General features: G+C 69.1%; 41 protein-coding genes and 1 pseudogene (2 of these 42 running past the window's edge). 31 read left to right on the forward strand and 11 right to left on the reverse strand.

Translation table 11 applies throughout. From position 1 onward, the window contains the following. Positions 1-454 carry the 5' portion of a hypothetical protein gene (locus ACJX2R_RS36155; protein ID WP_413103518.1) on the reverse strand. Its footprint begins 248 nt before the window's first position, so the window shows 454 of its 702 coding nt (coding positions 1-454); the start codon lies at positions 452-454; its stop codon lies beyond the left edge, outside the window. A gap of 137 nt (positions 455-591) precedes the next feature. On the opposite strand from ACJX2R_RS36155, the gene rimP reads away from it, so the two are divergent. The 8 genes from rimP to ACJX2R_RS36195 all read left to right on the forward strand — a co-directional run bounded on the left by rimP (position 592) and on the right by ACJX2R_RS36195 (position 8,879). After that, on the forward strand, positions 592-1,116 hold the full coding sequence (gene rimP, locus ACJX2R_RS36160) for a ribosome maturation factor RimP (RefSeq protein ID WP_262705643.1): 525 nt from the start codon (positions 592-594) through the stop codon (positions 1,114-1,116). A 2-nt stretch (positions 1,117-1,118) separates the two neighbouring features. Beyond that, entirely contained in the window at positions 1,119-2,111 is a 993-nt protein-coding gene (nusA, locus tag ACJX2R_RS36165) for a transcription termination factor NusA (protein ID WP_137979803.1), read from the forward strand. Between the two features lie 96 nt (positions 2,112-2,207). Then, positions 2,208-2,495, forward strand: a complete 288-nt coding sequence (locus ACJX2R_RS36170) for a YlxR family protein (RefSeq protein ID WP_262705644.1) — start codon at positions 2,208-2,210, stop codon at positions 2,493-2,495. 152 nt (positions 2,496-2,647) lie between these two features. After that, positions 2,648-5,764: a translation initiation factor IF-2 gene (gene infB / locus ACJX2R_RS36175; RefSeq protein ID WP_413103519.1), complete on the forward strand. Its 3,117-nt coding sequence runs from the start codon at positions 2,648-2,650 to the stop codon at positions 5,762-5,764. Positions 5,765-5,886: 122 nt separating this feature from the next. Beyond that, a complete protein-coding gene (locus ACJX2R_RS36180; RefSeq protein ID WP_262705646.1) occupies positions 5,887-6,183 on the forward strand; it encodes a DUF503 domain-containing protein in 297 nt (98 codons plus the stop codon). A 72-nt stretch (positions 6,184-6,255) separates the two neighbouring features. After that, positions 6,256-6,744, forward strand: a complete 489-nt coding sequence (gene rbfA, locus ACJX2R_RS36185; protein ID WP_413103520.1) for a 30S ribosome-binding factor RbfA — start codon at positions 6,256-6,258, stop codon at positions 6,742-6,744. Further along, positions 6,741-7,688: a tRNA pseudouridine(55) synthase TruB gene (gene truB, locus ACJX2R_RS36190; RefSeq protein ID WP_413103521.1), complete on the forward strand. Its 948-nt coding sequence runs from the start codon at positions 6,741-6,743 to the stop codon at positions 7,686-7,688. Before rbfA ends, truB begins: the two co-directional genes overlap by 4 nt. Positions 7,689-7,925: 237 nt before the next feature. Next, positions 7,926-8,879, forward strand: a complete 954-nt coding sequence (locus tag ACJX2R_RS36195; protein ID WP_262705649.1) for a bifunctional riboflavin kinase/FAD synthetase — start codon at positions 7,926-7,928, stop codon at positions 8,877-8,879. Positions 8,880-8,992: 113 nt separating this feature from the next. On the opposite strand, the gene ACJX2R_RS36200 is transcribed toward ACJX2R_RS36195, so the two are convergent. After that, positions 8,993-11,929, reverse strand: coding sequence for an AAA family ATPase (locus ACJX2R_RS36200; RefSeq protein ID WP_413106023.1), 2,937 nt, complete (start codon positions 11,927-11,929; stop codon positions 8,993-8,995). 136 nt (positions 11,930-12,065) lie between these two features. Between ACJX2R_RS36200 and ACJX2R_RS36205 the strand changes: the two genes are divergently transcribed. After that, positions 12,066-12,398 carry a hypothetical protein gene (locus ACJX2R_RS36205; RefSeq protein ID WP_413106192.1) on the forward strand — a complete coding sequence of 111 codons (333 nt, stop codon included), beginning with the start codon at positions 12,066-12,068 and terminating at the stop codon, positions 12,396-12,398. 20 nt (positions 12,399-12,418) lie between these two features. Here the strand turns inward: ACJX2R_RS36205 and ACJX2R_RS36210 are convergent. The 3 genes and pseudogenes from ACJX2R_RS36210 to eccE form a co-directional block, all read right to left on the reverse strand. Beyond that, positions 12,419-12,496, reverse strand: a pseudogene (locus ACJX2R_RS36210) (SCO5717 family growth-regulating ATPase); the annotation flags it as partial. 268 nt (positions 12,497-12,764) lie between these two features. Further along, positions 12,765-13,520, reverse strand: a complete 756-nt coding sequence (locus tag ACJX2R_RS36215; RefSeq protein ID WP_413103522.1) for a hypothetical protein — start codon at positions 13,518-13,520, stop codon at positions 12,765-12,767. Positions 13,521-13,612: 92 nt separating this feature from the next. Then, a complete protein-coding gene (eccE, locus tag ACJX2R_RS36220; RefSeq protein WP_413103523.1) occupies positions 13,613-14,860 on the reverse strand; it encodes a type VII secretion protein EccE in 1,248 nt (415 codons plus the stop codon). A gap of 172 nt (positions 14,861-15,032) precedes the next feature. Between eccE and eccB the strand changes: the two genes are divergently transcribed. The 11 genes from eccB (at position 15,033) to ACJX2R_RS36275 (ending at position 24,666) form a co-directional block, all read left to right on the forward strand. Next, the gene (gene eccB, locus ACJX2R_RS36225; protein WP_413103524.1) at positions 15,033-16,604 is read left to right on the forward strand and encodes a type VII secretion protein EccB; all 1,572 of its coding nucleotides are present in this window, start codon (positions 15,033-15,035) and stop codon (positions 16,602-16,604) included. A 26-nt stretch (positions 16,605-16,630) separates the two neighbouring features. Beyond that, positions 16,631-17,869 carry a type VII secretion-associated serine protease mycosin gene (gene mycP, locus ACJX2R_RS36230; protein WP_413106024.1) on the forward strand — a complete coding sequence of 413 codons (1,239 nt, stop codon included), beginning with the start codon at positions 16,631-16,633 and terminating at the stop codon, positions 17,867-17,869. A gap of 199 nt (positions 17,870-18,068) precedes the next feature. After that, complete coding sequence (locus ACJX2R_RS36235) at positions 18,069-18,407, forward strand: WXG100 family type VII secretion target (RefSeq protein WP_413103525.1); 339 nt, start codon at positions 18,069-18,071, stop codon at positions 18,405-18,407. A gap of 41 nt (positions 18,408-18,448) precedes the next feature. Then, positions 18,449-18,730 carry a WXG100 family type VII secretion target gene (locus ACJX2R_RS36240; RefSeq protein ID WP_059147047.1) on the forward strand — a complete coding sequence of 94 codons (282 nt, stop codon included), beginning with the start codon at positions 18,449-18,451 and terminating at the stop codon, positions 18,728-18,730. A 116-nt stretch (positions 18,731-18,846) separates the two neighbouring features. Then, positions 18,847-19,329: a hypothetical protein gene (locus ACJX2R_RS36245; protein ID WP_351902949.1), complete on the forward strand. Its 483-nt coding sequence runs from the start codon at positions 18,847-18,849 to the stop codon at positions 19,327-19,329. 22 nt (positions 19,330-19,351) lie between these two features. Further along, positions 19,352-20,905 carry a hypothetical protein gene (locus ACJX2R_RS36250; protein ID WP_413103526.1) on the forward strand — a complete coding sequence of 518 codons (1,554 nt, stop codon included), beginning with the start codon at positions 19,352-19,354 and terminating at the stop codon, positions 20,903-20,905. Between the two features lie 52 nt (positions 20,906-20,957). Beyond that, positions 20,958-22,187 (forward strand): S8 family serine peptidase, encoded by a 1,230-nt coding sequence (locus ACJX2R_RS36255; RefSeq protein ID WP_413103527.1) that lies wholly within the window; start codon positions 20,958-20,960, stop codon positions 22,185-22,187. A 226-nt stretch (positions 22,188-22,413) separates the two neighbouring features. After that, positions 22,414-23,169 carry a YbaB/EbfC family nucleoid-associated protein gene (locus ACJX2R_RS36260; protein ID WP_413103528.1) on the forward strand — a complete coding sequence of 252 codons (756 nt, stop codon included), beginning with the start codon at positions 22,414-22,416 and terminating at the stop codon, positions 23,167-23,169. A gap of 37 nt (positions 23,170-23,206) precedes the next feature. After that, positions 23,207-23,506: a hypothetical protein gene (locus ACJX2R_RS36265; RefSeq protein WP_210945469.1), complete on the forward strand. Its 300-nt coding sequence runs from the start codon at positions 23,207-23,209 to the stop codon at positions 23,504-23,506. A 35-nt stretch (positions 23,507-23,541) separates the two neighbouring features. Next, on the forward strand, positions 23,542-24,279 hold the full coding sequence (locus ACJX2R_RS36270) for a hypothetical protein (protein WP_413103529.1): 738 nt from the start codon (positions 23,542-23,544) through the stop codon (positions 24,277-24,279). A 30-nt stretch (positions 24,280-24,309) separates the two neighbouring features. After that, positions 24,310-24,666: a hypothetical protein gene (locus ACJX2R_RS36275; protein ID WP_413103530.1), complete on the forward strand. Its 357-nt coding sequence runs from the start codon at positions 24,310-24,312 to the stop codon at positions 24,664-24,666. Between the two features lie 114 nt (positions 24,667-24,780). Here ACJX2R_RS36275 and eccCa (ACJX2R_RS36280) read toward each other — a convergent pair whose 3' ends face one another. Then, positions 24,781-28,746 carry a type VII secretion protein EccCa gene (gene eccCa, locus ACJX2R_RS36280; RefSeq protein WP_413103531.1) on the reverse strand — a complete coding sequence of 1,322 codons (3,966 nt, stop codon included), beginning with the start codon at positions 28,744-28,746 and terminating at the stop codon, positions 24,781-24,783. A 219-nt stretch (positions 28,747-28,965) separates the two neighbouring features. Here eccCa (ACJX2R_RS36280) and eccD point away from each other — a divergent pair, with 219 nt between their 5' ends. The 3 genes from eccD (at position 28,966) to ACJX2R_RS36295 (ending at position 34,053) form a co-directional block, all read left to right on the forward strand. Continuing rightward, positions 28,966-30,456, forward strand: coding sequence for a type VII secretion integral membrane protein EccD (eccD, locus tag ACJX2R_RS36285; protein WP_413103532.1), 1,491 nt, complete (start codon positions 28,966-28,968; stop codon positions 30,454-30,456). A gap of 292 nt (positions 30,457-30,748) precedes the next feature. Continuing rightward, on the forward strand, positions 30,749-31,246 hold the full coding sequence (locus tag ACJX2R_RS36290) for a hypothetical protein (RefSeq protein ID WP_413103533.1): 498 nt from the start codon (positions 30,749-30,751) through the stop codon (positions 31,244-31,246). Positions 31,247-32,853: 1,607 nt separating this feature from the next. After that, positions 32,854-34,053 carry a S8 family serine peptidase gene (locus tag ACJX2R_RS36295; RefSeq protein ID WP_413103534.1) on the forward strand — a complete coding sequence of 400 codons (1,200 nt, stop codon included), beginning with the start codon at positions 32,854-32,856 and terminating at the stop codon, positions 34,051-34,053. Between the two features lie 85 nt (positions 34,054-34,138). On the opposite strand, the gene ACJX2R_RS36300 is transcribed toward ACJX2R_RS36295, so the two are convergent. From ACJX2R_RS36300 to eccCa (ACJX2R_RS36315), 4 genes are all read right to left on the reverse strand, one after another. Further along, positions 34,139-34,840, reverse strand: coding sequence for a hypothetical protein (locus ACJX2R_RS36300; protein WP_413103535.1), 702 nt, complete (start codon positions 34,838-34,840; stop codon positions 34,139-34,141). A gap of 12 nt (positions 34,841-34,852) precedes the next feature. Then, the gene (locus ACJX2R_RS36305; RefSeq protein ID WP_413103536.1) at positions 34,853-37,165 is read right to left on the reverse strand and encodes a hypothetical protein; all 2,313 of its coding nucleotides are present in this window, start codon (positions 37,163-37,165) and stop codon (positions 34,853-34,855) included. 59 nt (positions 37,166-37,224) lie between these two features. Continuing rightward, positions 37,225-37,653, reverse strand: a complete 429-nt coding sequence (locus ACJX2R_RS36310) for a hypothetical protein (protein ID WP_413103537.1) — start codon at positions 37,651-37,653, stop codon at positions 37,225-37,227. A 94-nt stretch (positions 37,654-37,747) separates the two neighbouring features. Beyond that, positions 37,748-41,938, reverse strand: coding sequence for a type VII secretion protein EccCa (eccCa, locus tag ACJX2R_RS36315; protein WP_413103538.1), 4,191 nt, complete (start codon positions 41,936-41,938; stop codon positions 37,748-37,750). Positions 41,939-42,667: 729 nt separating this feature from the next. On the opposite strand from eccCa (ACJX2R_RS36315), the gene ACJX2R_RS36320 reads away from it, so the two are divergent. Continuing rightward, positions 42,668-44,149: a PQQ-binding-like beta-propeller repeat protein gene (locus ACJX2R_RS36320; protein WP_413103539.1), complete on the forward strand. Its 1,482-nt coding sequence runs from the start codon at positions 42,668-42,670 to the stop codon at positions 44,147-44,149. Between the two features lie 90 nt (positions 44,150-44,239). Here the strand turns inward: ACJX2R_RS36320 and ACJX2R_RS36325 are convergent, their stop codons facing one another. Further along, the gene (locus ACJX2R_RS36325) at positions 44,240-44,470 is read right to left on the reverse strand and encodes a DUF397 domain-containing protein (RefSeq protein ID WP_069873995.1); all 231 of its coding nucleotides are present in this window, start codon (positions 44,468-44,470) and stop codon (positions 44,240-44,242) included. Positions 44,471-44,788: 318 nt separating this feature from the next. Between ACJX2R_RS36325 and ACJX2R_RS36330 the strand changes: the two genes are divergently transcribed. The 7 genes from ACJX2R_RS36330 to ACJX2R_RS36360 all read left to right on the forward strand — a co-directional run. Further along, complete coding sequence (locus ACJX2R_RS36330) at positions 44,789-47,332, forward strand: PQQ-binding-like beta-propeller repeat protein (protein WP_413103540.1); 2,544 nt, start codon at positions 44,789-44,791, stop codon at positions 47,330-47,332. A gap of 9 nt (positions 47,333-47,341) precedes the next feature. Then, the gene (locus ACJX2R_RS36335) at positions 47,342-49,534 is read left to right on the forward strand and encodes a PQQ-binding-like beta-propeller repeat protein (RefSeq protein ID WP_413103541.1); all 2,193 of its coding nucleotides are present in this window, start codon (positions 47,342-47,344) and stop codon (positions 49,532-49,534) included. Between the two features lie 5 nt (positions 49,535-49,539). Next, positions 49,540-51,720 (forward strand): protein kinase domain-containing protein, encoded by a 2,181-nt coding sequence (locus ACJX2R_RS36340; protein WP_413103542.1) that lies wholly within the window; start codon positions 49,540-49,542, stop codon positions 51,718-51,720. A 53-nt stretch (positions 51,721-51,773) separates the two neighbouring features. Further along, positions 51,774-53,831: a serine/threonine-protein kinase gene (locus tag ACJX2R_RS36345; RefSeq protein ID WP_413103543.1), complete on the forward strand. Its 2,058-nt coding sequence runs from the start codon at positions 51,774-51,776 to the stop codon at positions 53,829-53,831. A 214-nt stretch (positions 53,832-54,045) separates the two neighbouring features. Next, positions 54,046-54,333: a 30S ribosomal protein S15 gene (gene rpsO / locus ACJX2R_RS36350; RefSeq protein ID WP_020868053.1), complete on the forward strand. Its 288-nt coding sequence runs from the start codon at positions 54,046-54,048 to the stop codon at positions 54,331-54,333. Between the two features lie 404 nt (positions 54,334-54,737). Continuing rightward, positions 54,738-57,011 carry a polyribonucleotide nucleotidyltransferase gene (locus ACJX2R_RS36355; protein ID WP_413103544.1) on the forward strand — a complete coding sequence of 758 codons (2,274 nt, stop codon included), beginning with the start codon at positions 54,738-54,740 and terminating at the stop codon, positions 57,009-57,011. Next, on the forward strand, positions 57,008-57,671 hold the 5' portion of the coding sequence (locus ACJX2R_RS36360) for a M16 family metallopeptidase (protein ID WP_413103545.1). The gene runs 716 nt beyond the window's last position; 664 of the gene's 1,380 nt are visible here — the first part of the coding sequence; its start codon is at positions 57,008-57,010; its stop codon lies beyond the right edge, outside the window. The genes ACJX2R_RS36355 and ACJX2R_RS36360 overlap by 4 nt, the downstream gene beginning before the upstream one ends.

A 57,671-nucleotide genomic window follows, 5' to 3' on the forward strand; every position in this document is an offset into this window, starting at 1 on the left:
CCTTGGCAGTGAAGACCGCGACATGCCGGGCCGTCTCCTCCCGCAGCGGCGCCAGCCGGTCCGCGAGGGCGGGGTGCGCGTCCACGGTCGCGTCGTAGCGCGCGAGGAGTGCGGTGGAGTCCCGCGCGCCCCGCGCCCGCAGCAGCGCGACGTCCGCCCCGCCGTCCGCCTCGCGCCGGGACTCCGGGTCGTCGGAGCAGCCGCTCAGCAGCGCGACGGCCCCCAGCGCCCCGCCGCCCAGCAGCAGACTCCGCCGCCGGGTCACCGGCGCGGCGCGGACCGAAGAGGCGGCGGACGCCGAAGACGCGGACGCCGAAGACGCCGCGGACGCGGCAGACGCGGCGGGGATCGCGGACACCGCGTCAGGCGCGGCTGTGGCACGGGGCGGGGGAGTGGTGATCGACACGTTCCTCTTTCCGGGCTGCGGCCGCTCCCGGCCGCCGGTAGTGATCACAGCAGGCGAGCGTACCCGCGCCGAGGCCGTCTGCCCGGCAGCGGCCACCGAATCGTCAGCCCGCCGCCGGAACAGATAGGCTTTGACCTGACACGCGACCTTCCCACAACAGCACACGCGGCCGAGGAGTCACCCGGATGAGCACCACCCAGAGCGAGAGGCTGCGCGGACTGCTGGAACCGCTCGTCAGCGCGCGAGACCTGGATCTGGAAGAGGTCGAGGTGACACCGGCCGGGCGGCGGCGTGTGCTGAGAGTGGTCGTGGACTCCGACGACGGCGTCCAGCTGGACACGTGCGCGGAGCTGAGCCGGGACATCTCCAAGACCCTCGACGACACGGACGCCATGGGCCAGACCGCGTACGTCCTCGAGGTCACTTCTCCCGGCGCCGAGCGCCCCCTGACCGAGCCTCGCCACTACCGCCGCGCCGCCGGCCGCCTCATGAGAGCGCGCCTCGCCGACGGCGACGAGCTGGTGGCCCGGATCGTCTCGGTGGACGACGAGGGCCTCGATCTGGAGGTTCCCGGTGTGAAGGGGCGCAAGCCCACCGCCAGGCGGCTGGCCTTCGAGGAGATCTCCAAGGCCCGGGTGGAGATCGAGTTCAACCGCAAGTCCGCGGACAAGGCCGCGGGCGACGACGACGAGAGCAAGGAGGAGGCGTAGCCGTGGACATCGACATGAGTGCCCTGCGGGGTCTGGTGCGAGAGAAGGAGATCTCCTTCGACCTGCTGGTCGAGGCGATCGAATCGGCCCTCCTCATCGCCTATCACCGCACCGAGGGAAGCCGCCGCCGGGCCCGCGTGGAGCTCAACCGCGACACCGGCCATGTGACCGTATGGGCCCGTGAGGACGCCGAGGACCTGGAGGAGGGGCAGGAGCCCCAGGAGTTCGACGACACCCCCTCCGGCTTCGGCCGGATCGCCGCCATGACCGCGAAGCAGGTCATCCTCCAGCGGCTGCGGGACGCCGAGGAGGAGATCACCTTCGGCGAGTACGCGGGGCGGGAGGGCGATGTCGTCGCCGGCGTCGTCCAGCAGGGCAAGGACCCCAAGAACGTGCTGGTGGACATCGGCCGTCTCGAGGCGATCCTGCCGGTGCAGGAGCAGGTCCCGGGCGAGGACTACGCCCATGGCACCCGGCTGCGTACGTACGTCGTACGAGTCGTCAAGGGCGTGCGCGGACCGTCGGTGACCCTTTCGCGTACGCATCCCAATCTGGTCAAGAAGCTGTTCGCGCTCGAGGTGCCGGAGATCGCGGACGGCTCGGTGGAGATCGCGGCGATCGCCCGTGAGGCGGGTCACCGCACCAAGATCGCGGTCCGGTCCACCCGTGCGGGGCTGAACGCCAAGGGCGCGTGCATCGGCCCGATGGGCGGGCGGGTCCGCAGCGTGATGGCCGAGCTGCACGGCGAGAAGATCGACATCGTCGACTGGTCGGACGACCCCGCTGAGCTCGTGGCGAACGCGCTGTCACCCGCGCGGGTGAGCAAGGTCGAGGTGGTCGATCTGGCGGCCCGCTCGGCCCGGGTCACCGTGCCGGACTACCAGCTGTCGCTCGCCATCGGCAAGGAGGGGCAGAACGCCCGGCTGGCGGCGCGGCTGACCGGCTGGCGGATCGACATCCGGCCGGACACCGAGCAGTCGGGTGATCAAGGCTGATTCAGGCCGGATCCCCCGGGATCCGGGCCAAATCGAGTGACGGTTCGATCACTCCCCCCAGGGGGTGAGGTCGGTACGGGGAGGTAGACTTAACCAGTGTCTGGCCGCACGCGAGCTGGTGCCTGCCCTGAGAGAACCTGTGTGGGATGCCGGGATCGGGCGGCCAAGGACGATCTGCTGCGCATCGTGGCTGTCGAGGGTGTTTGTGTCCCCGACCGGCGCGGTACGCTCCCCGGTCGGGGTGCTTATGTTCACCCCACACGGGTCTGCCTTGACCTGGCGGTTCGCCGCCGGGCCTTTTCCCGGGCCTTCAGGGGGCCGGGAGCGCTCGACACCACGGCGCTCCGCCGGTTTGTCGAGCGGGGTGAACAGGCGACACCCTGAGTAGTTGAAAGAACGGCACGGGACACCGTGCGGTCAGGTACCTCGCGAGTCGGAAGTAGGTCGAGATTGCGATGAGCACTCGATGAGTACGCGATGAGTACGCCCATGAAGTAGCGACGGTCCGGCGACAACCCGGACCTAAAAGGAGCGAAGTGGCTAAGGTCCGGGTATACGAACTCGCCAAGGAGTTCGGAGTTGAGAGCAAGGTCGTCATGGCCAAGCTCCAGGAACTCGGTGAATTTGTACGTTCGGCGTCCTCGACGATCGAGGCGCCGGTTGTGCGCAAGTTGACTGACGCTTTCCAGGGTGGCAACGGCTCCGGCCGCGCCTCCGGTAAGCCCTCGGCGCCGCGCAAGGCGACGCCCAAGCCGCCGACCCCGGGTCCGGCGGCGGCGGCCCGTCCGGCCGCCCCCAAGCCCCCGGCGCCCGGCCCCAAGCCGGCCGGTGCCCCCGAGGGCCAGCGCGGCACCCCCTCCGCGGCGCCCACTCCGGGCCCGCGTCCCACGCCGGGTGCCCGTCCGACCCCCGGCCCCAAGCCGGGCCCCGCGCCGGCGGCTCCGGCGCAGCCCGAGTTCACCGCGCCGCCGACCCCGGCGCCCAAGCCCGCCGCGGCCAAGCCGGGCGCGCCCGGCAAGCCGGGTGCCGCTCCCGGTCCGCGCCCCGGCGCCCGTCCGGGCGCACCGGGCCAGGGCCAGGGCCAGGGCGGCCAGCGCGAGGGTGGTCAGCGCGACGGCGGCCAGGGTGGCCGTGGTGGCCCGCGTCCGGGTCAGGAGCGTCCGCGTCCGGGTGGTCCCCGTCCGGCCGGTCCCCGTCCCGGTAACAACCCCTTCACCTCCGGTGGCTCCACCGGTATGGCGCGCCCGCAGGCGCCCCGTCCCGGCGGCGCCCCGCGTCCCGGCGGCCAGCCCGGCGGCGGTCCGCGCCCGCAGGGCGGCGGCCAGGGCGGTCCGGGCCGTGGCCAGGGCGGTCCCGGCGGTCCCCGTCCCACTCCGGGCCAGATGCCCCGTCCGCAGGGCGCCCAGGGTGGCGGCCCGCGTCCGGGTCCCGGTGGCGCGCGCCCGAACCCGGGCATGATGCCGCAGCGTCCGGCCGCGGGCCCGCGTCCGGGCCCCGGCGGCGGTGGCGGTCGCGGTCCCGGCGGCGGTGGTCGTCCCGGTGGCGGCGGCGGTCGTCCCGGTGGTGGCGGCGGCTTCGCCGGCCGTCCCGGCGGTGGCGGCGGCGGTCGTCCGGGTGGCGGCGGCTTCGCCGGCCGTCCGGGGGGTCCCGGCGGCGGTGGCGGCTTCGGCGGCGGTGGCCGTCCCGGCTTCGGCGGCCGTCCCGGCGGCCCCGGTGGCCGCGGTGGCACGCAGGGCGCCTTCGGCCGTCCCGGCGGTCCGGCGCGTCGTGGCCGTAAGTCGAAGCGGCAGAGGCGCCAGGAGTACGAGGCCATGCAGGCCCCCTCGGTCGGCGGCGTGATGCTGCCGCGCGGCAACGGCCAGACGGTCCGGCTGTCGCGGGGTGCCTCCCTCACCGACTTCGCGGAGAAGATCAACGCCAACCCGGCGTCGCTGGTCGCCGTCATGCTCAACCTCGGCGAGATGGTCACCGCGACGCAGTCCGTCTCCGACGAGACGCTTCAGCTTCTCGCCGACGAGATGAACTACAACGTCGAGATCGTCAGCCCGGAGGAGGAGGACCGCGAGCTTCTCGAGTCCTTCGACATCGAGTTCGGCGAGGACGAGGGCGGCGAGGAGATGCTCTCCGCGCGTCCGCCGGTGGTGACCGTCATGGGTCACGTCGACCACGGTAAGACCCGCCTGCTGGACGCGATCCGCAAGACCAACGTGGTCGCGGGCGAGGCCGGCGGCATCACCCAGCACATCGGTGCCTACCAGGTCTCGACCGAGGTCAACGACGAAGAGCGCAGGATCACCTTCATCGACACCCCGGGTCACGAGGCGTTCACCGCCATGCGTGCCCGTGGTGCCAAGTCGACCGACATCGCGATCCTCGTGGTGGCGGCCAACGACGGTGTGATGCCCCAGACGATCGAGGCGCTGAACCACGCCAAGGCGGCCGATGTGCCGATCGTGGTCGCGGTCAACAAGATCGACGTCGAGGGCGCGGACCCGACCAAGGTGCGCGGTCAGCTGACCGAGTACGGCCTGGTGGCCGAGGAGTACGGCGGCGACACCATGTTCGTCGACATCTCCGCCAAGCAGGGGCTGCACATCGACAGCCTGCTGGAGGCCGTCGTCCTCACCGCCGACGCCTCGCTCGACCTGCGGGCCAACTCGGAGCAGGACGCACAGGGCATCGCGATCGAGGCCCACCTCGACCGCGGCCGCGGCGCCGTGGCCACCGTGCTGGTCCAGCGCGGCACCCTGCGGGTCGGCGACACGATGGTCGTCGGCGACGCGTACGGCCGCGTCCGGGCGATGCTCGACGACAACGGGAACAACGTGGTGGAGGCCGGCCCGGCGACCCCGGTCCTGGTGCTCGGTCTGACCAACGTGCCCGGTGCGGGTGACAACTTCCTCGTCGTGGACGAGGACCGCACCGCCCGCCAGATCGCCGAGAAGCGCGCCGCCCGCGAGCGGAACGCGGCGTTCGCCAAGCGCACCCGCCGGGTCTCCCTGGAGGACCTGGACAAGGTGCTCAAGGCCGGTCAGGTCCAGCAGCTCAACCTCATCATCAAGGGCGACGCGTCCGGTTCGGTGGAGGCTCTCGAGTCCTCGCTGCTCCAGCTCGACGTCGGCGAAGAGGTGGACCTGCGGGTGCTGCACCGCGGTGTGGGTGCGGTCACCGAGACCGACATCGACCTGGCGACGGGCTCGGACGCCATCGTCATCGGCTTCAACGTGCGCGCCGACGGGCGTGCCACGCAGATGGCCGAGCGCGAGGGTGTGGACGTCCGTTACTACTCGGTCATCTACCAGGTGATCGAGGAGATCGAGGCGGCCCTGAAGGGCATGCTCAAGCCGGAGTACGAAGAGGTCGAGCTGGGTACGGCGGAGATCCGCGAGGTCTTCCGCTCGTCCAAGCTGGGCAACATCGCGGGTGTGCTCATCCGCTCCGGCGAGGTCAAGCGGAACACCAAGGCCCGCCTCGTCCGCGACGGCAAGGTCATCGCGGAGAACCTCAACATCGAGGGTCTGCGCCGCTTCAAGGACGACGTCACCGAGATTCGCGAGGGCTTCGAGGGCGGTATCAACCTCGGCAGCTACAACGACATCAAGATCGACGACGTCATCGCGACGTACGAGATGCGCGAGAAGCCGCGCGGCTGACAAGCGGCGGCGGCCGGGGCCGATCGGCGGAGGAATTTCCGTCGATCGGCCCCGGCCCTTGCGTGTACGGTGCGAGAAGCCCGCAATCACATAGGCCCCACGGGTGGCTTGACCCGGACCGCATGTATGTAGGGACGTTGTCCTTTGACCTGCTTCTCGGCGACGTACGGTCGTTGAAGGAGAAGCGCTCCGTCGTCCGCCCGATCGTCGCCGAGCTGCACCGCAAATTCGCGGTGAGCGTGGCGGAGGTCGGCGACCAGGACCTGTACCGCAGGGCCCAGATCGCCCTCGCGATGGTCTCCGGGGACCCGGGCCACCTCAGGGAGGTGCTGGACCGCTGTGAGCGGCTGGTGGCGGCGCGGCCGGAGGTGGAGCTGCTGTCCGTGCGACGGCGGTTCCACGGTGGCGATGATGAATGAGGGCCGGACCGGTGGTCGCAGACCGCGCCCCCGGCCATCGATGACTGACGCGAAGAAGAGAGAAGAAGACGCATGACCGACACCGCGCGGGCACGCAAGCTGGCGGACCGCATCCGGGTCGTGGTCGCGGAGACCCTTCAGCGGCGGATCAAGGACCCGCGGCTGGGCTATGTGACCATCACCGACACCCGGATCACCGGTGATCTGCGGGAGGCGACCGTCTTCTACACGGTCTTCGGCGACGACGAGGAGCGGGCGGCCTCCGCCGCGGCCCTGGAGAGCGCCAAGGGCGTGCTGCGGTCGGAGGTCGGGCGCCAGACGGGGGTGCGCTTCACCCCGACCCTGACGTTCGTCCCGGACGCGCTGCCGGAGAACGCCCGCACCATCGACGATCTGCTCGCCAAGGCCAGGGAGGCGGACGCCCAGGTGCGCGAGGCGTCCTCGGGTGCCGCATACGCGGGCGAGGCCGACCCGTACCGCAAGCCCGGCCAGGAGGACGACGAGGAGCCCGGCACGGACGGCGAGCCCGGCTCGGACGGCAAGGGTTCAGCGGACGTATGACGCGCAACGGCAGGGCCGGTTCCGGGGCACCGGACGGCCTGGTGATCGTCGACAAACCGGCCGGTTTCACCTCGCACGACGTGGTCGCCAAGATGCGCCGCTTCGCCGGCACCAGGCGGGTCGGACACGCCGGGACGCTGGATCCGATGGCCACGGGCGTGCTCGTGGTCGGCGTGGAGAAGGCCACCCGGCTGCTGGGTCATCTGGCGCTGACCGAGAAGGAGTACCGGGCCACCATCCGGCTCGGGCAGACCACGGTCACCGATGACGCGGAGGGCGAGATCACCGCCTCCGACGGTGCCGCCGGGGTCGATCCGGACGCCGTCCAGACCGGGATCGAGGCGCTGACCGGGGACATCCAGCAGGTCCCCTCGAAGGTCAGCGCCATCAAGATCGACGGCAAGCGCTCCTACGCACGCGCGCGGGAGGGCGAGGAGTTCGCGATCCCGGCGCGGCCGGTGACCGTGTCCTCCTTCGTCCTCCACGACCGCCGCGAGGCCAAGGCGGAGGACGGCACCACCGTCCTCGACCTGGACGTCACGGTGGTGTGCTCCTCCGGCACCTACATCCGGGCCCTGGCGCGCGACCTGGGCGCCGGGCTCGGCGTGGGCGGCCACCTCACGGCCCTGCGCCGGACCCGGGTCGGTCCGTACGGGCTGGAGGGGGCCAGGACGCTGGAGCGGCTGGAGGAGTCGCTGGAGATCCTGCCCATCGCGGAGGCGGCGGCCGCCGCGTTCCCGCGCTGGGACGTGGACGAGCGCCAGGCCCGGTTGCTGGGCAATGGGGTGCGGATCGACATGGCGTCGGGGGAGACGGGAGCGGGGCCTGGGTCGGAGTCGGGGCCGGGGTCGGGGCCGGTCGCGGTCTTCGGGCCGGAGGGGCGCTTTCTGGCCCTGGTGGAGGAGTCGAAGGGCAAGGCGAAGAGCCTGGCCGTCTTCGTATGACGCCGTGACGTCATTGACGGCGTTGACGCCGTCGGAGCCCCGGTCCGTCCGGTGCGGCGCTGGTGTGTGATTGCCGACTCCGGGCCGCGTTGCACGCGCCGGGACCGGCCGCCTACCGTGGCTTTCCGGCCTGTCCGGGCGCTCGAGGCGGCCACCGATGCGAGGCGGGCGCCCGGGGCATGGCAGTCTTAGACCTGCGAAGTCGACAGTCAATGGTTCGGGCGAGGAGCGGGCAAAGTGCAGCGCTGGCGTGGCTTGGAGGACATCCCCGAGGACTGGGGGCGCAGCGTCGTCACCATCGGTTCCTACGACGGGGTGCACCGAGGGCACCAGCTGATCATCGGCCGTGCCGTGGCACGGGCGCGTGAGCTGGGCGTACCGGCGGTCGTGGTCACCTTCGACCCGCATCCGAGCGAGGTCGTGCGGCCCGGCAGCCATCCGCCGCTGCTCGCCACCCACCAGCGGCGCGCGGAGTTGATGGCCGGGCTGGGCGTGGACGCGGTGCTGATCCTGCCGTTCACGGCGGAGTTCTCGCGGCTCACCCCCGCCGACTTCGTGGTGAAGGTACTGGTGGACAAGTTGCACACCCGGGTCGTGGTGGAGGGCCCCAACTTCCGCTTCGGCCACAAGGCCGCCGGGAACGTGGCCTTCCTGCGCGAGCTCGGCACCACCTACGACTACGAGGTCGAGGTCATCGACCTGTACGAGCGCGGTGAGGCGGGCGGCGGCGAGCCGTTCTCCTCCACGCTGGTGCGCCGCCTGGTCGCGGAGGGCGATGTCACGGGCGCGATGGAGGTCCTGGGACGGCCGCACCGGGTCGAGGGCGTGGTGGTGCGCGGTGCGCAGCGCGGCCGTGAGCTGGGCTTCCCGACGGCCAACCTGGAGACGCCGCCGCACACCGCGATCCCGGCCGACGGCGTCTACGCGGGCTGGCTGACGGCGCAGGGCGAGGCGATGCCCGCGGCGATCTCGGTCGGCACCAATCCACAGTTCGACGGGACCGAGCGAACGGTCGAGGCGTATGCGATCGACCGGGTCGGACTGGATCTGTACGGACTCCATGTCGAGGTCGACTTCCTCGCCTATCTGCGGGGCCAGGAGAAGTTCGACTCGATCGAGGCGCTGCTGGAGCGCATGGCGGCCGATGTGAAGCGTGCGCGGGAGCTTGTGGAGGAGCACGGGAGCCGCTGAGGGCGGGCGCTGAGGCGCCGTGCGCCGCGTGGTGAACGGGAGAGACGCGAATGCGCCCCGTGGACCGGTGATCCGGTCCACGGGGCGCATTCGCTCATTCGCTTCCTCGCTCGCTACTGCTGCGGGGGCTGCTGCTGCCAGGGCTGCCCCGGTTGCCCGGGCTGGCCGGGCTGTCCCGGCTGGGCCTGCTGCCACGGCTGGCCGGGCTGCGGCTGCTGCCCCTGCTGCCCCTGCTCATAGGACTGCTGCCAGCCCTGCTGGCCGCCTTGCTGCGGGTACCCGGGGTACTGCGGCTGCTGGCCCTGCTGAGGCGCGTAGGCGCCCGGATAGGGCTGCTGCTGGGCCTGTCCGGGCATCGGCGGGGCCACCTGCGGCGGCTGGGTCCCTCCGTCACCCGTCCACAGACCCTGCTCCTGCTGGGCACGCGTGAAGTCCTCCGCGACCATGGCCGAGAGGTTGAAGTACGCCTCACGGGTCTTGGGCCGCATCATGTCCAGGTCCACCTCGGCGCCCGCCGACAGATGCTCGTCGAACGGCACGACGATCACCCCGCGGCAGCGGGTCTCGAAGTGGGACACGATGTCCTCGACCTTGATCATCTTGCCGGTCTCCCGGACCCCGGAGATCACCGTGATGCTCCGCGAGACCAGATCCGCGTAGCCGTGCGCGGACAGCCAGTCCAGGGTGGTGCTGGCGCTGCTCGCGCCGTCCACCGAGGGCGTGGAGATGATGATCAACTGGTCGGCGAGGTCGAGGACGCCGCGCATGGCGCTGTAGAGCAGGCCCGTGCCCGAGTCGGTGAGGATGATCGGGTACTGCTTGCCCAGGACGTCGATGACGCGGCGGTAGTCGTCGTCGTTGAACGTCGTCGAGACCGCCGGGTCCACGTCGTTCGCGAGGATCTCCAGCCCCGACGGCGCCTGTGAGGTGAACCGCCGGATGTCCATGTAGCTGTTGAGGTACGGGATCGCCGTGACCAGGTCGCGAATGGTCGCACCGGTCTCCCGGCGGACCCGTCGGCCGAGGGTGCCCGCGTCCGGGTTGGCGTCGATCGCGATGACCTTGTCCTGGCGCTCGATGGCCAGGGTCGAGCCGAGGGCGGTGGTCGTCGTGGTCTTGCCGACACCGCCCTTGAGGCTGATCACCGCGATGCGGTAGCAGGAGAGCACCGGCGTGCGGATCAGCTCCAGCTTGCGCTGCCGCTCCGCCTCCTCCTTCTTGCCGCCGAGCTTGAAGCGGGAGGGGCCGGGGGTGTTCTTCTTCGGCTTCTGCTTGCCCTTGATCAGCCGGTCCGAGGAGAGCTCGACCGCGGCGGTGTACCCGAGCGGCGCCCCCGCGCCTCCGGCCTGGCGCCGCTGGTCGGGCGTCACGGTCGGCCAGCCGCCGGTACGGGGGTCGGCCGGGGCTGCCGGGGTCGCCGGGGCTGCCTGGGCGTCCGGGCGCGGATAGCCGTAGCCGTCATGCGGCTGTGGCTGCGCCTGCTGCCCGGGCACGGGTCCGGGACCGCCGTCGCCGGGCCGCGGGAAGCCGTATCCACCCTGCGCGCCCGGACCCTGCTGCCCGGGGAACTGCTGCCCCTGGGGGCCATGCGGCGGCTGGCCCTGGACGGGGCCGTTCGGCGCGTACGGTCCGGGCTGACCGGGCTGACCGGGCTGACCGGGCTGACCGGGCTGACCGGGCTGGGCAGGCTGTCCGGGCTGGCCTGGGTACATCGACTGTCCGGGCTGGGCGGGCTGTCCGGGCTGGCCCGGGTACATCGGCTGTCCGGGCTGGCCGGGGTGCTCGGCCTGCCCCGGCTGGGGCGCGGGGTACGGCTGTGCCGGGGGCTGCTGGTACGGGCCCTGGCCCTGCTGGTCCGGGGCGGGCGGCTGCGGGAAGCCGTAGCCGCCCGGGACGGGCGCCGGCCCCTGGCCCTGCCCCTGCCCCTGTCCCGGACCACCCGGGCCGGACGCGGGCTGGGCCCCCGGGGGCGGGTAGCCGTAGTGGGGCCCCTGCGCAGCCGGGGCGCCCTGCGGACCGGGACCCGGTACACCAGGCCCGGGCTGCTGGTAACCGCTCTGCGGGCCGGGCACGTTGCCCGCCGGGGGCTGCGCCCCCGGGGCCTGATCCGGCAGCGGAGCCGGACCGGGCTGACCGGGGATCGCACCGGGAGCGCCCTCACCGGGACGCGGATAGCCGTATCCGCCCTGCGGCCCCGGCCCGGCGACCGGTTGCCCGGGCTGGCCCTGCGTCTGGGGCGGGGGAGGCGCCCAGGAGGTGTCCTGGGGCGGGAGCGGCACTCCGGCACTCGGGGTGGCGGGCCCATCCGTCCGCTGCTCCGGAACCGGAGCGGGACCTGGAGCGGGACCCGGAGCCGGTGGGGCGTCCTCGGGCGCCGCGGGCTGGAAGTCCGGCGGCAGGGGCGGCAGCCCCGACTGCGGAACGGGCGGCGGCGCCCAGGTGGTGGCGGGCTGCTCGGGCGACGGCGCGCTCGGCGGCACGGCGTCCTCAGGGACCGCGTCCTCGGGAACCGCGTCCTGAGGCTCGGCGCTCGCCTGCCTCAACTCCTCCATCTCACGCCGCAGCGCGGCCGTGGAGAAGCGCAGTGTGCCCTCGCTGCGCACATCGTCGTCAGTACGGTCGTCCGAGTCCGAGGAGCCGGGATCGCCGTCCGAACCGGTACCGGACGCAAACCCGGACCCGGACCCGGAGTCGGAACCGGAATCGAAGCCGGAAGAAGAATCAGAACCGGAACCGGAGCCGGAGCCGGAAGAAAAACCGGAACCTGAATCAGAGCCCGAAGGAGAACCGGACCCGGAATCAGCGACCCCGGCGCCGGAGTCCTCACTCCGCCTCTCGGCGATCTCGCGCCGCAGCGAGGCGGTGGAGAACCGCACGGTGGAGGGGCTGCCCAGATCGCCGTTCTCGCCCTCGTCGGAGCCCGCCTCGGAGGCATACTCCGAGTCCGGCCGGAAGGCGTCGTCGTCCCGCGCGGCAGCGGCAGGCGGCAGCGTGAAGTCGTCATCGACGGGAGCGGAAGCGGAAGAGGAAGCCGCGGCCGAATCCTCCATCTCGACATCGGAAGCCGGAGCGGAAACCTCGTAGGAGGGCTCGGGCTCAGCCCTGTCCGAAACGCCGCCATCCGTAGTGCTGTCACCCGCGGGCGCGGCACCGATCGAATCCGACCCAGAGTCAGAAAAAGGCGACATGCGAACGCCCGAGTCGGACTCTCCGCTCTCCGGCTCCGACCGTGCCTCGTCCTCCCTCTGCGCGGGGGCCTCCTCCACCTCGGAGGCGTCCGACGCGACATCTGAGGAGGGCGCCGGGGCCGGCGGCGGCCAGGCACCCGGAAATCCGCTCGGCTCCGGCACCCCCGGCACGGGCACCGGACTGCCGGTGGGCGGCGGAGGCGGCGGCCCCGGCATCCCCGCACCGGCGCCCGCCCCGGTTCCACCGGAACCGCCGGTCGACGTGGGGGCCGTGGAGGACGGCGAGGACGACGACGAAGCGTTCTGCGTGTACCAGGCGGGTGGGGTGTAGTCGATGGTGAACTCGCCCGTGTGCTCGGTCTCCGCGTCGGACCGATCATCGCCGGGTGTGTTTCCGCCCGTGCGGATCTCGTCCCGATCGCTGCTCACAATGCCTCCTGGTGTGGTCGAACACCCTTGAAATTCTTGGCGAGGCCGATCTGTTGCCGATCGCTACTGTCGTCCGACCGTTCGGCTTTCCCCTTTTGTGACGCCGGGGGCCCCTGAACGAGCGCTCCACCGGGTACCCCAAGACTAATCACCATGAGCGCCGAGGGGGCAGGCCCATCCGCCACTCGGAGCGGTCCACGGCATGATGTGGACCGCACTCGAGCGGTGTCGATCAATGACGGACCAACCCTGAAGGGTTCGACCCGGATCAGTCCACCCGACGCGGAGATCCCAGCAGCCCCGTCTCGGCATCCGTCGCCTGCACGGTTACGAACTGCCGTCCGGTACGTGTACACCAGAGGGTGACCCAGTCCGGAAGGGTGGACAGCGCCGCGACATCGGCCTGCGGAAGGCTCATGACGCGGCCTATCTCCTCGGCCTCGTCCGGCGAAACGCGCTGAATGCCGACCAGTCCGGCGTGCTCGAGCAGCCGCGGTGCGACCGGGCTCAGATACGGCAGCAGAGTCAGCACCGACTGCCAGGGCAGCGCGGAGACCCGGCCCCGCGGGGGGCGCATGCCGCAGTCCCGGACGACCAGGACCGGACTGCCGACCGAGGGCCCTTGCGGCGGCACCCGGCCCACGTCGAAGACGGTCATGCACTGCTGTCCGCCGCCCGCGACCTGCACCAAGTTGGTCCACAGATGCGGTCGGCCGGTCTCGACGGCGATACGGGCGCCGGTGGCCGCCGCCCGGAAGGCCAGCACCTGCGCGGTCCACAGACCGCCGACGAGGACCACGTCGAACGGCTCGGGGCGGTTGAAGCCGAGGACGGCGGGCTGGTTCTGCTCGTCCACGCCGATGATGACGCCGTCGTCGCCGATGGGCAGCGCCAGCGCCTCCACTTCCTCCAGGGGCAGTGTCTGCCGTCCGCGCCGGGGCCCGATGAGCCCGAAGCCGGGGCGCGTTCTGCGCGCCGAGCTCGGGTCACCGGCCATCCCGGGGGCGCCGGTACCCGAAATCATGGGACCGGACCCCAGACCCGCTCCGGGGGCGGAGTCCGGATCGGCCCCGTGACCGGAGGGTGAAGTGGCGGGGGAGAAGGCGGATGTGGACATCAGCGGGTGCCTCCCAGCGGGAGCGTCGCGAGTACACCGGGCAACTGCTCACGGTCGAGACGTACCAGCCCGACCCGCACTCCCCGCGCGGCGCGTTCCAGGGCCTTGCGGGCGGTGATCAGATCGGTGTCGCTGCGCCCGGTGACCCTGATGTGCCCGGTGACCGAGGAGGCGTTACGGCTGCCGTCGTCATGCGTCAGGGTCAGGCTGAAGGTGGACGCGAGGGCGGGCATGGAGGTCAGCAGTGCCACGAGTTGCGGCAGCGGCACCGATTCCGGGCCCATCTGCGGCCAGCGCCCCACCCAGTAGGTGGTGTGCCACCGGTCGTCGCAGCGCCAGGCGCGCGAGGTCTCCACCGTCCGGCGCGTAGGCGTGCTCGCACGCCCCGCCTGGGTCGTCGCATGCGGATTGACACACGCCGAGGTGGCGAGGGCCGTGGTGAGTTCCCCCTCGGCCAGCGGGCGCGCCGAGAATCCGGCTCCGGTCAGTCGGCTCGCCAGCTGGTCAACGGCACGCAGCAGGGACCGCTGCGCGCCCTCCAGGCCGCCGCCGCGCGCTCGTATGGCCTCCGGACACAGCTCGGGATTCAGCTTGAGCGCCACCCAGGTCAGCCGGACGGCGGGTGCTCCGGCCTGCTCCTGGAGCGGGGCGTAACTGCGCGCCGCCGCGGCCTGTTCGGGCAGATGTGGTGCGGGTGCGGTCTGTGAGTGCTGCACCACCTGCACCGACTCCAGCTGAATGCCGTCCACGTCCAGCGCATCCTGGAGCAGCGAGAGGGGGAGCGGTCGCTTGGTGCGCATGGGCCGCAGTGGAGCATCGGTCGACTGGACCTGGAGCACCGCCGTGAGGAACGTACCGTCGCCGATCATTCCGATCTCGCGGCGATCCCGAGCCACATACGCGTAGGTGCGCAGCGCCGGATCGCATTCCACGGCGGGCGCGAGCGACGGGTCGATTCCGGCCGGGACCGGCCCCTTGGCCTGCTTCTGACGGGTGCGCAACGCGCTGATGGTGACGAGCCAGTCGACGAACGGCTGCTGCCTGCGCCGCAACACCGCGAGCAGCACAAGCGCGAGGGCGATGACCCCCGCGGGCACCATCAGCAGCGAGTTGACGGTCCAGGCGACGACGACGATCGCGGCGGCCACCTCGATGAGCACGAGCTGATACAGCCGCACGGGGCCCAGGCTCGCCGTGCGTGAGGGCTGCCGCGGCACGGCGGCACGCACATGGGTGGCAGAGCTCATCCCGGAGACCCCCCGCTTGTCCTGATGTTGTCCTGGCCGATTGTGTGTTTACGGTATCGGAAAGGCGTGTGAAGGGTGGCTCGGGTGTCGAGTGACCCGGGCGGATGAGTAATCTCCCTACGGCGACCGAGCGTACGTACTGCACCATCACACGGGGAGAAGCGGACGAGACATGGCATCGCGGCGGGACGAGCTCAATGCCTACACCTTTGCGAAGAAACGGATGGTTGCCTCGTTCGTGCAGCCCTCGCCCACCGTCATGGACGACGGTGCGCCACGTCCGCTGCGCGCGTTTCTCCCGGGTGTCATCGTCGGGGCGCTGATTCTCGCCGGATTCGGCGCATGGGGCATGATCCGGCCGACCGCGCCGAAGGGATGGGACAACACCGCGTCCCACATCATCGTCGGCAGCGACTCGACGACCCGCTATGTGATTCTCAAGACTGGCGGAAAGAAGCAGCTGCACCCGGTCCTCAACCTCGCCTCGGCGAAACTCCTGCTGGACCAGGACAAGTCGGACATCATCCGCGTGAAGGAGTCGCAGCTCGACAACGGCGACATTCCGCGCGGACCCACGATCGGAATTCCGTACGCCCCGGACCGTATGCCATCGGCAGACGATGCCGTCGAGCAGAAGCGCTGGGTGGTCTGTGAGCAGCCGGGCGGCGGAGAGGACAAGACCGCGCAGAAGGCGGTCTTCATCCTCGCTGACCGTGAGGCGTCCAAGGTCGAGGGCCCGCAGCGACTGCGCGGCAGCCAGGCGCTGTACGTCCAGGGGAAGACGGGTCGCTATCTCGTCGACCCGTCCGGTACCAAGTACCTGCTCGGCGGCCCCAAGGGTGAGAAGAGCATGTCCGACCGCCAGTACAACCTGTTGCTGCGGACGCTCTTCTCGGAGGGCGCCAAGCCCCAGCAGGTGACCGACGACTGGCTCGACACCCTGAAGGATGGCGCGCCTGTGGAGTTTCCGCGGGTGCCGGGGCAGCCGAACACCACAGCCGGGGTCGACTCCCTGCCGGACAAGGCCAACAAGGTGGGCATGGTGCTCCAGGCGCAGACCGGTGGCGGCGTCCAGCACTATGTCGTGGTGCCGGGAAAGGTCCAGCCGGTCTCCGACTTCACCGCCGAGCTGCTGCTGAGCAGTGAGCAGTTGGCCGGACTCAATCAGCTCGGCAAGCCGATGCAGGTCAACCCGCAGGACTTCGTCTCCGACTCCACGGTGTTCGCCGGTGACACAACCTGGCCCTCCGAGCCCCCGCGCCAGGTGAACTCGACCGGGGGCGGGAGTGGGGCCAGGGACACCGTGTGCAACATCCTCACAAACGTGGCCGACAGCGGCACGCCCACCCTCGAGACCTGGGCGGGCCGGGACTACCCCGCGACCATCGTGGACGGCGCCACCAGCGCGTATGTCACCCCGGGGACCGGCCTGTTCTACCGGCAGTTCCAGGGGAGGGCGACCGGCACCGGCCAGGTCTTCCTCGTCACCGACACCGGCCTGCGCTACCAGGTACAGGCCAACAACGACGGCAGTTCGGGCAAGTCGAAGATCGGCGCTGATGGTTCTGGCTCCTCCGCGCAGCAGGACGCACAGTCCGACGGGCAGACAACCGCGAACAAGGCTCAGGTCAGGCTGGGGTACGGAGACGCGAAGCCGGTGCCGGTGCCCCTCAACTGGTCCCAGTTCCTGCCGGTCGGGCCGCGTCTGGACACCAACAGCGCACGACAGCCCCAGGGGTCGTGAGCATGGAGCGCCCACGTGTGAGACGCATGGCCGCCCTGTCGTCGGCGGTGACACTGGCGTGTCTCACCGCCGCCACAGGCGTCGGCGCCGGCCCGTCCGCCGCCGCGCTCTCGCTGGACGGCAACGGTGAGTGCACGTTCCCGATGAAGAAGCAGATCAAGGGCACGCCCTGGTCGCTGCAACGGTTGGTGTTCGACCGCCTCTGGGAGGACACCAAGGGCAAGGAGAAGAACGGCAAGTCGGTGCGGGTCGCCGTCATCGACACCGGTGTCGATGACACCAACATCCAGCTGAAGACCGCCGTCGACAAGGCGAGCGGGGGGAACTTCCTACCCCCGGCCAAGGACGCCTCCAAGGACGAACGGAAACTCGCCGAGGACCCGACGGTCGACGAGGTCGGGCACGGCACCAAGGTCGCCGGCATCATCGCGGCCCGCCCGCGCCAGGGCACCGGCTTCGTGGGTCTGGCCCCCGAGGCGACGATTATTCCCCTCAAACAGAACAACGCCGAGGGCAAGGGCACACCGCAGAAGATGGCAGAGGCCATCAAGAAGGCGGTGCACGAGGGCGCACGGGTGATCAACATCTCCCAGGACACCAAGGGTGCCCTCTCGCAGAGCGATCTGGAGCAGGCGACCGCCTACGCCGTCCAGCACGACGTGGTCGTGGTCGCGGCCGCAGGCAACGACGGCGCGAACGGGAAGTCCAAGCGCACCTATCCCGCCTCCTACCGCGGCGTCCTCGCCGTCGCCGCCTCCGACCGCAACAACGAGCGCGCGTACTTCTCGCAGAGCGGCGATTTCGTCGGCGTCGCGGCGCCCGGCGTCGACATGGTCTCCACCGTGCCCAAGGGCGGGCAGTGCGTGGACAACGGCACCAGCTTCGCCGCCCCGTACGTGGCCGGAGTGGCAGCCCTGATCCGAGCCAAGCACCCCGACTGGTCGCGGCAGGAGGTCATCGCCCAGATCGAGCAGACCGCGGAGCGGGGCGTCAACGGCCGTGATCGGTTCATCGGTTGGGGTGTGGTCGATCCGGTGAAGGCCCTCACCGACGATGACAAGAAGATCGAGCACCCCACGGCGGACACCGGCTCGGCGGCGAACGTCCCGAAGCCCGAGCCCGGCCGCCTCACCCTGGGCGAGACCCCGCAGGAGCGTCGCACACGGCTGGCCACGTACGCCCTGGGCATGGGCGCGGTGGTCGTGGGCATCACCGCGGGCGGTGCGGTCGTGCTGCGTGACTGGCGTCGCCGGCGTGACGCATGAGGGGCATCGGCGATGGCTTGACGCTTGTCGTTACCCGGCCGTCCCCGGCGTCCCATCCGTGTAACAACCGGATACTTGTTGGTCATGCACACGGGGATGCTGACTAGAGTGATCCTTGACAGCTTTGGTCCGATGCGCACGGGACGGTCACACAGCACCGGCCGTTCCACCGCATCCGATTCATGGGGGAAGGTGTGCCATGGCGGAGAAGCTCCGCGTAGAAGGTCATGATTTCAAGACCCTCGAGAGCGCCATCGACTGGATGGAAGGTCAGCTGACCGAGCGGATCGGGAAGCTCAACAACGTCATCGACCACGTTGAGGGCCACTGGAAGGGCATCGCGGCGGGCGCGTACAACAACCTCCAGACGGAGGTCAACAACGACGTCCGCCGGGTGAACCAGCTGCTGAGCTTCACCCGCGAACTGGTGAAGGCGAGCCGGGACGGTTTCGATCAGGAGGAAATCGACCAGCTCAAGAACATCAACAGCGTCGGAGGCGGGGAGAGCGGCATCCTCGGCTCCTTCCAGGCCTCTTGATCCTCGTGACCTTTCCGCCTCGCATCGGGAGTTAGAGCTCAATGGAGATTACGTACGAAGGCGTTGTCGAAGCCTCCAACATGGTCAGGAACGAGGCCAACACGCTCAAGACCGACCTCGACACCATCATGAGGCAGGTCAAGGGTGTGTCCGAGTCGTGGACCGGTGAGGCGCAGCGCGCGTTCAACGAGCGTCAGCACGAGTGGAACCAGCGTGTCGACCACCTGCACAGCACTCTTCTCACCATCTCGAAGAAGCTGCTGGAGGCTACGGAGGGCTACAGGGCCAATGACCACCGTCAGGGCCAGCGGTTCGCGTCGTAGAGAGAGACATAGCGCGCACAGCCTGCGGTCGTTTCGTGGGTGCGGGGACACTCGGCCCGGGCTGAGTGTCCCCGCACCCACAAGCGCTCCCATCCAGGTATTGAAGGAGGTGCTTCATGGCTGAGTTGGCGCCGGACGGGGGTGGCTCCGCTAAGTCCCCTTCTTCACCGGACCTCGATGCTCCCACCGAGTCTCTACAGGAATTCAAGAAGCGCGTTGACAGGCTTCTGACCGATCTCGACAAGTCGGATGCGGCGCACGGCAAGATCTCCCAACAGAAGGTGACCACCGCCGCCTACGGGCAGAACTTTCCCGAGGCGCTGTCACTGGCGAGCGCGTACGAGCTGGTGCACGGACGGCTACAGCTGCTCTCCCAGACCCTGGGCGAGCAACTGGAGGCGATGGGCATCACGGTGGGCGCGGCCGACAGCGACTACCAGACGGTGGACCACGAGCACGCGCAGCGCCTGAAGGCCATTCAACGGCGTGCTCAGGCGTACTACGAGCAGTATCAGAAAGAGCACGACCCGAAGGGCCACGAGAAGACCGGCGAACCCAAGACGGGCGGCGGTAAGAGCAGCGGCCACGACGGCATGTGACAGGTGAACGGGGGATGTGGACATGGGCGAATCAGACAAGCTGCCGCCGCTCAAGATGTGCTACAACATCACCAGTTTCGAGCATGCTTCGTTCGAGGACATGCTCGCCATGGTCGAAGGTACGGATGAGCAAGAGATCATCCGCCGGGGTAACGCCCTGACGAAGGCGCAGTCCGAGATCGAGAAGATCGGTGACGAACTCAAGAAGCGCGTCGGGCGGGTCACCTGGAAGGGCGAGGGCGGTGACGCGTTCCGGAACTGGGGCGACGATTTCGCCAACCAAGCCCTGAAACTCGCGAGTTTCGCCGGCTCCGTCGGCACGGCCATGGAGACCGCAGGCCAGGCGCTGAGCGAGGTCAAGAAGTCGATGCCGGAGCGTCCGGCGGGTTCGCAGGTGTGCTATGCGGACCAGGAGAAGGAAAAGAAGCGCCTGGAAGGGCTGGACAAGGCCCGCGACGAGGCCCTTCCGCAGATGTACAAGCTGGCTTCGTACTACCGGATGTCGCAGGAGACCATCGCGGCGTCCCAGGAGAATGAGCCGGTGTTCAAACCGCTGCCGAGTCAGATGATCCCTGACACCTCGGTGGGCGGTGGGCAGGAGAGCTATGGCTCGCCCAGCGTTTCGGGGGGCAGTGTCCACACGGCGCCCGCCTCTGTCGGGACGACGCATCCGGCGGTCGATCCGTCCACGGTGAGTCCGGGTTCACCCGCGCATTTCACGCCTGCACACGTCTCGCCGGGGCATGTCACCTCTCCGTCAATCCCGGAGAACCCGGGGCATGTCACCATTCCGGATGCGACGCACACCAACATTGACACGGTGAAGCCGTCGCCGCCCACCACCACTGCACCGCAGCTTCCGACCGACGGTGGGCCGCCGGTGTCTCCGGTCACTGACCGGCCTGGGCCCGTGGGCCTGCCCGCGTCACCCCCGCCGACGGTCGGGCCCACAACCGGTATGGGCAAGATCGGCCCCACCGTGGGCAAGGTCAATCCCACTGTGGGCAAGGTCAACCCCACTGTGGGGACGGGGGGAACCAAGGGCCCCATCACCACTTCCAGGCTGCCGAATGGACCGACCGAGCAGATCAACGGCCGGGCCATCAACCCGGTGCGCGCCGACAGGAGCATCGTCGGCGGTATGCAAAATCACCAGGCGGGCACGAACCAGGGCACCCGGCAGAGCCGGGGGACGGTCATCGGCAGGGAGTCGGCCGGGCCTGTGGGCCGCGCGGGTCCGGGCGCGGGTCCTGGCCTTCCTGCGGCCGGGCGGCCGGGAGGTGTCATCGGTGCCGGTTCGAACCGAGGAGTTTCGGCGTCGCCCCGGGCCGAGGGTACGGCACGTCGCGCAAGCGAGCTGCGGACCGGCGGCGAGTTCACCCCCGGTGGGAGCGGACTGGTCCGGGGGCAGGCCGAAGGACGGGCCCCCGGCGCGTCGGGAGCGGCAGCATCGGGGCGCGGTGAGGGCCAGAAGAGTCAGCGTGAGGAAGGCCGGGACGCACCCGGCCAGCTGACCGAAGACGAGGAGACCTGGAACGAGGGTCGGCGCGGCACCGTGCCTCCCGTGATTGGGTAAAACCCTTCCGCAGAGGCCGCGGATGATGGCGAGCACAGGACGAACAGGCGATATGGAAACAACGCTCAACCAGGTCCGGAGCCGGACGACAGTGATCATCTCGCTGCTCACGTCCTTGCTCGCCATCATGGGGCTGATCGCCCCCGCCGCCACGGCGGAGACCATGCGGGAGCGCCAGTGGTATCTGGACCGCATGCAGGCGGAGAGCATGTGGAAGGTCAGCACCGGCAAGGGCATCACGGTCGCGGTCCTCGACTCCGGAGTCGACACGTCGGCCCCGGAGCTGAAGGGGAAGGTGCTCAAGGGCAAGAACCTCGTGGAGCCGAGCAAGGACGCCCGTACGGACCCGGATGGGCACGGCACGGCCATTTCCATGCTCATCGCCGGAAATGGAGCCGGTGGCCAGGGCATCAAGGGCCTCGCTCCGGATGCGCGCATTCTGCCGCTCACCGTGTTCGGCTCGACGAAGGAGTCGGGAACCAATAGCGTTCCGGGCCTCATCAACGCCATTCGTTACGCGGCGGACAGCGATGCGCAGATCATCAACATGTCGCTGGCCTTTCCGTACTACCAGGTCAACAAGACCGAGCAGGGCAAGCTACAGAAGGCGGTCGACTACGCGGTCAGCCGCGGCAAACTGCTCCTCGCCGGCTCGGGCAATGACGGGGAGACGTCGAACGACACCACCTATCCCGCGGCCAACAAGGGTGTGGCTGGGATCAGCGCCGTCGACTCGTCATTGACGGTGACCAAGTTCTCCAATCACGGGTCGTTCGTCGCTCTTGCCGCGCCGGGCAAGGACATCCCGATCCGCTGCATCGGCAAGGCCGGATACTGCCGCAGTTGGGGCACCAGCCAGGCCACGGCGATCGCCTCCGGCGCCGCCGCGCTCATCTGGGCCAAGCACCCCACATGGAACGGCAATCAGGTGCTCCGCGTCATGATGGACACTGCCGGAAAGCCCACCGAGGGCAAGATTCCCAGCCGCTACATCGGCTACGGCACGATCCGCCCCCGCTACAACGTCCTCGAGGAGAAGGGCAAGCCGGGCTCGGCCGACGTCAACCCCCTGGTGCCCGCGCAGGCCGACGGCCCGTCGTCCCCCTCTTCGTCGCATAGCCAATCCCCGCCTGAAGGCGGTGCCAAGGACGGCTCCTCGGCGAGCGATACCGCCGCCGGGAGCGGTAGCGGTGTCGTCCCGTGGATTCTGGGCGCGGCCGGTGTCCTCGTGGTCGTTCTCGCGGTGTTTGTGATCCGCCGCCGGGCGGCCTCGCCCCGATGATGAGTTCAGCGCGTCGGGCGGAGCGAGTCCGACGGCCAGCCGTGGGAGATGGCGTTCGGAATTCGCCGCGGCAGCAGTTCACCCATCGGGAAGTGCCGTTACGGGAGGTACGCCGGCTACTCGGCCGTGCTAGCGTGCGAGGCCAAGAATAGGCAACACACTTGCGCTTCTGGCGAAGTGTTCACCAAAGCGCAATAGCTCCGCGATTGGCCAGTAAGGGGGAAGCGTGAGCGAGGACATTATCCGTGAACTGCAACAGTTCCAGCAGCACGCGGAGAATCTGCGGCAGCTGATGTCGGATATGCACGACCAAGTGCCCCGGAGTTCCGAAGGAACGGACGCACAGGGGGCCGTCTCCGTGACCCTGGGTGGGGATGGGCTTCCTGAGTCGATCAAGCTCGCGTCCGACTGGCAGCGCCGACGGCGCGCTGAGGACCTCGGCGGCGCCGTCGTCGAGGCATTCGAGTCCGCCATGAGCGATCGTATGGAGCGCTGGTCTCGGTCGCTTGAGCAGTCCGGCTGGGAAGAGCGGGCCGGTCAACTCGACGATGACTTCGACTCGCCCGCGTCGTCGACGCCGTCCCGTCCGGTCCCCGAAATCTCCGACCACGACGTGCGCCACGTCCTCCACAGGCCCGTGGACGAATCGATCGAGGACGTCCTCACGGCATTCGACACCGTCGACCAACTGGACGCAGATTCGTTCCTGCCGCCGCAGGTCAAGGGAGAATCTGCCGCCCGCCGAGTCGCCATCACCCTCACCGCACACGCCCTGGTCTCCTGCGAGGTGGACCCTCAGTGGGCTGCCGGACAGTCGGTCGTCCGGCTCAACCAGGCACTCAACGAGGCTTTGAACAACGCTCGCGAAAAGGTGAGCAGTGCCGTGAGCCCCGGGGCGGCCGGTGTCGCGAACCTGCATGTGGGCGGTCTGATGAACGAGTTTCTGGCCATCATCAAGAACCCCCAGCACTTCACGGACTGATGCGGAAGAGAACTGACACAGAAACGAAAGGAGGCCCATGAGCAAGCTCAAGGTCATCACAGACGCCATACGTGCTGACGCCAGAACCTGGGATGAGCAGGCGAAAGCGATCGGCGGTGTCGGGACCAATATCAGCGGACTGCGCCGCGATCGGCTTGAGCTGGGCATGTACCAGATGTTTTTCGGTGCCTACGCGGATGCCATCGACCATCTTTCGGGCCGGTGTTCCGAAGGGCAGAAGCGGATGTCGGAAATCGCTGACGCGCTGGTCAAGAACGCGAAGGCGTACGACGATCACGAAGTGGAAACCACAAAGTCCGTGGAAGACGCCTACTAGCAGCCGGGCCGTGCACCGGGGAGACGGGGAAGGCGATGGCATTCAGCCAGACGCAGTTCGAAACGCTCATCGAGAAGATCAATGACAAGCTGGAGAAGCTTGTGAAGGATCTCGTTACCTTTGGTAACAAGATCAACGGGGCGGTGGATCACTGGTACGTTCCCGGCCCCGTCGCGAAAGCGGTAGTCGCCGCGGCGAACAAGCTCATCGAGTTCGTGAACGGGATCCTCAAAAAGATCGGCCATTTCCTTGAGGGTGTCGTCGCCCCGGTGATCTTGTTCATCGATGCCAACAGCTGGAAGGCGAAAGGCATCCACGGCGACGCGACCACCGCATCATCCAGCACCCAGAAGTTCAACCTCCAGGCCCCCAAGGAGTGGAAGGGCGAGGGGGCTGACGCGTACACCAACGCCGTCTTCCCTCAGTCGGGCGCGGCCGCCCAGGTTGCAACCAACGCGAATTCGATCGCGGACATCCTGCTCACCGCCGCCGTCGCGGGAGTGGCATTCTACGGAGCGATCGCTGCTTTCCTGATCCAGTTCATTCCCGCCATGGCTGCCGCGATCGCCGCGGGGGCGACCGTCGTCGGTGCCGTTCCGGCCGCGATCGCCGCCTTGGGTGAAGGTGTGGCCGGTTGGCTCGTCATAGCGGGCGCCGTGACTACTCTGCTGGGCGTGCTGGGTGACCAGGCCAAGGCCATGGCCGACCTGAAGAGCAATGCCAACGACAACAGCGCGTTTCCGAAGGGCCATTGGCCGGTGGGCACGGCCTGAGTGCCTGATGTGACGATATGAGGTGAGCTTGTGTACGGACCTCGCGTCGCCCTCTGGGCCGTCGGGGTGGCGTCATTCGCCTGGCTGATGCTTCCAGCCGTTACCGACTGGGCCATCGGCCTCCCCCCGCCCCCGCTGATCGCCGTCCTCTGCGCGCTCGCGATCCTCTGCCCGGGAACCGCTGAGTTCCTGGCGAGGCGGCACAAGGAGCAGTCCTGGTACGCCGGGAACTTCGCGTCTTTCGAGGATCTTCGTGGGTCCGTGGACCGCGCGGCCCTGCTGCGAATCCGGGAGACCAAGGGTCCGGCGCAAGCTCTCCGTGAGGTCAGGCGCCAGTACCCATCGATCCCGCTCAAGGTGGCCGCTCGGCTGGTCAGGGAGCTGTGAGCGGCTCGAGCAGCACTCGCTGAGCGGCCAAGGGCCCGTACGGCCGGGGCAGCCCGGTCCGTACGGGCCCTGCCTCGCTCCAGGCCTGCCGTAGCCCGCCATCCTGCCTCAGCCTCAGTCCACTGACGGCACCCACGCCGTCTGGACCAGCGACGCTCCGCCGCGCCGTGAGACGAAGACGCCCCGCCCCGGTGGCAACGGACGCGCCTTGACCTGGCCCAGCAGCTCGCCCTCACCCGGTGAACCCGACAGCACGACGCCCTGCGCGCCCAGCTCCTTGAATCGCTGCATGAACGGCTCGTACGACGAGCGCCCCGCGCCGGCCGTCGTCCGCGCCACGATGATGTTGACGCCGGCGTCCCGCGCGTACGGCAGGTTGTCCACCAACTCGGACATCGGGTTGCCGGACGAGGTGGCGACCAGATCGTAGTCGTCCACCACGATGAAGGCCCGCGGCCCCGACCACCAACTCCGGTTGCGCAGCTGCTGCGGGGTGACATCCGTCCCCGGGATGCGCTGGCTGATGAGAGTGTTCATGTCGGTGATGTACTTCTCGAAGGCGTTCTGCGTCGTGCCGTAGCCGACCAGATGAGGCTGTGGCACGACCTCCAGCAGACTGCGCCGGTAGTCGCCGACCACGAACAGCCCCTCCTCGGGGGCGTAGCGCTCGGTGATCTGCTTGATGAGTAGACGCAGCAGAGCCGTTTTCCCGGACTCCGACTCGCCGTAGACGGCGAAGAAGGGGTCGGTGTCGAAGTCGATGAAGACCGGCTCGAGGTTCATCTCGTCGATGCCGATCGCGATGCCCCGCTCCGGCTGCTCGTGACCGGACGGGATCTCCCGCACGGACAGTGTCCGCGGCAACATCCTCACCTGCGGTGCGTGCGGACCGGGCCAGTTGTCCACCGACGCCCTGACGAACGCGGCGGTCGCTTCGGCCAGGTCGTCGGCGTTGCCCGACGTACCGTCGATACGCGGCAGACCACCCAGGAAGTGCAGCTTCTCCGGAGTGAGGCCGCGGCCGGGCGTGCCCACGGGCACATTCGCGGCGACCTTACGGTCGAGTTCGGAGTCCATCGGGTCACCGAGCCGCAGCTCCAGCCGGGCGAGGAACTGGTCCTTGAGCGCGGCTCGCATTTCCATGTAGCGCGTGACCGTGACGATGAGGTGCACCCCGAGTCCCAGACCGCGCGTGGCGATGTCGGCGACGATCGGCTCGAGCATCTCGTAGTCGGTCTTGAAGGACTGCCAGCCGTCGATCACCAAGAAGATGTCGCCCCATGGCTCGCCCGGCAGCTGCCCGGAGGCACGAAGCTGACGGTAGGTGCCGATGGAGTCGATGTTGTTGTCCCGGAAGAACTCCTCGCGCCGGTTCAGCACGCCGGTCACCTCGGCGATCGTGCGGCGGATCTTCTCCGGGTCCAGACGTGAGGCGACACCACCGATGTGCGGCAGCCCCTCGACCGCGATCATGCCGCCACCGCCGAAGTCCAGGCCGTAGAACTGGACCTCGTGCGGGGTGTGGGTGAGCGCGAAGGATCCGAGCAGGGTGCGCACGGCGGTCGACTTACCGGACCGGGGCCCGCCGACGATCAGCATATGGCCCTGTGCGCCGGAGAAGTCCCGGTAGAAGATCTCCCGCCGCTGTTCGAACGGCTTGTCCACCATGCCGATCGGTACGCACAGACCACCGCTGCGGGCATAGCCGCTGGCATGCAGACCGCGCTCCGGCGAGACGGCGAGCTGGGGCATCAGCTGGTCCAGGGACGACGCCTCGGTGAGCGGCGGCAGCCACACCTGGTGTGCCGCCGGACCGCGTCCCTCCAGGTTGTGCACGACGACGTCCAGCACCGTGTCCGCGAGCGCGTCGTCCACCCGGTCGCGGTCCGCTGTGTAGGTGAAATTGGGGTCGGGCTCGGCGAAGCGGACCGGCACCGGGGCGGCACTGAACAGCACCGGACGGCGGTCGGTCGGGATGGGACCGCTGCCCACCACGGTTGACGTGGACGAACGGTAGGGCCCGGACACGTACGCCGCCTTGAAACGGACCATCTCCTCCGTGCCGAACTTCAGGTACCCCGATCCGGGCACCGACGGCAGGTGATAGGCGTCCGGAACGCCGAGCGCCGTACGGGACTCAGCGGCGGAGAACGTCCGCAGGCCGATGCGGTACGACAGGTAGGTGTCCAGGCCCCGCAGCCGGCCCTCTTCGAGGCGCTGAGAGGCCAACAGCAGATGCACTCCGAGCGACCGGCCGATGCGGCCGATCTGGATGAACATCTCGATGAAGTCGGGCTTGGCCGTCAGCAGCTCGCTGAACTCGTCGATGACCAGGACCAGGGAAGCCAGTGGCTCCAGCGGGGTGCCGGCGGCGCGCGCCTTCTCGTAGTCGTGGATGTTGGCGTAGTTGCCCGCGGAGCGCAGCAGCTCCTGACGGCGCTGGAGCTCACCGGTGATCGAGTCGCGCATGCGGTCGACCAGCGTCAGATCGTCCGCGAGGTTGGTGATCACAGCGGCGACATGCGGCAGCTCCGCCATGCCCGAGAAGGTCGCGCCGCCCTTGAAGTCCGCGAGGACGAAGTTGAGCGTCTCGGACGAGTGCGTAACCGCCAGGCCCAGCACCAGCGTCCGCAGCAGCTCCGACTTTCCTGAACCGGTCGCGCCCACGCACAGGCCGTGCGGGCCCATGCCCTCCTGGGCCGCCTCCTTCAGGTCGAGCATGACCGGGGCGCCGCTCTCCCCGACCCCGATCGGAACGCGCAGCCGTTCCGCCGTCGAGCGGGGCCGCCAGGTGACCACGGGGTCGATGGACGCCGCGTCGCCGAGGTTGAGCAGGTCGGTGAACTCCAGATTGGTCAGCAGTGGCTCGTCGTCCCCGCCACCCGCCGAGACCCGCAGCGGGGCGAGCTGCCGCGCCAGCGCCTCGGCGCCGGCCAGCGACAGGGTGTCCGGAACGCCCTCGTACACGGCCGAGGCCGACTCCACCCGTAGCAGACCCGGCCGCACGATCAGCGACAGGCCGCCGCGCAGCTCGTCCAGGCCGCCACGGATGACCTCCAGCACCGTCACGCCCTGCAACCCCTCCTGGGCGGCCAGAAGCGAGTCGGGCGGCACCAGACCGCCGTCCAGGATCACCACCACATGCGGCGCGTCCAACAGCGGCTGCCCGTCCCGGTTGAACCGTGAACGGCCCTCCAGGCGGCTCTTCAGCAGATCCTCGACCTCGGCCAGATTGTCGCTGAACAGCCGCTTCGTTCCGGCTCCGTCCACCGACCCCGGCACCTGGGTGTGCGGCAGCCACTTGACCCAGTCCCACTCCTCCGTGGCACCCGCCGCGGCCACCACCGCGATCACCAGGTCCTCGGGCGAGTGCAGCGCGGCCAGGCTCGCCACCAGCGCCCGGCTCGTCTCCAGGGTCGTCTCCGGCTCGCCGGAGACCGTCATGTGGTAAAAGGCCCTCAGGCTGACCGCCATCGGCATGCCGTCCAGCGACCGGTGTACCGCCAGGAACTGCTGCATGGCGCCCGCCGACAGCGGTTCCAACTCCTCCACCGGGGCGGTATCCGGCGCCACGAGCGGAGTCCACAGCTCCTGCGGGCCGAGCCCGATCCGCACCTGCACGAAGTCGTCGTCGGTGATCCGCCGCTCCCACAGCCGGCTGCCCTCCGCCACCAGCGACCACAGCTGCTCGGGGGAGGGGTGGAGGAAGAACTGCGCATCGCGCTGTGCGCGCGCCGTACGCTGCACCCTCCGCCGGGTCTTCGCGAGGTACTTGAGATAGTCGCGGCGGCCCTCCACCGCCTCGCCCTGCGCGCCTTTCCGATACCGGATCGCCTGTGCGATGACCATCGATACGGTCGACAGCAACATCATCACGCCCATGATCTTCATGAACGGTGCCGAATTCGGCATGAAGAAGAAGACCACCGACGAGCCCATGCCGAGCATGGGCAGCAATTGCATCGCCATGCCTTCCCGATCGCCGCGAGGCAACTCGGGAGGGGATTCGAGGCGAAGTTCATCCGCGGGCATCCCGGGAGGAGTCTCCCGAGGTGGACGTTTCACGATGATCTGGCTCATCGGCCTGTCTATCCCCCGATGCGGACTGAACAATTGAGGACCTGCTGAGGGCCCGCACGCACGCTTGCCGCGCGTCATTGCGGCACCTACCCGGCAACGAACCGATCCTACGTGTCGGGAAGACAATTGGCGCCCGGTAGGGTGACCTCCCGCACACTGCCAGACATGAACGCGTCCGGACGGAAGACGCGGCGAGACGCTAATGAGAGGGCCCCGCAGGTGAGTTCGACCACATCGACCGGTTTCTGCCGAGTGACGGTCGTCGCACCCGACAGCCGCATCGACGTCGCCCTCCCCGACGACATAGCCCTTGCGGACCTGTATCCGGAGATGCTCAGGCTGACCGGTCAGACCCAGCCCACGGGGACGCCGGTCGGCTACCACTTCGTGCGTCGCGACGGCACCGTCCTGGACGGCTCCCGTTCCCTCGCGGCGCAGCGCGTGCTGGACGGGGACGTGCTGTCCATGCGGCCCTTCGCGCAGTCCCTCCCGCCCGTCGTACGCGACGACGTCTCCGACGCGATCGCCTCGACGGTGGCCGGCGACCACGCGCTGTGGAACGCCCGCTACCTCCGGGCCTGCGGACTCTTCGGCGGCGCGCTGCTCTTGATCTTCATGGGATTCGTCCTGTGGTTCGCCGACCCGGTCAAGCACGACATGCACGGCCTGCCCGGTGTCATCGCCGGTGGCGTCGGTCTGCTGCTCGCGGTCTTCGCCGGTGTACGGGCCCGGGTCTACGACGACCGGGCCTCCGCCATCGCCCTCGGCCTCGCGGCACTGCCGCACGTGATGATCGGAGGATCCGGGGTCCTGGCGCTGGAGGCGGGTGAGGGCATCGGACGGCTGCAATTCCTGCTCGGCTGTGTCGCCGTTCTGATCGTGTCGGTCGCCCTGGTCGCCGCCATGCCGTCCGGTGACGCTCCGTTCGTCGCCGCCGTCGTCCTCTCGGCCTTCGGCACGCTGGCCACCTTCTGCCAGATCATGACCGACACCAGCGCGGCGGGCACCGCGGCGGTCTGCGCGGCGGTCGCCATCGCCACCATCGCGTTCCTCCCCGGCCTCTCCGCGCGCGCCGCCCGGCTGCCCATCGGATACATCGCGCCCCGTGACGCCTCCCGCAACGATTACGGCGCCTCCGGCGGCGTCGACCTGGACAATCCCTCGTCCGCAGCCGCCGCCCGGCCGGTCGACGGCGAGCGGATCGCGGCCCAGGTCAAGCGTGGCCACGAACTTCTCCTCGGCCTGGTCGGCGGGTGTGCGGCGGTCGTCGTGGGTTCGTCGGCGGTGCTCGGCTTCTCCGATGACACCTGGGCCCAACTGCTCGCGCTGGCGGCCGGACTGGCGATGCTGCTGCGCGCCCGTCTGTTCCGGTACACCTGGCAGGTCGCCTGCGTCCTGGCGTCCGGCGTCATCTCCCTCGCCCTCCTCATCCTGGGGCTCGCCCTCAACCCGCCGACGAGCGCCGTGATCGATCTGCTCAGCGGCGACAGCGGCCCGCTGAACATCCGTACTGTCTGGCTCACCGCCTCCGTCGCCTTCGGCGCGCTGATCCTCATCGCGATCGCTCTGATCGTCCCGAAGAAGAGCGTCACGCCTTTCTGGGGCCGCTTCGGTGACCTGGTCGAAGGCGCGATGCTGCTGTCGATCACGCCGCTCGTGCTCGCAGTCCTGGACGTCTACGCGACGGCGCGTGGTCTGGTCAGCAAGTGACGCTCCCCGAGCGGTGAGGCATAGGCAGGGGCCGACGGTCACCTGCCACGGCCAAGGGCGCCCCGGTCACGTACCCCGTGACCGGGGCGTCTTCGCTCCGGCCCGCACCCGTCGGAAGGACGTCGAGCCGCCCGGATCCGAACGCCGGACGGAGCACCTCTCCGATACGCCCCATGCCTGAGCTATGCCCTGGAATCGCCAAGGTCGCCTTATCGGCAATGAAGTTGGGACGTACACCCTGCGCCACTAAGCTGGTGCTGACCGTCATCATGTACGCCGTAGGGGGAATCCGATGAGCGAGGGGAGCCGGGTCCCGGCGAACGACGCCGACGCGAGCAGGGCGCGCGGAGGCGGGTCGGACCTCAAGGTGGAGGCCGAGACACTGGCGAGCTTCAAGAGCAGGATCGACAAGATCCTCATCGACCTCGAAGAGTCCCCGGCAGCCAAGAGCAAGATCAGCGACCAGACCGTCGCACACGCCGCCTTCGGAACGGAATTCACCGCCGCCGCCGACCTCGCGGGCGCCTACGAGAAGCTGCACGACCGCCTGGAGAAGTTCTCCAGGACGCTGGGCGACCAGCTCGAAGCCCTGGGCATGGCCGTCCAGATCTCGGACCGCGGCTACGAGAGCATCGACGCCGAACAGGCCGACCGGCTCCGCGCCATCCAGGACCGCACGAGCAAGTACTACGGCCAGAACGCGGACTACCGGGGCGACGGGCACCACGCGAACCAGGCACGGAAGACCGACACGGGCAAGTCCGGCACCGCCGATTCGAACTTCAAGTAGGGGGAGACATGGGGAACGGGGAGTTCGATGGTCTGTCGGTGGAAAACCTGCGGGCCATGCTGGCCAACGCGGACCCCGACAAACTGACCGCTGCCGGCACGGCCCTGGGCGACGCGGGCCCGAAGATTCTCGACATCGGCTCGGACTTGCGTCGTCATGTGTCCCGCGTGGACTGGACCGGCGAAGGCGGGTCCGCCTTCCGCGAATGGGCCCACGACTTCGCCCTGGAAGTCATGCGCTTCGGCCAGTTCACCTCCACGGTCGGCCAACACGTGGCCCAGGCCGGCCAGGCCCTCTCCGAGACCAAGTCGGCCATGCCCGAGTCCAGGGCTCCGGGCCCCAGGGCAGCCCACGAGGACCCGGCAGCACAGGAGGCCGAGCAGCGCGAGACCGAAGAAGCCCGGCACCAGATGGAGCGTCTCTCCTCGGCCTACCGGGCGGCGCAGGAGACGATGGCGGCGGCGCCGGAGCCGCAGTTCAAAATGTTGCCCCCTATGGGCGTTGATGTTGGAAATCGTGAAGATAGATATGACTCCGGCTCGGTGGGGGAGCCGACATCTGGCTCAGGAGTAGGCGTAGACCAGACGCCGCAGGAGCAAGAGGGCGTGCCAGCGGTGCCGCTGCATGGGGAGACGGAGCCAAGCCACCGCGAGGCGACGAGCACCCACATCGACTCGACCGCCACCCTCCCCGATCCAGAGGCCAAAGCGCCACCTCGTACCTCGATGCCGCCTGCGGACCAGCCCAGGCAACCAGGCCCCGTCGTGATGCCGTCACCCCCGATTGGGCCGTCCACCGCGCCCCCTCGACGCACCACACCCGTGACGGGGAAGAGCATGTCCCGCCTCCCCTCGGCCGAGCGCGTCACAGGACCTGGAGGCGCGCCTCCGCGTCGCATGCTCACGCCGCGAGGGCCGGTAGAGAACGATGTTGTGGGAGGACAGCAGCGGCGCCTCGGCTCTTCCCCTCGCCTTCCGCGCGCAATGGTGGTGGGAGAGGAGAGCGGTCAGATGTCCCGCGGCCCCGGGGGAGGGGGCGGCCACCCCATGGCGCGGACAAGCGGTGTGCCAGGGACCGAAGGCATGGCCCCAGGGCGTCGGTTGGCCTCGGAGCCGGGAGGACCGGTGAGTGGCCCGCGCACACCAAACCCCGGTGTCACCGGCGCGCGTCAGCGTGGTGTCGCCATCGGCGAGGAGAACGGATCCCGTGGGCCGGTCTCAGGGGCGGCGCCTTCGGGTGGCACCAATACGCCAAGTGATCCTTCCAGAGATTCAGGCAGAGGACGCAGATTCGCCTCCGAGTCAGGAGGATCGATCGCGGATCCTCGTTCGTCCTCCAGAAGAGGGGTCGCATTCACCCGCGGGGGTACCGGGCTCGTTCGGCCAGGTCAGGCCGAAGGACAAGAGCCTGCCGCCCCTGGGGCCTCTGGCACCGGCCGTCGCGGTCCCGGGCCGGAGAGTCGGCAAGGACATGCGGTCGTTGATCAGGGAGCCTGGGAGCTAGGGCGCCAGGACGCATTGCCTCCCGTCATTGAATAGTCGGCACTTGAAGTCTCAGGAGATTTCGCAGGGATGTCAGTCTTGTCCAGTGGAAACAAGAGGCGCTCAGTGCGTGGTTTGACGCTGCTCGCGGCGCTCATCACATGCATGGGAAGTTTCACATCCCCGGCGATCGCTCAAGATATACGTTCGCGTCAGTGGTACCTCGATGCAATGGGGGCCGACCAGATGTGGCGGACCAGCACAGGCAAAGGTGTCACTGTTGCCGTGCTGGACACTGGGGTCGACAGCTCGCTCCCTGAGTTGCGTGGTCAAGTCCTAGAGGGGAAGGACTTTTCATATAAGCCGAAAGGTGCCACCGTCGATACCAACGGACATGGCACGGACATGGCCGCTGTTATTGCGGGGACAGGGCGTTCCGGCGGTATTCAAGGCGTAGCGCCTGGTGTGAAGGTGCTTTCCGTCAAGACTGGTTCTGGACCTAGATTCGGCGATCTGGCGTCAATTTATCTCAAGGCGATGCGCTATGCCATTAAGCGCGGGGCCCGCGTAATCAATCTTTCGGAGACCATTCTCAGTCCCTTGAACGAAGACGACAAAAAGAAGCTCCAGGATGGCCTGGATGAGATCAACAAAAGCGATGCTTTGATATTTGCCGGAGTCGGAAACGATGCTGAGTCCGATAACTTTGCGGGCTATCCGTCGAGTCTCCCCGGGGCTGTCGGGGTGGCTTCTGTCGATCAGAGCGGCACTGTTTCTACTTTTTCGACTCATGGCCCGCAAGTGGCCCTCGCAGCCCCAGGTGAAGGTATTCCTGGGCACTGCAAGGATGGGGGAGGTTGGTGCGAGGAGTCGGGTACCAGTCATGCCACCGCCATTGCCTCGGCGTCAGCCGCCCTCATCTGGTCCGCTCACCCCAAATGGACCGCGAACCAGGTCTTGCGCGTAATGATGCAAACGGCGAGCAAGCCCAAGGGCGGGGTCCCCAGCGAGTACATCGGCTACGGCATCATCCGCCCCGGCCAGGTCCTGCTCGACGGCAAGGGAGACCCGGGCGCAGCGGACGTCAATCCGCTGTTCCCGAACTACCACCCAGGGCAGAGCTCCTCCACATCTCCGTCCCCCTCATCGAAGACCGACGCCCCCTCGGGCGCTGCACACGCCAAGGACAAGGCCCCTGCCGCCTCCGCAACAGGTGGCGATGGCGGTAGTGGCAACACGCTCGTCTACGTTGGAGCCGGTGTGGCCGTAGCTCTGGTCCTCGGCGGTGGGGGCTATGCACTCGCCCGCAATCGCAGGCGGGTGTAGCTACGGCGCCGGCTGGAGTCTGTGGTGTGGCATTCGAAACCTGGAGCAGCCCCGAAAGCGAGGGCGACGCATGCCATGTGCGATCTTAGTGAGTATCGAGAGTGACCTTATCCGGAGCCGGGTAGGTGACCTTGTTCTTGCATGACAGGCGGCCCTCCAGGTCAGTAAACCTCTGTGCGGATTTAGTCAGGATGCTGATGTCGGAACGATCGGAGAGGCCTACATTATCGAAGAGCGTGACCTGGAATGCGAGCATCTTCTTGTCCTTGGAGTTCTCGGCCAGGTCGGGACGTTGGCAGTCCACCAATAGTTCGGCACGCTTTTTATCGCTGGTTTTGCGCACACTGTAGGACGTCGACTTGCCGCTCTTCCTGTCCGTCGTCGGGAAGGGCTTGGGTCCCCAGTTCACCGTAATTCTGAACAATTTTTTTCTGCCTGAATCATCAAGGATGCCGCACGGCGAACCTGCTTCTGGCTTGAAGCTGGTCATCTCTTTGTTCATCCCCAAGCTGATTTTGATGGCGAAGTCCTCACCGTCTCGGGGTACAACCACCTTCTTCAAGCCGTGATGCCGCTTTGCTTCAATTACGGTTTCCTTGTCGAATATGCCCAGACAGGTCTTCTCGCTGAGCTGAGTGAGATAGGGATTCTTGGATTGTTCTTCGGCCCCTCGTTTTGAATCGCTATCACTCCCACCGCAAGCAGTGACCGTAAAAGCAAGTAGACAAGCGAGCGATGTAACGACCCCGGAGGGCACTCCACCCAGAAGGGGGATGCGCATAGTCACCTTCGGCTCCTGTTATTTTCCGCTATCGGTGAGCCTGCTGTTGCCCACGCCGCGGTCGTAACCGTTCTTTAGGGCTTCGTCGGCTCTGGCGTACCATGACGAGTTATCAATTTCTGGATGGACTGTGACATATGAATCGAATGCGACTGCTGATCGGCGTTGACTCTTCTCGATGAACTCCTTCTTGAGGTCGCTCGCATCTCTGTCGATCTTGGTGTCAATTTCTTCTTGGCGGCGCTCCATTTCCCTATCGATTTGGATGCCCGTGTGCGTTTCCATCGCTCCGGCCGCGCCATCGATGAATGGTGTGACGAATGGTGCGTACCTCGCAGTCTCAAGGGGCATGGTGATGAGACTTGTGGCGCTGCCGATTCCCTGGCTTACGCCGTACTTCTTCCATTCGGCCGCTTCAGATAGCTTTCTGGCCTGCTCGGCCTTGGTGTCTTCGGCGTTTGACGTGATGGCGTCGGCTCGCGCTTCATCAAGGATTCCCTGAGTCTCGGCGCCGGTTCCAAAGATGGCGATGAGAGAATCATCCGCCTGAGGATGGGCCTTAACAGCGCTGGTTGTGAACTCTTGTTGCGCGACTGAGAGGATCTTATAACTGTCATCGTCTCGGCCAACTGCTGAAAGGAAATCGTTGGCTCGCTGATGTGTAACGAGGATATCGCCTTCACCGATTGCGCCGAAGGCGGCGTCCCGAATCCCGCTACCGGAATTCTTGTCACCGTAGTTCGCGGTTGCCCAGTCCAGGTTGTCGATATAGCCCGCACCCATTCTGGCCAGACTGTCGCTGAGCCCTGGTTTGTCTTCGGCGAGCCCTGAATTTTCGGCGACCATGACGACTGCCTGGGCCATCACATTGGCGCTTGCCGGGGTCCTGTGCAGACCCAACTCAGGCTGGTCATACGGGTGGCCTAAGGTGGCTGCTTCCAAAGCGTGGCCCAACTCGTCGTAGCCGTAGCCGCGATCACTGTCGGCGAGAGGATTCCCATTGGGCCAGTTCCGGTCCTGTAGGAGATACTTCAGGTCGGGGTCCGCCGTAGCCAATGGGTCTTCTTCATAACCCTTCCGGTAGAACAGCGATTGGGCCGCCTCCGGATTGCGTCCGAGTGCCTCCATGTACCCCGCCATGGGGTCCATGCCCTGGTCGCTTCCCTTGCCGAAACTGAGGTACGGCGTATATCCGTTGGGGCTCCACAGACCCTTGAGATCGTCCTTGTGCTTGCGATCGAACTCGATCAAGCCTCCGGTGCGCCCGTCCTTGTCGTGGCTGTTCGGATCTTTGTAGCCCTTGCCGTAGTCGTACAGGAAATCCTTGTCATACTCCCCGTACCGCAGCAGGCTGCTCATGGCCTGGAAGCCGTAAGGGCCTTTAGCAATCGGGCCGCCGGAATGGGTGTCGTCCAACCGTTGGGGGCCGAGACTGATGACGTCCCGCTTCCATTGCTCGATGGCCTTGCTGTCAGAGTGGGAAGCTGTGGCCAGGGTGAACCCCAGGGACTTCTGTAGCTTTTCGAGTGTCTTCGTCCGCTCGCCGCCCGTCTGGGTCGTGTCGGCGGCGTGTTCCCAGAACTGCAGTGTGCCCTTCGCGCCGAGTTGGACGGCGAACTTCTCCGAGAAGAGTGGGTCTCCCTCGTGTTTCGAGAGGATCGAGTTGACCTTCTGGAGGTCGGCCGTGGAGAGTTCGCCCTTCAACTTTGCCAGTTCGGTTACCGTCTTGAGGTCTTTGTAAGCCTGTTCGCGTCCCTTTTCTGCACCCTTGATGCTGTTAAAGCTGTCGCCCGTGAACCCTTTGCCTCGGCCGTTGAAGTCTTGAGCGAGGGCCCAATGCAGGATCTCGTCTGCCGCGGTGGCGTCCGAGAGCACTTGCAGGATTCGGTCGTTGTAGCTGGACACCGTTTCGGAGTATCGCTTGGCTTGCAGGGTTTCGGCCTGCTCTGAAATGTCGTCAAGGTTCGTTGGTTTGTACGACACACGGCCCTGCTCGTCGATGGCCAGATTCTTGTCCGCTTCGATATCGTCCTTGTAGCCCTTGAGCTTCTTCTTGGCATCCTTGAACTTGGTGTGGGCGTCGCTGAGAAGGCCGTGCATGTCCTTGGCCTCAAGGGCGGCCTGCTCCATTTGCTTCGCGACTGCCTTGATCTTGTCGGCGGCCGCCTCAGCTGCCTTGCCCTCCCAGTCCGAGTTGGTGATGGGGGACGTGACCTGCTTGGTGAAGTTTGTGCTGACCTGCGTGAAGTGGTCTGGAAGGTTGCGCCACTTGTCGATGGCGTCGGAGAGCGGTTGCAGGTTCACCTTGAGGAGATCGTAATAGGAGACCATCGTCCTTATCGCACTCCATGGCTATTCTGGTGGATGGGATGTGTCGCCTCAGGTTCCTGCTACCTGGCCACGCGTTTGTTCCCATCAACGTCCCTGAACTTATCGACGGTGCCCTTGTTGCCGATCTGGAATTCCGCGGCGGCGTTCCGCAGGGCGCCCGCGACGCCGTGTTCGAGTAGCCCATGTACGTAGCGCATCTGGTCCCGCCACCGCTCCTCGAACGTGTCGAAGGCGACAGCACAGTCGAACCCTTTGAGGCTGTCCTTGACCTGGCCGGTCTCCTTCATGGCCTGGTTGTCGGCTTCCGCGAAGTTCCGGCGCGTGTCGTCGGCCTTGTCGGCCATTTCGCGGAGAACCTTTGGCGTGACCTTGAGCTTCTCCTTCGGCGCCGCGGCGCCGCCGTCATGAAATGCGTTGATCTGCATGCGGGTCGCCTGGCGCTTCGCCGCTTGTGTGCGGAAACTTGCCCATTGCTCGTCGAACGACACGATCCCCCCCTGGCACCACGTCAACTTCGTTTATGAAAGGTCAATACTTGTGAAACATATCGCGTCGTGGAGCGCGGCGCACGGCCGCGACGGGTTAGTCGCTGCCTAACTCATCTGGCAGCCAGCCCAGCTGAACCAGCCGGGTGCCACCCTTGCGGGTGATCAGGGTGCCGCGCCCCTGGGGGAGGCGGCGGGGGCGGGTGTTGCCGAGGAGGTCGCCCTCGGCTGGGTCGCCCGAGAGGATGACGCCCTGGGCGCCGAGTTCCTTGATGCGCTGCATGAAGGGCTCGTACGAGGAGCGTGAGGCGCCTGCCGTGTTGCGAGCGATGATGAGGCGGACACCGACGTCGCGGGCGTAGGGCAGCCCTCTTGTCAGGAAGTCGAGAGGGTTGCCGGCGCTCGTGGCGACCAGCTCGTAGTCGTCGATGATGACGAAGAACTGCGGACCGCTCCACCAGCTGCGCTCGCGAAGTTGCCGCGGAGTGACGTCCGAGCCGGGGGCTCGGTGTTCCATGAGGGTGCTCAGGGCGTCCATGTGCATTTCGAGCGCTGGGGCGGCAGGAGCGTACTCCAGGAGGTGGGAGTCCGGTACGGCCTCAAGGAGCGTACGGCGGTAGTCGCCGACGATGATTCGCGCCTCGTCGGGGGCGTAGCGCTGGCTGATCTGCTGGGCAAGCAGGCGTAGCAGAGAGGTTTTGCCCGATTCGCTCTCGCCGAAGACGACGAAGAACGGATCGGAATCGAAGTCGATGAAGACCGGTTCCATTCGGTCCTCGTCGATGCCGATGGGCAGACCGAGGTGCGGATTCTCAAAGCTCTTGGGGAGGCGGTCGGAGGGGAGTTCGCGGGGGAGGACGCGGACCTCGGGGGCCCGTGGGCGGGTCCAGTGGGTGTTGACGGCGCGAACCAGGGCCGCTGTCGATTCAGAGGTCCCGGCCGATGCCGGGTTGGTTGGTGCCGGGCCGGTCGGCACCGGTCCCGTCGGCGTCGGGTTGGTCGGTGCCAGTCCGGTCAGCGCCGGTCCCGTCGGCGTCGGGCCCGTCGGTGCCAGTCCCGACACCGGCGATTCGGTCGTGCCGGTCGTGGCGGACCCTGTCATCGTCGGGTCGGCCGTCCGTCCCTCCGCCTCCGGCGGCATAGCGGCTCCGATCCACGGTCGCGCGGCCAAGAAGTGCAGCCGTTCGGGGATCTGGCCGCGGCCCGGTGCGCCGACCGGGACGTTGGCCGCCACCTTACGGTCGAAGTCCGAGTCCAGCGGATCGCCGAGACGAAGCTCCAGACGGTTCATGAACTGATCCTTCAGCGCGGCCCGTACCTCCATGTACCGGGTGGCCGACAAGACCACATGGACGCCGTAACCCAGTCCCCGCGTGGCGAGGTCCATGACGACGCCCTCGAACTGCTCGTACTCCTGCTTGAAGGTGCCCCAGCCGTCAATGACCAAGAAGACGTCCCCCCAGACCTCGTCAGGGAGCTCACCAGCTGCCCGCCGCTTGCGGTAGCCGGCGATGGAGTCGATGCCGTGCGTGCGGAAGAACTCTTCGCGGCGGCTCAGCACTCCGGTGGCCTCGGCGACCGTACGGCGCACGCGATCCGGATCGAGACGTGATGCCACTCCGCCGACATGCGGCAGTTCCGAGATCCCGCTCAGGCCGCCGCCGCCGAAGTCCAGGCAGTAGAACTGCACCTCGTACGGGGTGTGGGTCAGGGCGAAGGACGCGATGAGCGTACGCAGCAGGGTGGATTTGCCGGACTGCGGGCCTCCCACCACCAGCAGATGGCCCGCGGCGTCCGAGAAGTCGCGGTAGAGGATTTCGCGCCGCTGCTCGAAGGGCTTGTCGACCAGCCCGACCGGGACGACCAGCCCGCCCGCCCCCGCATAGTCCGGAGGATGCAGACCACGCGCGGGGGAGACGGCCAGCGGGGGCAGCAGTTCGTCGAGTGCGGGGGAGCTGTCCAGGGGCGGGGGCCACACCTCGTGCGCGGCCGGTCCCTGATCCTCCAGACGCCGGACGATGACGTCCAGGACCGTGTCCGGCAGCGCGTCGCTCGGGTGAGCCGTGGTGGCGGCGGGCGCGGGTGCGGGCGCGGCATAGGAGACCGGCACCGGGGCGGCCGTGAACAGGGTCGGCCGCCGGTCCATTCGCCGTGAGCCGCCCGACCCGTCGTCCGCCAGCGCCTCGGTGGTGCGGTACGGGCCCGAGACGTAGGCGGCCTTGAAGCGCACCATCTCGTCCGTACCGAACTTCAGATAGCCGGAACCGGGCAGCGACGGCAGATGGTGGGCGTCCGGCACGCCCAACACGGCCCGGGACTCCGTGGCGGAGAAGGTACGCAGGCCGAGTCGGTACGACAGGTAGGTGTCCAGACCGCGCAGCCGCCCCTCCTCCAGCCGCTGGGTGGCCAGCAGCAGATGGACGCCGAGCGACCGGCCGATGCGGCCGATCTGGATGAACATCTCGATGAAGTCCGGTTTGGCGCTGAGCAGTTCACTGAACTCATCGATGATCAGGACGAGCGAGGGGACAGGCTCCAGTGGCGCCCCCGCGACCCGAGCCCGTTCGTAGTCGTGGACATTGGCGTAGTTGCCCGAGGCACGCAGCAGCTCCTGGCGACGCTGTAGTTCGCCGCGGACCGAGGCCTCCATACGGTCCACAAGCGTCAGGTCGTCCGCGAGGTTGGTGATGACCGCCGAGACATGCGGCAGGTCGGCCATGCCGGTGAAAGTCGCACCGCCCTTGAAGTCCGCCAGGACGAAGTTGAGATGGGCGGAGGAGTGGGTTACGGCCAGCGCCAGGACCAGCGTGCGCAGCAGCTCGGACTTTCCTGAGCCGGTCGCGCCCACGCACAGGCCGTGCGGGCCCATGCCGCCCTGCGCCGCCTCCTTCAGGTCCAGCATCACCGGTTCGCCGTCCTCGCCGACCCCGATGGGGACCCGCAGGCGTTCGCTCGACGTCCGGGGCCGCCAGGTCCGGGCCACGTCCACGGAGGACGCGTCGCCGAGGTCCAGCAGATCGGTGAAGTCGAGCTCGTCCAGGAGCGGCTCGTCGTTGCCCCCGGCGCCGACGCGCAGTGGCGCGAGCTGGCGGGCCAGGGCCTCGGCCGCCTCCAGCGGGAGTACGTCCGGCTCGCCTTCGTAGACCAGGCCCGCGGCTGACTCCAGGAACAGCTTTCCGGGGCGCACGTCGAGTGACAGGCTGCCGCGCGGCTCGTCCAGTTCCCCCGGCACCACTTCGGCGACGGTGACGCCCTGGATGCCGTCCGCACTCGCCAGCAGGGAGTCCGGCGGGACGGTGCCGCCGTCCAGCACGATGAGGAGGTGAGGCTCGTCCAGGACGGGCGGCCCGTCCGGGGCGAACCGGGGGCGCTCGGAGAGCGGGCCGCCCTGGCCGCCCGAACCGTACGTCGCCAGAAGCTCCTCCAGCTCGAGTGCGTCCCGGCAGAACAGCCGCCGGGTACCCGCCCCGTCCAGCGTTCCGGGGATCTGGGAGTGCGGCAGCCACTTGGTCCATTCCCAGCGTGCGACCGCCTCCCGCCCGTCGGCCAGGACCGCCACCGCCAGGTCCTCCGGCGAGTGAAGGGTGACCAGCTGGCACACCAGCGCGCGTGCGGTGCCCTGGGCCGTAGCCGGGTCCCCGGACACCGTGAAGTGGTAGAAACGGCGCAACGACACCGCGACCGGTAGCCCGTCCACCGCGCCGTACAGCATCAGGAACCGCTGCATCGCGCCCGTCGTGAGCGGCTCCAGATCCTCGATCAGCGCCGTGGTCGGGGCCACCAGAGGGGTCGACAGCTGCTGGGGGCCGACGCCGATACGGGCCTGTCCGAAGTCCTCGTCGCCGACCCTGCGTTCCCACACCCGGCTGCCCTCCGCGGCCACCGCCCAGAGCTGGTCGGGCGCGGGGTGCAGATAGAGCAGCACCTCGAGTTGTGCGCGGGCCGTACGGCGGACACCGCGGCGCATCTGCGCGAGGTACCTCAGGTAGTCGCGGCGTACCCCCGCCGCCCGGCCCTCCGTCCCGCGCCGGAAACGCACGATCTGGGCGGCGACCGTCGCCAGGGCGGATGCCAGCATCAGCCAGCCCATGACGCGCATGAACGGCCCCGCGCCCGAGTTGAAGAAGTAGACCATCGATCCGCCCATGCCGAGCACGGGCACCAACTGCGTCAGCAGTCCTTGCTGGTCGCCGCGTGGCAGTTCGGGGGGAGAGCTGAGCTCGACTTCGTCCGTGGGCACGGTCGGCGGCAGCGCCCGGGTCGGACGCTTGACGAGAATCTGGCTCACCGGGTGGTCAATCCCCCTTCTGTGGTCTCCCGTGCAAGGAGCGAGATCCGTGGTGGCGTCGCACCGGCACTCCGGCGACGCGATTCCCCGAACCCGGTGAGCCTACCGACACGCGGTGTCACCATGCGGTGGCACCCCGGCGTGTCGTACGTATGAACAGGAAATCTCCACGGCTTGGAGAGGGAGGAGATCCTCGCGCGCCGTGCGGGGTGGCTCCCGCGCCGTCCATCCATGAAACTGGGGGCCGAGAACCGAGCGTCCGGTGATACAAAGATTTCCCGCTCCCGAAATGTCGTCGCAGAGCGGGATCTTCCAGTGGACTCGCCGAAGAGGTAAGCGCTGATGTCGCAGCCGCCCCAGCCCCCCGACCAGCCACCGTCCGGCGGTTTCGGCGCGCCACAGGATCCCCGTCAGGGCGGCGAGCCGTCCGAGGACGGCCACGGCACAACGCCGCGGCGTCCGGTCCCGCCTCGTCCGCCCGCGCCGCCGGCCGTCCCTCCGGCGCCTCCGGTGGGTCCCCCGACGGGTCATACTCCGCCCCAGATATGGGACACGGGCGTGCTGCCGTCGGGCCCTCCCGCAGATCCCGGACTCCCGGCCCCTCCCCGGGCCGACCCCGCCAACCCGTATGCACAGAACAACTCGTACGCACAGGACAACTCGTACGCACAGAACCCGTATGCGCAGAACCCGTACATCGCCGCGCAGGGAGGGCCCGGGTACGGCGGTATGTACACCCCACCGCCCGGTCAGCCCTACGGTGCGCATCCCTCCGGTGGCGGAGGCGGCGGCCGGAACACAAGACGCAAGGCCGTGGTCATCGGTGCGGCCGTGGCGGTGCTGCTCGCGGCGGGCGGCGGGGTGTACGCGGCGGTGAGTGGTGGTGACGACGACAAGAAGCCCACCGCTGCCTCGACGACCACCCCCGCTGGTCAGGACCGGCAGGACCCCACCCCCGAGCCGACCGGAAACGGTGAGAGCGCCGGCGGCCGTGACGGTGGCGAAAGCGAGAGCGACCCCAACGACGTGCGCCGGGCCGGCGAGGCGAAGGTCCTCTACCAAACGCCCGCGCCCGAGGTCTCCAAGAAGGGCCTCGATGTGCCCGGCTTCTGGGTGATGAAGGGATATGTGGTCAAGGCGGTCGAGGACAAGATCGTCGCGTACAAGGACGACGGCACGAAGAAGTGGACGCTTTCCCTGCCCAAGGCCGTCTGCGCCGCGCCCAACTCCACGACCCACGGCGAGGTCGTGGTCGCCTACCAGGGGCATGGAAAGGACTCGTGCAGCCAACTCGCCCTGATCGACCTGGACAAGGGAGCCAAGGTCTGGGACCACGACGCCCCCGAGGCGGGCTCCTTCGGCGGTGGCCACACCAATATGGGCATGGCCCAGAGCGGCGATCTCGTCGGCATGTCCTGGTTCGGCGGTTCGGCCGTCATCAAAGTGCGCGACGGTAAGGAGGTCACCGTCGAAAAGCCGAGCCCGGGTTGCTCTGTCGACGGTTACGCGGGAGGGAAGACGTTGCTGCGCGCCTACTCCTGCACCAATGGCACCGCCAAGCTGCAAAGGATGGCGTCGAACGGCGCGATCGCATGGACCTATGTCGTCCGTAAGGGCTACAAGGTCGACAAGATCTTCTCCACCAGCCCCGTTGTGATCGCTCTGAGCGACCAGGACCGCAAGGCTGGCGGCATCCTGGCCATATCGGACAGCGGTAAGGAGCGGTCGGCCCTGGCCGTGGGGAAGCAGTCCTACCAGCCGCTGTGCGGAACGGACCTCTTCGGCACCAATTTGGGCAGCTGTCAGGGCGTCGCCGCCTCCAGGGACACTTTCTATCTGCCGACCGAGATGACCCAGGACAGTGCCGGGGGTTCGACGAGTGAGATCCACGCCTTCGACCTGGACAGCGGGAAGAGGAAGTGGGCGGCCAAGGTGGCCGGTCGGATGCTGCTTCCGTTGAGCATGGACGGCAGGAATCTGATCGCCTATGAGGAGCCCTCATACGACAAGGCCGGTCTGGTCGTCAGCATCGGCCCGGACGGCGGCAAGCCGAAATCCGTGCTGACGTTGCCCCAGGCCACCCGCGAGGCGGAGAACGGCTTCTACTCCGCCACTCATGACTACCGGAACGGCATTTTCTACATCGCCTCGAACCGCATAACGGGAACCGAGGGCACCGGCGAGAAGCTCATCATGGCCTTCGGCTCCTGAAGGCGGACCGAGCGCCGACCACTGCCGGAGAGGGCGGCCACCGACCGGCGGCCGCCCTCTCATTCACGCTCGTCGGCCCCTCGTGCTCCCTCAGCTCAAGTCGAATTCGCCGTCCCGCGCGCCCAGCACGAAGGCACGCCACTCGGCCTCCGTGTAGCGCAGCACGGTCTCGGGGTCGGTGGAATTCCGCATGGCCACTGCCCCGTTCGGCAGATAGGCGATCTCCACCCGGTCTTCGGAGGTGCTGCCAGGTGCGCTGAGCCACTCGACACCGGAAATGTCGAGGGCGTACAGCTCTTCCTTCTCTTTGGCGTCGGCCACTGGTGGAGAACCCCTTCGGATACCGCGGATGACATCCCGCCCGGCCTTTGGACGGAAGGCGAGGGCGGGCCACTGTGCTCGGCTCCCGCCACGTCTCACAGTGTTGTCCACAGCGCGTGACGCGGCAATCGAACACGGTGACAAGGGGCCCGGTAGGGTGGCGCCGCGGGCGTAACGCGGGCGGGGCGACGGGACGGATCGAAGACGGGGGGCCTTCCGCATGAGTGCGGACTACAGCACGCGGAGAAGCGGAGCCATGGCCGAGGCGGTACGCCGTCCCGGCAGCCTGGATCGTCCCCGTGGTCACGGGGGGCGTTCGTGGAGCCGCTGAGTCAGGGCGATCCGCGGCGGCTCGGCCCGTATCACGTCATCGCGCGGCTGGCGCCGGACGCGGGTGAAGTTCCCGCTATGGAGAGCCACTTCATCGCGCGCGGTGCGGCGGGGGATCGTACGGTCGTCGTCGCCGCGCCGTCGCAGGAGCTCATGGACGACGTCGGATACCGGGAGCGCTTCCGCGTGGAGGCGGAGAACGCGCGGCTTCTGGGCGGCGGACGGCCCCCGCTGTGGCTCGCTCCCGTTGTCGAGGTCTCGGGCGGGGGCACCGGCCGGCCCTGGAGCGTCACGCCGTTCCTGCCGATGCTGTCGCTGCCCGCCGTGCTGGAGACGAACGGGGGGCCGCTTCCCGTGCGCACCGTAAGGGCGTTGGGAGCGGCGCTGGCCGAGACGCTCGCTGAGGTGCACACCGCGGGCTTCGCCCACGCCGGTGTCGCACCGGGCACGGTCTTCCTGGCGGGCGACGGCCCGCGGCTGGTGGGCTACGGCGCGGTGCGGGCCGCCGCTCCGGACGGTGCGGCGCGGGTGGGGCTTCCGGGGCTGGAGGACGACGCCCTGCCGCCGGAACAGGCCGCGGGCGGGCGGCCGCGGCCGCTGGGCGACGTCTTCGCGCTGGGCGCGGTGCTGGCGTACGCGGCGACCGGGCGTCGGCGGCCGGACGCCGAGGATCTGCCGGAGGAGTTGCGGGGCGCCGTGGTCCGGTGTCGGGCCCAGGATCCGGCCGACCGGCCGACGGCGCGGGCGCTGCTGGACGAGCTGATGCCTGGCGTAAGCGTTCCCCTCGGCGGCCCCCTTCCCTCAAGTGCGGTGAGGGCGCCCGCGGGTGCCCCGCCGACGGTTGTCGACGCGGGATCCGCGGGCTCGAAGGGTGGCGCGGCGTGGGGAGCGGGCCCGGGATCCGCGGGCTCGAAGGGTGGCGCGGCGTGGGGAGCGGGCCCGGGATCGACCGCCCTGGACGGCTCCGGTGGCATCAGCCGGGCCGTGGGTGCGCTGGGGCCGGGGTGGTTGCCGGGGCGGGTGATCGCGGCGCTGTCCGAGCTGTCCTCGGCGGTGCTGGCGGCGGAGATCGAGGTGGTGGAGGCGCCGTCCCCGGCGACGGCGGACGTGCCAGTGGGGCCGGGCACCTCCGTGGACCGGGCGTCGCCGGAGCGCGGAGCCACGCCTTCGGCTGTGCCCGAGGCCGGGCCGGCGCATGAGGCCGGGTCGGCGCATGGGGCCGGGGCCGCGGACGGGACCAGGGGCGCCTCGTCCGGTAAGACCTTCGCCCCATCCCTCAGCCCTTCCCGGCGCCGCCTCCTGCTGGGCGTCGCCGGCGGTACCGCCGGAGTCGCCGTCGGCGGCGGTGCCACATGGCTGGCGACGGCCCCGGGCGCGCCCGCACCGCTCACGCCCGCCCAGCGACTCGCCGCTCACCGCCCCAGCCGCCGGCTTGCGGGTGCGCCGCCTACGCCCCTGTGGCGCTACGACGTCAAAGGGGTGGCATCGACGTACGCCCCGCTCATCTGGCGCGACGCGGTCGCCGTCCTCACGGGGAAACGGGTGGTCGTCGGGATCGACCTCCGTACGGGCAAGCGGCTGTGGACGCGGGACGGACTGCGCCCGGCGGGGCAGCCCTGGGTGACCGACGGGGACGCGCTGGTCGTCCCGGGGGACGGGCTGGTGGGGCTGGAGCCGCGGACCGGTCGGGTCCGCTGGCGCTCGAGCGACTTCCGGCAGGGTGCGCGGAGCTCCTTCTCGGGGCTGCTCGCAGTGGCCGGGAGCACGGTCTGGTTCATGGCGGCCGTAAGGGACGAGCGCGGAGACGGAGGCCGTGTCGTGGTCGCTTATGACGTCCATGAGCGCTCGGAGTTGTGGCGCGAACCCCTCGCGTCGGGTTTGAACGAGGGGCATCTGCTGAAGGACGCGCTGGTGGTGATGGCCGGCGGTGACCGGGAGGGGGCGGGTGCCAAGAAGGCCGTCGCGCTCAGCCGCGACCGTGGGAAGGAGCTGTGGCGGCGGGCCTATCCGGGCATGACCACGAAGGGGTTCGTCACCACCGACGCCCGGCGCACGCTCATCGCGGCCCTCGGAACCACCCTCCGGGGCTTCGACGCGGCCCAGGACGCGGCGTTCCTGTGGTCCGTCGGCTCCAAGGGGAAGGGACCCGAGGGCCGTCCCGCCGACTTCGGACTTCCGCTCGTCCATGGGAAGACCGCCTATGTCGCCGACGGTGGTTTCGCCCTCCACGCGATCGAGGCGGCTACCGGCGAGATCCGGTGGCAGCGCGTCTATGGCTTTGTGATGAAGGCGCTCGCGGCGCCGCGCACGCCCGACACCCTGGTCAGCCCGGCCGGGCGCAGGGTGTTGATGGCCGGTGACGCCGAGGTGGACGCGTTCGACGCCGAGGACGGCTCCTTGCTGTGGCGCTTCACCGATGCCGGTGCCGATCCGGGCCCGCGCTCCGAATCGGCCCGCCGTAAGGTCGCGTTGACGGATAACAGGGTGGTCATCGCCGGGAGCGGAAGCGTCTACGCGCTGCCGCTCGATTAGGAAGGACGCATGGAACCGCCGATTCTTGACCGTCGGACGGGACGGACCGATCACGACGCTCCACAGCGCACCGACCACGACGGGGGACAGCGGATCGGCCCGTATCGAATCCTCGCCACCCTGGATGTGCCCGAGCACGCCGATGACGCACGCCGCTGCCTCGCCCGCGACGCTCGAACGGGCCGTACCGTCGTCCTGACGCTGCCGCCGGCGGCGTGGGCCGATGACGCCGGATACCGGGTGCGGTTCCGGGCCGAGGCCGAGAACTCCCGTCGGCTGCGTGGCCCTTGGGCGGCTCCGGTCGTCGACGTCGCCCCGCCCGACGCGGAGCTTCCCTGGGTCGCCCACGACTGCTTCCCCGCCATGACGCTGCCCGCGGCGCTGGCCGCGCACGGCGGGCCGCTCCCCGAGGACACCGTGCGCGCATGGGGCGCGGCTCTCGCGGAAACCCTCGCGGTCGCGCATGCCAACGGCCTCGTTCACGCCGGGATATCGCCCCAGGCGGTGCTCCTGACGCGGGACGGCCCCCGGCTGACCGGCTACGGGCTCGCCCGGGCAGCCGTCGGCATCCGCCCCGCCGCACCCCAGGGAGGCCCCTCCGCGACCTCGCACCCCAGCCACCCGGCCACGGTCCACGGCAGCCGGGCCGCGCTGCCGCCCGAGCAGCGGGCCGGTGAACCGCCGCGCCCTTACGGTGACGTCTATGCCCTGGGCGCCGTGCTGGCCTACGCCGCGACCGGCGGTAAGGACACCGGGCCCGACGCCTTGCCGCCGGGGCTGCGCGAGCCCATCGCCGCCTGTCTCTCCCCGGACCCGGCACATCGCCCCCAACCCGGCACGCTCGCCCGGGAGTTCCGCTCGACTCCGGAGCCCGCCGCGCCGGGCCGCGTGCCCGACGCCGTCGAGGCGGCCCTCGCCGAGCAGGCCGCACACCACCCCGCCGCCATCCCGCCACCGGAGCTCACGGAGCCCGCCGGCCACCCGCCTGCCGCGGGTCTACGGCCGTCCCGGCGCTCCGTGGCCGTCACCGTCCTCACCGGCGCCGCGGGACTGGGCCTGGGGATCGGCGGAACGGCCCTGTGGCGGGCCGTGACGGACGATCCGCCCGCCCCACCCGAGCCCCTCGCCCTGCGCGGGGTCGCCCCCGCTCCGCTGTGGCGCCGCCGCATCGAGACCGAGATCGACGGCCCGCCACTGCTCTGGAGGAACAGCCACCTTCTTCTGCCGGGTGCGGGCGAGGTCACGGCGGTGAGGGTCCGCGACGGGAAGAAGATGTGGACCCGTGACAACGTGTGGGGTGTCGGCGACCTCAGTCCGCTCGGCGGTGACCTTGTGCTGAAGCCGGGAATCAGGGAGCTCATCGCCCTGTCGGCGCGCACCGGGCAGGTCAAGTGGGTGGAGCGGGCCTACGACGGCGAGAAGCGGCAGCGCTTCCGCTATCCGCTGGCGGCCGACGGAAGGACCCTCTGGTTCCTGGCCCAGGACGAGGAGAAGACCGCCACCGTCGTCGCCTATGACCTCGAGACCCGCAAGGAGCGGTGGCGCACCCCGGTCCCCGGCGGATTCGGTGGCTCCGAGGAACACTCCGCGGTGCTCCGCGAGGACTCCCTCCTGCTGTCGAACCGCAGCGAGTCCGCGCCCAACACCCCGTGGACCTATCTGGCCCTCGGCCGGCGCGACGGTGCCAAGCTGTGGACGCGGACCTACAAAAGCGTCCTCACCGTCGCGGACGATCCGACGGAGATCGTCTCAGGGGACCTCCTGATCACCTTCACCTCGGACGTCATTTCCGCCCACGAGATATCCACGGGCACCAGGCGATGGCGCTTCAGCTGCGAGGACTTCATGTACGCCGATGGCGCGCTGCACGGCCGGACGCTCTACGTGACCGACGGCGGCGCCGTCACCTACGCCGTCGACGTGACCCACGGCAGGCTGCTCTGGCGCCGCCGGGCGGCCGTCGACGCGGCCTCCCCCATGTCGGAGAGCGAAACAGCGCTGAGCCACTCCGGCCGGACCCTTTTCCAGGTCAACGCCTCGGAGGTGGAGGCGCTGGACGCGGCGGACGGCTCACTGCGCTGGCGCTTCGCCCCAGCGGCCGAGGGGGCGTCGGCCGGGGCCCTCAGCGGTTCCGTCCTCACCGCGCCCGGTGTGGCCCTCGTCAGGAACGACCAAGCCTTCTACGCACTGCCGGTGGACTGAAACCGATGGCCCATCCCCTCACCCATGACGACCCCCAGCGCCTCGGCCCGTACACCCTCGTCGCCCGGCTCGGCAGTGGCGGCATGGGCACGGTTTACCTGGGACGCTCATCCGGTGGCCGTACGGTCGCGCTGAAGACACTGCACGCGCGGTTCGCGGCGGAAGCGGAGTTCCGTACCCGCTTCCGGCTGGAGACCGACGCCGCGCGGGTCATCGGTGGACAGCACGGAGCGCAGGTCATCGACGCGGACACGCTCGCCCCGACCCCCTGGCTCGCCACCGAATACGTCCTCGGCCCGCCGCTGGACGACGCGGTCGCGCTCTGTGGCGCCCTGCCCGAACGAGCCGTACGGGCGCTGGGAGCCGCCCTGTGTGACGCGCTCGCGCAACTGCACCGGTCCGATGTGGTCCACCGCGACCTCAAGCCCTCCAACATCCTGCTGACCGCACTAGGCCCCAAGGTCATCGACTTCGGCATCGCCCGCGCGGTGGGCGACGACCGGCTGACCCGTACGGGCGCGGCGGCCGGAACGCCCGCCTATATGTCGCCGGAACAGGTCTCCGGTGGTGAACACACCGCCGCGGGTGATGTGTTCGCCCTCGCCGGAGTGCTCGTCTTCGCGGCCACCGGCCGCCCGCCCTTCGGCGGCGGACAGCCCGCCGATCTGTTCTACCGGGTGCGGTACACCGACCCCGACCTGTCCGGGCTGCCGGGGGGATTGCGCACCGTACTGGAGCCGTGCTTCGCCAAGGACCCCCGGCAGCGGCCCGGCACGGCCGAGCTCGGGCCGCTGCTGCACGTCGGGGGAGGCCACTTCGCCGATCATCTGCCGGACCCCGTCCTGGCGGAGATAGCCAGGCTGGGGACGGCCGTATGGGAGATCCAGCCGTCCAGGACGCCCGCGCCCGTGGACGAGGAGACCACGGCCGGTGTGGACCGGCCGCGTGGACCGTCCGGGATCTCCCGCCGTAAGGCCGTCACGATCGGAGGGGGCGGAGCCGTCGCGGCCGTCGCTGCTGCCGCCACGTGGGCCTGGCTCCGCCCCGACGACGGTGCGAGCGGTACCGCCGCCCAGGCGCCCGCGTCCCCCACACGCCCGCCCGGCACCCCGCCGCGCATGTCCTGGAAGTTCACCCCGCCCTCCACCACATCCATGGCCGAATGCGCCGTCCTCCTCGCCGGGGACCACACCGCGGTCATCGCCGACACCGGGCTGTACTGGATCGACCCCGAAACCGGAGCCAGGCGCGGCGCCAACGACCTGGTGACGAAGGCACAGCACGCCGTCTCCGACGGCCGGCGGCTGCTCGCCTGTGACTCCAGCGCCGATCATGTCCGCATCGCCCCGGTGGATCCTGGGACGGGCAACTTCCGGACGCCGCTCGCCACGGTCAAGGACCTGGAAGTGGACGACGTACGGCTGCTCGCCGCCACCTCGGACGCGGTCTTCCTGGAAGGGACGGGCCGTAAGGGCCTTGTGCGTGTGGCCATCGACGCGCGCACGGGGGAGGAGCAGTGGCGCCGGGTCAGCGACACCCCCGAGTTCCAGGATCCCCTCGCGACCCCCGCGGGCTCCTCGCTCGTGCTCTCCTTCCGCGAGCGGGTCACCGTGGTCGGCGCCGCCGACGGCAGGCGCCGCTGGTCGAAGATGCTGGCCAAGGAGAGCTACCGCATCCTTCCGGGGACGCAGCGCCACACCTTCTCGGGCGGACTTCTCTACACCGGCGGGAAAGACCTCTTCGCCGTGCGGCTCTCCGACGGCGAGGTCGCCTGGCGATTTGGTGAGGGCCGTAAGGCCGGCGACAAGGACGAGCCGGACTCCGCGCGATACGGACCGCCCCTGCTCAGGGAAGGCGTGGTCTACAGCCTGGAGACGGGCACCGGCCTGGTCGCCGTGGACTCCAGGAGCGGAAAGCTGCTGTGGGAGCAGAAGAAGGGCACGGGCCCCGCGCTCAACTTCCAGCCTCCGCCCGCCCTCGGTAAGCGGTACCTCTACGCCTTCCCCGACGTCGGCACCGACCAATGGGCGGCGGCGATCGACCTCCGCGGTCACAAGGCGGCCTGGACGTTCCAGGGCCCCGGCACCGCCATGGCCTCGCTCAACCCCACCATGACCGTCCACCGGGGTGTGGGTCGGCTGATCATCGCGGGTGGCTCCACCGTATGTGCCATCCCCCTCGAATGACCGGGACCCGGACTCGTCCCATCGCGCCGTCCCACCCCTAGGAGCCTCCGTCCATGAACCCTCTCGGCACCGGCGACCCGCTGCGCCTCGGCCCGTACCGCCTCACCGGCGTGCTCGGGGCGGGCGGCATGGGCCAGGTCTACCTGGGGCGGGATTCCGGGGGTCGGATCGCGGCGATCAAGGTGCTGCGGCCCGAAGCGGCCCACGACCCCCATATGGCCCAGCGTTTCGTGCGCGAGGCGCACGCGGCCCAGGCCGTTCGGGGCGACGGGGTGGCGCGGGTGCTCGCGGCACAGACAGAGGGCGGGCGGCCGTGGATCGCCACGGAGTTCCTCGCCGGACCCACGCTCGACCAGGCCGTGGAGCGGTACGGCGCACTGGAGGAGCCCGCCGTAAGGGCGTTGGGAGCCGCGCTCGTCCGTGCGCTCCACGACATCCACGGTGCCGGGCTGGTCCACCGTGACCTCAAACCCTCCAACATCGTGCTCACCTCCCGCGGTCCAAGGATCATCGACTTCGGGATCGCCAGGCCCGAGCACGGGCTGACCCTGACCACCACCGGGCAGACCGTCGCCACCCCCGGCTACGCCCCGCCCGAACAGGTCCTGGGGCAGCGGACCGGCCCCTCGGGCGATGTGTTCTCCCTCGGAGTGGTCCTCGCCTACGCGGCGGGCGGGCGGCCGGTCTACGAGGGCGGCCATGTGGCCGCCGTGCAGTACCAGGTGGTGCACGGCGAGCCGGAGTTGGGCGCGGTGCCCGGGGCGCTGCGGCCCCTGGTCGAGCCCTGTCTGGCCAAGGACCCCGGGGCCCGGCCCGGTCTCGACTGGATCGGCCGGGCGCTGGCGCCGCCCCGGGGCGCGGACCGGGTCTGGAGGAGCGGGCCGCTCGCGCAGGACATCGCGCGGCGCGAGGCGGACGCCCGGCGCATGGCCGCCCTGCCCGGCGACCGGCCGGGCCCCTCCAGGCGGCGGCTCATCGGCACGCTCGCCGCGGGCGGCGCCGTGCTCGCGGCGGGTGGGGGAGGCGTCGCGTGGTGGCTGCTGCGCGGCGACGAGGCGGAGGCCGACGGGCGGCCCTGGGAGGCCGAGCCGCTGGCCCACTACGACGAGGGGACGGCCCCGTCGACCCTGTGGGGCCCCGTGAGCCTCGGATCCATCGGCGCCGCCGATGCGCGGACGCCCGCCCCGCTTCCCGTTCATGACGTCGTCGTGGCCCCGGCCGAGGGCGGCCGTCTACGGGCCTACGCCGTCCGCACCGGCCGGGCCCGTTGGACCTCCCGGGCAGCCGGACTGACCGGACGCCTCCTCGCCGTATCCGATGACACCGTCCTTACGGTCGACGGCAAGGGCGCGCTCCGCGCATTGGACGCCCGGAACGGCGAGGAGCGGTGGAAGGCATCGGCCGCGGACGCGGCGACGCTGCTCGCGGTGGACGACAAGGCCGTCTACGTCGCCACCCGTGGTGGTGAGCTGCGCGCCGTCGCGCTGACGTCTCATACGTCCCTGTGGACTGTGCCCTCGCCGGTGAAGACCTCGGGGAAGAGCCCGGCGGCGGCCGTGGCGGCCGACGGCCATCTGGTGGTCTGCGGTGGAGATGGCCAGGTCGTGGCGGTCGACGCGGCCCGTGGGAAAACCATCTGGGGACCCGCACGGCACGGAACCTCGGCCCTGGCCCCCGCCGTCGCCGATGGCACCGTCTACCTGGGCGGCCGCTCCCTTACCGCGCTCACGCTGTCCACGGGCGAGAAGAAATGGGCCCAGCCCAGCGGTGGCGGGCGCGGCTGGAGCGCACCCGTCGTCGCGAAGGGCGTCGTCTACGCCGTGGACGCCACCGATCTCTCGGCCCGCCGTACGGACGACGGAACGGACGCCTGGACGCTCACGTTCGCCTCCGAGGACAGCTCCCGGGACGCCCCTGTGATCGCGGGGAACAGCGTCTGGGCGGGCGCCGGGGAGGCCGGTTCACGAGGTGTCGCGGCGGTGGACATCCGCGGCGGACGCCTCGCCTGGCCCTACACTCAGGGCACCGAGGGCCGCTGGGCGCTGGCCGCGGCCGGCAACCGCGTCTTCATGCTGCACAACGGCACGCTCACCGCCATGCCGGTCTTCTAGGACCGCGGCCCCGGACACCCCACCACCCCCACCCCCGCACACCCCCCACCAAGACGCTGGTACCCTGTGTGCTGGCCGTTTGCGTACGCGTCCCCGGAGGCTTCGAGTCTCGGGAGACAGCGCCCAGCGGACCCCGCCTCCCGAGTCACGGAAGATCCCCTGAGACAACGACCAGGGGCACTCGGCGGCTGATGACGAAAGCAAGGAGTACCGAGTGTCGCTCGACGCCGCTACCAAGAAGCAGATCATGACCGAGTTCGCCACCAAGGAGGGCGACACCGGCTCCCCCGAGGTGCAGGTCGCGCTGCTCACGCGCCGCATCTCCGACCTCACCGAGCACCTCAAGACCCACAAGCACGACCACCACTCCCGCCGGGGTCTGCTGCTCCTGGTCGGCCAGCGCCGCCGCCTGTTGCAGTACCTGGCGAAGAAGGACATCACGCGCTTCCGTGCGCTGGTCGAGCGCCTGGGCATCCGCCGCGGCGCGGCGGGCGCCAAGTAAGACGTCAAGGAGGGAGCGGTTCCCGCGACGGGGGCCGCTCCCTTTGCCATACGCGGCGCCGTACGGTTTCAGCCAAAGGTGAGCCAATGGTGACCCGTACGGTCTTCGCGCCGGTGCGTAGCGTTGGCGCTACGTACCGTAGGGGCCGGACGACACAGCCGTCGTGATGACGGCCGAAGCTTTGTAGTCTGGTCCCAACAACGCCATAACGAACGAGGAGGAGCGCCTCATTCCCGCCGCACCGGCGCCACAGGAGCCGGTCCTCGGTAGTGGCTCCCGGAACTGGCAATTCCGGTGGCTTCGATCGAAGACCGGCCCGGCGCCGGCCAGTAAGGCCCGGGGGCGCTGCTCCACCACCGTCCACCGTCACACGGACGAGGGACGCAGAAGAGGAGATTTCCCTGGTGGAGAACGAGACCCACTACGCCGAAGCGGTCATTGACAACGGCACCTTCGGCACCCGCACCATCCGTTTCGAGACGGGCCGTCTGGCCCGTCAGGCCGCCGGTTCGGCCGTGGCCTACCTGGACGACGACACCATGGTGCTGTCGGCCACCACCGTTTCCAAGAACCCCAAGGACCAGCTCGACTTCTTCCCGCTCACGGTCGACGTCGAGGAGCGGATGTACGCGGCGGGGCGCATCCCCGGCTCGTTCTTCCGCCGTGAGGGCCGCCCCTCCGAGGACGCGATCCTCACCTGCCGTCTGATCGACCGCCCGCTGCGCCCGTCCTTCAAGAAGGGCCTGCGCAACGAGATCCAGGTCGTCGAGACGATCATGGCGCTCAACCCCGACCACCTCTACGACGTGGTCGCGATCAACGCCGCCTCCTGCTCCACGCAGTTGGCCGGGCTGCCCTTCTCGGGCCCCATCGGCGGTACCCGCGTCGCCCTGATCAGGGGCCAGTGGGTGGCCTTCCCGACCCACTCCGAGCTGGAGGAGGCCGTCTTCGACATGGTCGTCGCCGGCCGGGTGCTCGAGGACGGCGATGTCGCGATCATGATGGTCGAGGCCGAGGCCACCGACAAGACCATCCAGCTGGTCAAGGACGGCGCCGAGGCTCCCACCGAGGAGATCGTCGCGGCCGGCCTTGAGGCGTCGAAGCCCTTCATCAAGGTCCTGTGCAAGGCGCAGGCCGACCTCGCCGCCAAGGCCGCCAAGCCGACCGCCGAGTTCCCGATCTTCCTCGACTACCAGGACGACGTCCTGGAGGCGCTCACCGCCGCCGTCCGTGACGAGCTGGCCCAGGCGCTGACCATCGCGGGCAAGCAGGAGCGCGAGACCGAGCTGGACCGCGTCAAGGGCGTGGCCGCAGAGAAGCTGCTGCCGCAGTTCGAGGGGCGCGAGAAGGAGATCTCGGCGGCGTACCGCGCGCTGACCAAGGCCGTGGTGCGCGAGCGCGTCATCAAGGAGAAGAAGCGCATCGACGGCCGCGGCGTCACGGACATCCGTACGCTCGCCGCCGAGGTCGAGGCGATCCCGCGGGTCCACGGCTCGGCGCTGTTCGAGCGCGGCGAGACCCAGATCCTGGGCGTCACCACGCTGAACATGCTCCGCATGGAGCAGCAGCTGGACACGCTCGCGCCCGAGACCCGCAAGCGCTACATGCACAACTACAACTTCCCGCCGTACTCCACCGGTGAGACCGGCCGCGTCGGCTCCCCCAAGCGCCGCGAGATCGGCCACGGCGCTCTGGCCGAGCGGGCGCTGCTGCCGGTGCTGCCGACGCGCGAGGAGTTCCCGTACGCCATCCGCCAGGTCTCCGAGGCGCTCGGCTCCAACGGCTCGACCTCCATGGGGTCGGTCTGCGCCTCGACGATGTCGCTGCTCAACGCCGGTGTGCCGCTGAAGGCCCCGGTCGCGGGCATCGCCATGGGCCTGATCTCCCAGGAGATCGACGGCGAGACCCACTACGTCACCCTCACCGACATCCTCGGTGCGGAGGACGCGTTCGGCGACATGGACTTCAAGGTCGCCGGCACCAAGCAGTTCGTCACCGCGCTCCAGCTGGACACCAAGCTGGACGGCATTCCGGCGTCCGTGCTGGCCGCGGCCCTCAAGCAGGCCCGCGACGCCCGGCTGCACATCCTCGATGTGATGAACGAGGCCATCGACGTCCCGGACGAGATGTCCCCCAACGCGCCGCGGATCATCACCGTGAAGATCCCGGTCGACAAGATCGGTGAGGTCATCGGCCCCAAGGGCAAGATGATCAACCAGATCCAGGAGGACACCGGCGCCGACATCACCATCGAGGACGACGGCACCATCTACATCGGTGCCGCCGACGGCCCGGCCGCCGAGGCCGCCCGCGCGACCATCAACGGCATCGCCAACCCGACCATGCCGGAGGTCGGCGAGCGCTACCTGGGCACGGTCGTGAAGACCACCACCTTCGGTGCGTTCGTCTCCCTGCTCCCGGGCAAGGACGGCCTGCTGCACATCTCGCAGATCCGCAAGCTCGCCGGCGGCAAGCGCGTGGAGAACGTCGAGGACGTGCTGAAGGTCGGCGCCAAGGTCCAGGTCGAGATCGCCGAGATCGACCAGCGCGGCAAGCTCTCCCTCATCCCGGTCATCGAGGACGAGGAGGGCGCGGACGCGGACGAGTCCCAGGCCGAGGCCAAGCCCCAGACGAAGGACGCTGCGTCCAACAGTGGCTCCGCCCCGGGCGCCAAGTGACGTCCCGCGACGACGGCACGACGGCCCGCACCTCCTCGGAGGCGCGGGCCGTCGCCCGTACCCAAACGCTTCTCGAGGGCGAGAACGGCATCGGCACGGTCCGCAGGACGACCCTCCCCGGGGGCCTGCGCGTCGTCACCGAGACCCTTCCCTCCGTGCGCTCCGCCACCTTCGGCATCTGGGCGCACGTCGGCTCGCGCGACGAGACCCGTACGCTCGGCGGAGCCACCCACTACCTGGAGCACCTGCTCTTCAAGGGCACCCGGCGGCGCAGCGCGCTGGACATCTCCGCCGCCATCGACGCGGTCGGCGGCGAGATGAACGCCTTCACCGCCAAGGAGTACACCTGCTACTACGCGCGGGTGCTCGACACCGATCTGCCGCTCGCCATCGACGTCGTCTGCGACATGCTGACCGGCTCGGTGATCAACGCGGCGGACGTGGACGCGGAGCGCGGTGTCGTCCTCGAAGAGATCGCGATGACCGAGGACGACCCCGGCGACTGCGTGCACGACCTGTTCGCCCACACCATGCTCGGCGACACCCCGCTCGGCCGCCCGGTCCTGGGCACCGTCGACACCGTCAACGCCCTGGGCCGTGACCAGATCGCCCGCTTCTACCGGAAGCACTACGACCCGACGCACCTGGTCGTCGCCGCCG

This window comes from Streptomyces sp. Inha503, assembly GCF_047215865.1.
Classification (GTDB): domain Bacteria; phylum Actinomycetota; class Actinomycetes; order Streptomycetales; family Streptomycetaceae; genus Streptomyces; species Streptomyces lycopersici.

Bases quoted from the DNA above. Each gene is read 5' to 3' on its own strand.
- rimP (WP_262705643.1), top strand. From the start codon at position 592: ATGAGCACCACCCAGAGCGAGAGGCTGCGCGGACTGCTGGAACCGCTC.
- ACJX2R_RS36180 (WP_262705646.1), top strand. From the start codon at position 5,887: ATGTATGTAGGGACGTTGTCCTTTGACCTGCTTCTCGGCGACGTACGG.
- rbfA (WP_413103520.1), top strand. From the start codon at position 6,256: ATGACCGACACCGCGCGGGCACGCAAGCTGGCGGACCGCATCCGGGTC.
- truB (WP_413103521.1), top strand. From the start codon at position 6,741: ATGACGCGCAACGGCAGGGCCGGTTCCGGGGCACCGGACGGCCTGGTG.
- ACJX2R_RS36200 (WP_413106023.1), bottom strand. From the start codon at position 11,929: ATGGAGGATTCGGCCGCGGCTTCCTCTTCCGCTTCCGCTCCCGTCGAT.
- ACJX2R_RS36205 (WP_413106192.1), top strand. From the start codon at position 12,066: ATGCGAACGCCCGAGTCGGACTCTCCGCTCTCCGGCTCCGACCGTGCC.
- ACJX2R_RS36215 (WP_413103522.1), bottom strand. From the start codon at position 13,520: ATGATTTCGGGTACCGGCGCCCCCGGGATGGCCGGTGACCCGAGCTCG.
- eccE (WP_413103523.1), bottom strand. From the start codon at position 14,860: ATGAGCTCTGCCACCCATGTGCGTGCCGCCGTGCCGCGGCAGCCCTCA.
- eccB (WP_413103524.1), top strand. From the start codon at position 15,033: ATGGCATCGCGGCGGGACGAGCTCAATGCCTACACCTTTGCGAAGAAA.
- mycP (WP_413106024.1), top strand. From the start codon at position 16,631: ATGGCCGCCCTGTCGTCGGCGGTGACACTGGCGTGTCTCACCGCCGCC.
- ACJX2R_RS36235 (WP_413103525.1), top strand. From the start codon at position 18,069: ATGGCGGAGAAGCTCCGCGTAGAAGGTCATGATTTCAAGACCCTCGAG.
- ACJX2R_RS36240 (WP_059147047.1), top strand. From the start codon at position 18,449: ATGGAGATTACGTACGAAGGCGTTGTCGAAGCCTCCAACATGGTCAGG.
- ACJX2R_RS36245 (WP_351902949.1), top strand. From the start codon at position 18,847: ATGGCTGAGTTGGCGCCGGACGGGGGTGGCTCCGCTAAGTCCCCTTCT.
- ACJX2R_RS36250 (WP_413103526.1), top strand. From the start codon at position 19,352: ATGGGCGAATCAGACAAGCTGCCGCCGCTCAAGATGTGCTACAACATC.
- ACJX2R_RS36255 (WP_413103527.1), top strand. From the start codon at position 20,958: ATGGAAACAACGCTCAACCAGGTCCGGAGCCGGACGACAGTGATCATC.
- ACJX2R_RS36265 (WP_210945469.1), top strand. From the start codon at position 23,207: ATGAGCAAGCTCAAGGTCATCACAGACGCCATACGTGCTGACGCCAGA.
- ACJX2R_RS36270 (WP_413103529.1), top strand. From the start codon at position 23,542: ATGGCATTCAGCCAGACGCAGTTCGAAACGCTCATCGAGAAGATCAAT.
- eccCa (WP_413103531.1), bottom strand. From the start codon at position 28,746: ATGAGCCAGATCATCGTGAAACGTCCACCTCGGGAGACTCCTCCCGGG.
- ACJX2R_RS36290 (WP_413103533.1), top strand. From the start codon at position 30,749: ATGAGCGAGGGGAGCCGGGTCCCGGCGAACGACGCCGACGCGAGCAGG.
- ACJX2R_RS36305 (WP_413103536.1), bottom strand. From the start codon at position 37,165: ATGGTCTCCTATTACGATCTCCTCAAGGTGAACCTGCAACCGCTCTCC.
- ACJX2R_RS36320 (WP_413103539.1), top strand. From the start codon at position 42,668: ATGTACACCCCACCGCCCGGTCAGCCCTACGGTGCGCATCCCTCCGGT.
- ACJX2R_RS36335 (WP_413103541.1), top strand. From the start codon at position 47,342: ATGGAACCGCCGATTCTTGACCGTCGGACGGGACGGACCGATCACGAC.
- ACJX2R_RS36340 (WP_413103542.1), top strand. From the start codon at position 49,540: ATGGCCCATCCCCTCACCCATGACGACCCCCAGCGCCTCGGCCCGTAC.
- ACJX2R_RS36345 (WP_413103543.1), top strand. From the start codon at position 51,774: ATGAACCCTCTCGGCACCGGCGACCCGCTGCGCCTCGGCCCGTACCGC.